This window comes from Niallia sp. FSL R7-0648 (genome assembly GCF_038007005.1).
Classification (GTDB): domain Bacteria; phylum Bacillota; class Bacilli; order Bacillales; family Cytobacillaceae; genus Niallia; species Niallia circulans.
Window position 1 is genome coordinate 519043 of the sequence record NZ_JBBOWE010000002.1, and the last position, 57671, is coordinate 576713.

General features: G+C 37.1%; 55 protein-coding genes, 3 tRNA genes, 3 rRNA genes, 1 other RNA gene, 1 pseudogene and 1 riboswitch (2 of these 64 only partly in view). Of the genes and pseudogenes, 6 read left to right on the top strand and 57 right to left on the bottom strand.

What is annotated here, in order from left to right:
* Positions 1–507, bottom strand: partial view of a vWA domain-containing protein gene (locus NSQ89_RS22620; protein WP_047944388.1) — the 5' portion only. The gene continues 228 nt to the left of window position 1, outside the view; the window shows 507 of its 735 coding nt (coding positions 1–507); it begins with the start codon at positions 505–507; its stop codon lies off the left edge, out of view.
* A gap of 184 nt (positions 508–691) precedes the next feature.
* A complete protein-coding gene (gene spoIIE / locus NSQ89_RS22625; RefSeq protein ID WP_047944387.1) occupies positions 692–3169 on the bottom strand; it encodes a stage II sporulation protein E in 2478 nt (825 codons plus the stop codon).
* Positions 3170–3573: 404 nt separating this feature from the next.
* Here spoIIE and NSQ89_RS22630 point away from each other — a divergent pair.
* Positions 3574–3647, top strand: a tRNA-Met gene (locus tag NSQ89_RS22630).
* Positions 3648–3820: 173 nt separating this feature from the next.
* On the opposite strand, the gene NSQ89_RS22635 is transcribed toward NSQ89_RS22630, so the two are convergent.
* From NSQ89_RS22635 to metG, 28 genes are all read right to left on the bottom strand, one after another.
* Positions 3821–4303 carry a S1 domain-containing RNA-binding protein gene (locus tag NSQ89_RS22635; protein WP_047944385.1) on the bottom strand — a complete coding sequence of 161 codons (483 nt, stop codon included), beginning with the start codon at positions 4301–4303 and terminating at the stop codon, positions 3821–3823.
* Between the two features lie 94 nt (positions 4304–4397).
* Positions 4398–4793, bottom strand: a complete 396-nt coding sequence (locus tag NSQ89_RS22640) for an FtsB family cell division protein (RefSeq protein WP_341133323.1) — start codon at positions 4791–4793, stop codon at positions 4398–4400.
* A gap of 19 nt (positions 4794–4812) precedes the next feature.
* The gene (gene yabQ, locus NSQ89_RS22645) at positions 4813–5436 is read right to left on the bottom strand and encodes a spore cortex biosynthesis protein YabQ (protein WP_047944383.1); all 624 of its coding nucleotides are present in this window, start codon (positions 5434–5436) and stop codon (positions 4813–4815) included.
* Entirely contained in the window at positions 5433–5735 is a 303-nt protein-coding gene (yabP, locus tag NSQ89_RS22650; RefSeq protein ID WP_047944382.1) for a sporulation protein YabP, read from the bottom strand. Before yabP ends, yabQ begins: the two co-directional genes overlap by 4 nt.
* Before the next feature lie 135 nt (positions 5736–5870).
* The gene (locus tag NSQ89_RS22655; RefSeq protein WP_016204747.1) at positions 5871–6128 is read right to left on the bottom strand and encodes an RNA-binding S4 domain-containing protein; all 258 of its coding nucleotides are present in this window, start codon (positions 6126–6128) and stop codon (positions 5871–5873) included.
* 21 nt (positions 6129–6149) lie between these two features.
* Complete coding sequence (gene mazG, locus NSQ89_RS22660; protein WP_095323099.1) at positions 6150–7607, bottom strand: nucleoside triphosphate pyrophosphohydrolase; 1458 nt, start codon at positions 7605–7607, stop codon at positions 6150–6152.
* 1 nt (position 7608) lies between these two features.
* A complete protein-coding gene (locus NSQ89_RS22665) occupies positions 7609–9219 on the bottom strand; it encodes a putative polysaccharide biosynthesis protein (RefSeq protein WP_082810124.1) in 1611 nt (536 codons plus the stop codon).
* A gap of 394 nt (positions 9220–9613) precedes the next feature.
* The gene (locus NSQ89_RS22670) at positions 9614–10711 is read right to left on the bottom strand and encodes a DUF1648 domain-containing protein (RefSeq protein ID WP_341133324.1); all 1098 of its coding nucleotides are present in this window, start codon (positions 10709–10711) and stop codon (positions 9614–9616) included.
* A 3-nt stretch (positions 10712–10714) separates the two neighbouring features.
* Entirely contained in the window at positions 10715–11098 is a 384-nt protein-coding gene (locus NSQ89_RS22675; protein ID WP_309325926.1) for a GntR family transcriptional regulator, read from the bottom strand.
* A 168-nt stretch (positions 11099–11266) separates the two neighbouring features.
* Complete coding sequence (gene spoVT, locus NSQ89_RS22680; protein WP_047944373.1) at positions 11267–11803, bottom strand: stage V sporulation protein T; 537 nt, start codon at positions 11801–11803, stop codon at positions 11267–11269.
* 624 nt (positions 11804–12427) lie between these two features.
* Positions 12428–15967, bottom strand: a complete 3540-nt coding sequence (gene mfd / locus NSQ89_RS22685) for a transcription-repair coupling factor (protein WP_341133325.1) — start codon at positions 15965–15967, stop codon at positions 12428–12430.
* Between the two features lie 415 nt (positions 15968–16382).
* Positions 16383–16613, bottom strand: a complete 231-nt coding sequence (locus NSQ89_RS22690) for an anti-sigma-F factor Fin family protein (RefSeq protein ID WP_047944370.1) — start codon at positions 16611–16613, stop codon at positions 16383–16385.
* Between the two features lie 89 nt (positions 16614–16702).
* Positions 16703–17266, bottom strand: a complete 564-nt coding sequence (gene pth, locus NSQ89_RS22695; protein WP_047944369.1) for an aminoacyl-tRNA hydrolase — start codon at positions 17264–17266, stop codon at positions 16703–16705.
* A 156-nt stretch (positions 17267–17422) separates the two neighbouring features.
* On the bottom strand, positions 17423–18064 hold the full coding sequence (locus tag NSQ89_RS22700; RefSeq protein WP_047944368.1) for a 50S ribosomal protein L25/general stress protein Ctc: 642 nt from the start codon (positions 18062–18064) through the stop codon (positions 17423–17425).
* 169 nt (positions 18065–18233) lie between these two features.
* Positions 18234–19190: a ribose-phosphate diphosphokinase gene (locus NSQ89_RS22705; protein WP_047944366.1), complete on the bottom strand. Its 957-nt coding sequence runs from the start codon at positions 19188–19190 to the stop codon at positions 18234–18236.
* 85 nt (positions 19191–19275) lie between these two features.
* Positions 19276–20634 carry a bifunctional UDP-N-acetylglucosamine diphosphorylase/glucosamine-1-phosphate N-acetyltransferase GlmU gene (gene glmU, locus NSQ89_RS22710; RefSeq protein ID WP_336044901.1) on the bottom strand — a complete coding sequence of 453 codons (1359 nt, stop codon included), beginning with the start codon at positions 20632–20634 and terminating at the stop codon, positions 19276–19278.
* 303 nt (positions 20635–20937) lie between these two features.
* Positions 20938–21228: a septation regulator SpoVG gene (gene spoVG / locus NSQ89_RS22715; RefSeq protein ID WP_026574035.1), complete on the bottom strand. Its 291-nt coding sequence runs from the start codon at positions 21226–21228 to the stop codon at positions 20938–20940.
* 184 nt (positions 21229–21412) lie between these two features.
* On the bottom strand, positions 21413–21787 hold the full coding sequence (locus NSQ89_RS22720; RefSeq protein ID WP_061801125.1) for a RidA family protein: 375 nt from the start codon (positions 21785–21787) through the stop codon (positions 21413–21415).
* Positions 21788–21807: 20 nt separating this feature from the next.
* Positions 21808–22629, bottom strand: a complete 822-nt coding sequence (gene purR / locus NSQ89_RS22725; protein WP_047944363.1) for a pur operon repressor — start codon at positions 22627–22629, stop codon at positions 21808–21810.
* Positions 22630–22684: 55 nt separating this feature from the next.
* The gene (ispE, locus tag NSQ89_RS22730) at positions 22685–23554 is read right to left on the bottom strand and encodes a 4-(cytidine 5'-diphospho)-2-C-methyl-D-erythritol kinase (RefSeq protein ID WP_047944410.1); all 870 of its coding nucleotides are present in this window, start codon (positions 23552–23554) and stop codon (positions 22685–22687) included.
* A gap of 419 nt (positions 23555–23973) precedes the next feature.
* Positions 23974–24156: a small, acid-soluble spore protein, alpha/beta type gene (locus NSQ89_RS22735; RefSeq protein ID WP_016204730.1), complete on the bottom strand. Its 183-nt coding sequence runs from the start codon at positions 24154–24156 to the stop codon at positions 23974–23976.
* 199 nt (positions 24157–24355) lie between these two features.
* Positions 24356–24619, bottom strand: a complete 264-nt coding sequence (gene veg / locus NSQ89_RS22740; protein ID WP_016204729.1) for a biofilm formation stimulator Veg — start codon at positions 24617–24619, stop codon at positions 24356–24358.
* A gap of 325 nt (positions 24620–24944) precedes the next feature.
* Positions 24945–25829: a sporulation peptidase YabG gene (gene yabG / locus NSQ89_RS22745; RefSeq protein WP_047944409.1), complete on the bottom strand. Its 885-nt coding sequence runs from the start codon at positions 25827–25829 to the stop codon at positions 24945–24947.
* Between the two features lie 253 nt (positions 25830–26082).
* Positions 26083–26964, bottom strand: coding sequence for a 16S rRNA (adenine(1518)-N(6)/adenine(1519)-N(6))-dimethyltransferase RsmA (gene rsmA, locus NSQ89_RS22750; protein ID WP_047944362.1), 882 nt, complete (start codon positions 26962–26964; stop codon positions 26083–26085).
* Positions 26957–27517: a ribonuclease M5 gene (gene rnmV / locus NSQ89_RS22755; protein WP_047944360.1), complete on the bottom strand. Its 561-nt coding sequence runs from the start codon at positions 27515–27517 to the stop codon at positions 26957–26959. The genes rsmA and rnmV overlap by 8 nt, the downstream gene beginning before the upstream one ends.
* Positions 27518–27777: 260 nt before the next feature.
* Entirely contained in the window at positions 27778–28959 is a 1182-nt protein-coding gene (locus NSQ89_RS22760) for a G5 and 3D domain-containing protein (protein WP_061801126.1), read from the bottom strand.
* Between the two features lie 237 nt (positions 28960–29196).
* Positions 29197–29964, bottom strand: coding sequence for a TatD family hydrolase (locus NSQ89_RS22765; protein ID WP_061801127.1), 768 nt, complete (start codon positions 29962–29964; stop codon positions 29197–29199).
* Positions 29965–30160: 196 nt separating this feature from the next.
* Positions 30161–32149, bottom strand: coding sequence for a methionine--tRNA ligase (metG, locus tag NSQ89_RS22770; protein WP_047944356.1), 1989 nt, complete (start codon positions 32147–32149; stop codon positions 30161–30163).
* Between the two features lie 468 nt (positions 32150–32617).
* On the opposite strand from metG, the gene NSQ89_RS22775 reads away from it, so the two are divergent.
* Complete coding sequence (locus NSQ89_RS22775; RefSeq protein WP_047944355.1) at positions 32618–32902, top strand: AbrB/MazE/SpoVT family DNA-binding domain-containing protein; 285 nt, start codon at positions 32618–32620, stop codon at positions 32900–32902.
* Between the two features lie 169 nt (positions 32903–33071).
* Here the strand turns inward: NSQ89_RS22775 and rsmI are convergent, their stop codons facing one another.
* From rsmI to NSQ89_RS22820, 10 genes and pseudogenes are all read right to left on the bottom strand, one after another.
* Positions 33072–33935, bottom strand: coding sequence for a 16S rRNA (cytidine(1402)-2'-O)-methyltransferase (gene rsmI, locus NSQ89_RS22780; RefSeq protein ID WP_047944354.1), 864 nt, complete (start codon positions 33933–33935; stop codon positions 33072–33074).
* Entirely contained in the window at positions 33913–34206 is a 294-nt protein-coding gene (locus NSQ89_RS22785; protein ID WP_341133326.1) for a GIY-YIG nuclease family protein, read from the bottom strand. The genes rsmI and NSQ89_RS22785 overlap by 23 nt, the downstream gene beginning before the upstream one ends.
* On the bottom strand, positions 34196–34939 hold the full coding sequence (locus NSQ89_RS22790) for a tRNA1(Val) (adenine(37)-N6)-methyltransferase (protein ID WP_047944352.1): 744 nt from the start codon (positions 34937–34939) through the stop codon (positions 34196–34198). The genes NSQ89_RS22785 and NSQ89_RS22790 overlap by 11 nt, the downstream gene beginning before the upstream one ends.
* Positions 34940–35066: 127 nt before the next feature.
* The gene (gene yabA / locus NSQ89_RS22795) at positions 35067–35444 is read right to left on the bottom strand and encodes a DNA replication initiation control protein YabA (protein WP_047944351.1); all 378 of its coding nucleotides are present in this window, start codon (positions 35442–35444) and stop codon (positions 35067–35069) included.
* 12 nt (positions 35445–35456) lie between these two features.
* On the bottom strand, positions 35457–36284 hold the full coding sequence (locus tag NSQ89_RS22800; protein ID WP_047944350.1) for a PSP1 domain-containing protein: 828 nt from the start codon (positions 36282–36284) through the stop codon (positions 35457–35459).
* Complete coding sequence (gene holB / locus NSQ89_RS22805) at positions 36277–37284, bottom strand: DNA polymerase III subunit delta' (RefSeq protein WP_047944349.1); 1008 nt, start codon at positions 37282–37284, stop codon at positions 36277–36279. The genes NSQ89_RS22800 and holB overlap by 8 nt, the downstream gene beginning before the upstream one ends.
* A gap of 126 nt (positions 37285–37410) precedes the next feature.
* A pseudogene (locus NSQ89_RS25450) lies at positions 37411–37506 on the bottom strand (hypothetical protein); the annotation flags it as partial.
* A gap of 340 nt (positions 37507–37846) precedes the next feature.
* Complete coding sequence (locus NSQ89_RS22810; RefSeq protein ID WP_016204713.1) at positions 37847–38176, bottom strand: cyclic-di-AMP receptor; 330 nt, start codon at positions 38174–38176, stop codon at positions 37847–37849.
* Between the two features lie 174 nt (positions 38177–38350).
* A complete protein-coding gene (tmk, locus tag NSQ89_RS22815) occupies positions 38351–38980 on the bottom strand; it encodes a dTMP kinase (protein WP_095323102.1) in 630 nt (209 codons plus the stop codon).
* A 20-nt stretch (positions 38981–39000) separates the two neighbouring features.
* Positions 39001–40437 (bottom strand): aminotransferase class I/II-fold pyridoxal phosphate-dependent enzyme, encoded by a 1437-nt coding sequence (locus tag NSQ89_RS22820; protein ID WP_061801129.1) that lies wholly within the window; start codon positions 40435–40437, stop codon positions 39001–39003.
* Positions 40438–40689: 252 nt separating this feature from the next.
* Here NSQ89_RS22820 and NSQ89_RS22825 point away from each other — a divergent pair, with 252 nt between their 5' ends.
* Complete coding sequence (locus NSQ89_RS22825) at positions 40690–40893, top strand: sigma factor G inhibitor Gin (protein WP_047944345.1); 204 nt, start codon at positions 40690–40692, stop codon at positions 40891–40893.
* Between the two features lie 49 nt (positions 40894–40942).
* On the opposite strand, the gene rrf is transcribed toward NSQ89_RS22825, so the two are convergent.
* From rrf to tadA, 12 genes are all read right to left on the bottom strand, one after another.
* A 5S ribosomal RNA gene (rrf, locus tag NSQ89_RS22830) occupies positions 40943–41059 on the bottom strand.
* Positions 41060–41188: 129 nt separating this feature from the next.
* Positions 41189–44124 (bottom strand): 23S ribosomal RNA (locus tag NSQ89_RS22835).
* Between the two features lie 261 nt (positions 44125–44385).
* A tRNA-Ala gene (locus NSQ89_RS22840) sits at positions 44386–44461 on the bottom strand.
* Positions 44462–44489: 28 nt separating this feature from the next.
* Positions 44490–44566 (bottom strand) — tRNA-Ile (locus NSQ89_RS22845).
* Positions 44567–44689: 123 nt separating this feature from the next.
* Positions 44690–46237, bottom strand: a 16S ribosomal RNA gene (locus tag NSQ89_RS22850).
* The 16S, 23S and 5S rRNA genes sit together here with 2 tRNA genes alongside, the layout of an rRNA operon.
* 418 nt (positions 46238–46655) lie before the next feature.
* A complete protein-coding gene (locus tag NSQ89_RS22855) occupies positions 46656–46919 on the bottom strand; it encodes a pro-sigmaK processing inhibitor BofA family protein (RefSeq protein ID WP_047944838.1) in 264 nt (87 codons plus the stop codon).
* A 247-nt stretch (positions 46920–47166) separates the two neighbouring features.
* Positions 47167–47385: a YaaL family protein gene (locus tag NSQ89_RS22860; RefSeq protein WP_047944839.1), complete on the bottom strand. Its 219-nt coding sequence runs from the start codon at positions 47383–47385 to the stop codon at positions 47167–47169.
* A gap of 18 nt (positions 47386–47403) precedes the next feature.
* Positions 47404–48000, bottom strand: a complete 597-nt coding sequence (recR, locus tag NSQ89_RS22865) for a recombination mediator RecR (RefSeq protein ID WP_016205308.1) — start codon at positions 47998–48000, stop codon at positions 47404–47406.
* 11 nt (positions 48001–48011) lie between these two features.
* Entirely contained in the window at positions 48012–48332 is a 321-nt protein-coding gene (locus NSQ89_RS22870) for a YbaB/EbfC family nucleoid-associated protein (protein ID WP_047944843.1), read from the bottom strand.
* Between the two features lie 78 nt (positions 48333–48410).
* On the bottom strand, positions 48411–50117 hold the full coding sequence (gene dnaX / locus NSQ89_RS22875; protein WP_341133327.1) for a DNA polymerase III subunit gamma/tau: 1707 nt from the start codon (positions 50115–50117) through the stop codon (positions 48411–48413).
* A 208-nt stretch (positions 50118–50325) separates the two neighbouring features.
* An RNA gene (gene ffs, locus NSQ89_RS22880) (signal recognition particle sRNA large type) lies at positions 50326–50590 on the bottom strand.
* 85 nt (positions 50591–50675) lie between these two features.
* Positions 50676–51188, bottom strand: a complete 513-nt coding sequence (gene tadA, locus NSQ89_RS22885; RefSeq protein WP_047944845.1) for a tRNA adenosine(34) deaminase TadA — start codon at positions 51186–51188, stop codon at positions 50676–50678.
* A 171-nt stretch (positions 51189–51359) separates the two neighbouring features.
* On the opposite strand from tadA, the gene NSQ89_RS22890 reads away from it, so the two are divergent.
* Both NSQ89_RS22890 and NSQ89_RS22895 read left to right on the top strand, forming a co-directional pair.
* On the top strand, positions 51360–51923 hold the full coding sequence (locus tag NSQ89_RS22890; protein WP_047944847.1) for an isochorismatase family cysteine hydrolase: 564 nt from the start codon (positions 51360–51362) through the stop codon (positions 51921–51923).
* A gap of 34 nt (positions 51924–51957) precedes the next feature.
* Complete coding sequence (locus tag NSQ89_RS22895; RefSeq protein WP_047944849.1) at positions 51958–53244, top strand: glycosyl hydrolase family 18 protein; 1287 nt, start codon at positions 51958–51960, stop codon at positions 53242–53244.
* Positions 53245–53371: 127 nt separating this feature from the next.
* On the opposite strand, the gene NSQ89_RS22900 is transcribed toward NSQ89_RS22895, so the two are convergent.
* The 5 genes from NSQ89_RS22900 to NSQ89_RS22920 are packed head-to-tail and all read right to left on the bottom strand — an operon-like array spanning position 53372 to position 57066.
* Positions 53372–54379, bottom strand: coding sequence for a ThiF family adenylyltransferase (locus NSQ89_RS22900; RefSeq protein WP_341133328.1), 1008 nt, complete (start codon positions 54377–54379; stop codon positions 53372–53374).
* On the bottom strand, positions 54376–55143 hold the full coding sequence (locus tag NSQ89_RS22905; RefSeq protein ID WP_095323158.1) for a thiazole synthase: 768 nt from the start codon (positions 55141–55143) through the stop codon (positions 54376–54378). Before NSQ89_RS22905 ends, NSQ89_RS22900 begins: the two co-directional genes overlap by 4 nt.
* Before the next feature lie 2 nt (positions 55144–55145).
* Positions 55146–55349, bottom strand: a complete 204-nt coding sequence (gene thiS, locus NSQ89_RS22910) for a sulfur carrier protein ThiS (protein ID WP_047944857.1) — start codon at positions 55347–55349, stop codon at positions 55146–55148.
* Between the two features lie 15 nt (positions 55350–55364).
* A complete protein-coding gene (gene thiO / locus NSQ89_RS22915; protein WP_047944859.1) occupies positions 55365–56471 on the bottom strand; it encodes a glycine oxidase ThiO in 1107 nt (368 codons plus the stop codon).
* Positions 56452–57066, bottom strand: a complete 615-nt coding sequence (locus tag NSQ89_RS22920) for a thiamine phosphate synthase (RefSeq protein WP_047944860.1) — start codon at positions 57064–57066, stop codon at positions 56452–56454. Before NSQ89_RS22920 ends, thiO begins: the two co-directional genes overlap by 20 nt.
* Before the next feature lie 132 nt (positions 57067–57198).
* Positions 57199–57308, bottom strand: a riboswitch (TPP riboswitch).
* Between the two features lie 294 nt (positions 57309–57602).
* Here NSQ89_RS22920 and NSQ89_RS22925 point away from each other — a divergent pair.
* On the top strand, positions 57603–57671 hold the 5' end (the start) of the coding sequence (locus tag NSQ89_RS22925) for a deoxynucleoside kinase (RefSeq protein ID WP_061801294.1). The gene runs 591 nt beyond the window's last position; the window shows 69 of its 660 coding nt (coding positions 1–69); its start codon is at positions 57603–57605; its stop codon lies beyond the right edge, outside the window.

Here is a 57671-nt window from a genome sequence, read left to right on the forward strand (position 1 = left end):
CTCGCCAGATCGAGCATTCAAGCTTAAAGATAGATCAAGCAAAGCTTCTTTTACAGTTGGTAGTTTATGTTTCATACTAGCGCTTGTATCTAGTAATACTAGCACTTCCAGCTCAACAGTTTCCCCCAGTTCGTCCACAACCTCCATTACCTCTCCTCTTTTTTCGGGAGGAAGATCCTCCATCGTCTTAGAGGAACCTAATATTTGCTGAAGCTCTTTATTTACTACCCCTTGGAGTGTTTGGGTCATCGCCTTTTTTGTTACCATTTGGACAGTCTGACTTAACTGCTGTGCATAAACCACTTGACTAACACCGCCTCCAGAGAGTGCAATGCCTTCAATTTCTTTCATCCCCTGCTCATCAATTGTATCTTGTTCCATTACCCCAATAACATTTACTGTAATTCCTTGTTCATTTGCTAATGCTGCCATTGCGACAGGATCTTCTCCTTTATTAGAACATCCATCTGTGATAAGCAAAATCTGCTTTAACGTACCTGTTTTCATAAATATCTCCCCTCCATCTTTATGAGTTAGTCCCATTCTCGACGAAAAGAGAAGTATTTATACCTGTTCTGAAGGATAAACAGATTAGTATAATAAAAAACTAACAAACAGTATTTTTCTCCTACTGAATGTTAGTCCATTTAAATTTTTATAGAACTAGAAGGACCATTTTAAACTGACAAATTTAGTTTGCAATTTGCTTAAAGCCTTTTACTGGAATGGACGCCCACTTTGGAATATTATGGTCGATTTTCGCAACTAATACGGTCATGTCGTCTTCAATTAACCCTAAGCGGGAGCGGATAACCTCCTCCATAATTAAATCTGCTACCTCTTGAGGGTTCTCTGTTTTTAATTCCTTAATTTTTCTCTTCATCCAAATCTCAAAGTTTTCAACATGTTTTGGTCCTTCAAACACACCATCACTCATCATAATGAGAAGATCTCCAGCCTTTAATTGTTCACTCACAACATCCACATCAAATTCTTGCAGGATTCCCATTGGCAAATTACTTGCCTGTATTTTCATAACCTTTGACCCTCTTTTGATGAAACTAGGTGTAGAGCCAATTTTCAGAAATTTGACTGCTGCGTTTTGGAGATCAATCATTGCTAAATCCAGTGTGGAAAAAATTTCATCCGTTGTTCGCAAAGAAAGAATAGAATTAATTGATTTTATCGCTACTTGTTCTTCAATCCCTGATTGCAGAATTTTTTGCAATAATTGAAGGGTCTCTTCACTTTCTACATGTGCCCGCTTCCCATTCCCCATTCCATCACTAATTGCCATAGCGTATTTACCTAAACCTAGTTCAATAGTAGAGTAGCTATCTCCTGAAATAAACCCGCCATCCTTTGCTGCATGCGCAACACCAGTCTCTATTGTATAAGCTTTTGCTGACCGGAATGTTGCATGACTATAGTCTTTGGAATACTCAGAAACCTCCTCTTTATTTACAATAATGGTCTCGCCAAGAATATCGGATAGCATTGGTGCAATTAGTTTTTCACATTCTCCGTAGCCTGTATTGTATGGAATAGTGATATCGATATCTACATTTCCTTGTTCCAAGCTGTATATTTCAACATTTTCAATATGAATGCCAAACTCTTGAATAGCTTCTAGGATTAATTCCTCCTGCTTGTAGTGATTTTCTCTTTCTCTTTGAATTTCTTTCGCAAAATCACCCATTACCTCAGAAACACCGAGCAATTGATCTGCAACTAATTTTCTGCTTTCCTGTACTTGTTTTTTTAATTTTTGATTTGCCTGATACAATGTCAATTCTTGATGGATTGCATCTGTCACCTTCTTCGACCTTGTACAATGCTTATCCCACTCCCTTTGAAGGCTAGAGGAAATATTCCCACCAGTATCAGCCATTTCAGTCATAATATCTTTCATATAGTCATAGGTTGTATTAAAGTTACGTGCCCAGCAATGTTCTTTACGAAAACATGTCTGACACGTCTTTTCTGTCACATTGCTTAAAAAGTAGTCTAGCTCCTTGTCTTCTTCCTCTATCATTTCACTTATATTTGTGGGAGAAAAACTTTTAGAGAGTGCTTGAAATACATTGGAAAACTGAGATACTCTTTGAGCTGTTACATCTCTCATTTTTCTCATATATTGCTGTTGTTCTTGGGAATATTCTGCTGTTCCTGGTATATGCTTTGCTATGCGTGAGGTTAAACTTCTCGGTGTCATAAGAAATAGGAAAACAGCTATAGTTGTTTCCATCAATGAAACAGATAGGACGCCCCCACCTTCTCCATACATGCCAATAAGGAGAGTAGCAATAAATAAACCAAGTGCTACACCGATTTTCTTTCCTTCTTTCAGCAATCCACCTAGAAGACCAGAAAAAGCCAATAAGCTCATATGATAGAAGCTAGAGATGCTTGCAAGACTAAAAATTAATCCGGTAACAACGCCAACAGTCGAGCCAATAGTGGCCCCTGCAATAAAGGAAAAGAGGAGAACTAAATAACGAGACATAATATGTTCAATCGATAAGCCATAAACAGCCCAGCCAATTGTTCCCGTCATAATAGAAGCTAGCATAATGATAAGACAGACAATTTCTTCTGTTTTAAGGGCTTGTCTTCTTTTATTGACCGTGAGTAACGGCAGACTTTGTAAAAAAATTAATGTAAGTATATAGCCAAGACTTCCTTCTACAAACGCTAACATTCCACCATACAGTGTAAAACCATTTGTTAAAAGATAGGCTTTCACTAAGCTGCCTAAAAAGACTAGTCCAAACACAAATAATGGTACAAGTTGCTGCTCTTTATTTTTCCAATTTAAAATGATTTTATAGCTAATCAAAAAGAAGAAAGACAAGACAAAATTAGAAGCTGCCTCTGTTACCCCTAAAGTAGCAGCACCGGCTATTAATCCAATAAGCGCGAGTGGTGCTTTATCTTTCCTTGATAGATATACTGCTGCAAAAAATGGAAGAGCAAAAGGAGTAAGTTGTCCTAATATTAAGGCTCGTCCAAGTAAAAAACCGAGAATTAATAGTAAAAAGCCTTTTACTAAAAAGAAGTTTTCTACTTTTGTATAAAATTTATGAACTAATGAACTGAAGCTATCCCGTGACTTCCCAAAATCAACTTCACCAATCGGATCGATTATATCCCTTTCCACTTTCTCCATAAACCACACTCCCTAACAAGTATCGTTGCTCCACATTATAGAAGGTAGCTATTTAAAAGTTTGTCAAAATAACGAAGCAGTTCCAATCTTTCGCTCGACTTCTTTCCTCCAATTTTTTATGGAAATACAAAATTCGATAGATTCCTTCTATCCAGGAAAAAGTAGTTACTTTATAATTAGTGAGCCTTATCAACAGACAAGCTTAATATAAATGGTCTTTTCTACTGTCACTTTTTTTATATTTCTTGCTTGTTTTTGTCATTTCATGCAATATGCTTTTTGGTCTTTCTACTCATTAACAAGTGCTTAAACATACATTAAACTACCCTATTAAATAAATGTCTAAAATCTATTGACATTGCGATTATTTATTTGTATTATATTAATTGTCTTGTTAATATTATGGCGGTGTAGCTCAGCTGGCTAGAGCGTACGGTTCATACCCGTGAGGTCGGGGGTTCGATCCCCTCCGCCGCTATCCAAAAAACCACGTAAAAAAATTCACGTGGTTTTTTTGTATTCTTTTTTACTGCATAGCTGAACAGACAAACTTCCTATAAAAATATAAAAAGCAAGCCAAATTGGCTTGCCTAAGCTATGGGAATATATAAACGATAAACCCTGCTATCTATTTGGTTATTCAGCAGCAAGTTACCCTCGTCTAGCGCCTCTTCCCCCGCGTTTCGACTCAGTATTTCGTTTCAGAGAAGCTAATCGATCTTCACTGTCTTTTAAGAAACGAGCCATTTTAGATTCGAAATTCTCCTTAGGAGCACGATTTTCATTTGATTTTGCATTACGTGACCTTTGAGAATTCCCTCCGGAATAGCCGCCTCTTGATTCTCTTCTTTCTCCGCGTTCGTATTGTGGTCTTTCTGGTCTCTCAGGTCTTTCTGGTCTATCTTTTGCTTTCTTAATAGATAGTCCAATTTTTCCATCTTTCTCGACATTAATCACTTTCACTTCGACTTCATCGCCTACTTTTAAGTGATCATTAATGTCTTTTACATAATTGTCTGCGACCTCACTAATATGAACAAGACCTGTTGCGCCTTCTGGGAGCTCAACAAACGCACCAAAATTAGTAATTCCTGTTACCTTTCCTTGTAACTTGCTGCCTACTTCGATTGACATAAAAAAGTTTTGCCTCCTTAAGGATATAAAAAATCGTACTTACTTATATTATACAGAATGGAAAAAAAGAGTGTCAATATTACTGCTGACCTTATTATTTTCCAGTTGTGTTTTTTGCATCTTTTTCAGGGATATTAAAAATAACTTCCCCTTTTTGTGAAAGTAATAAGTCTTTCCTTGCTAATTTAGCTAAATACTCTTCATCATTTAACTTAGCAATTTGGTCTTTTAGGTCTGCCTCTTTCTTTTCTAATGCAACAAGTTGTCCATCTAACTTTTCTTTCTCTGCTCTTTTCTCTTTTAAAGTGGAGCTTTGTGATATGAGTGTGGAAATCATGATAAAGCCAATAACAGCAGCACATACAAAGAACGTTGTCAGCCTGCGCATCAATAGCTTTTTCTTTCTAGCTCCACTAAGACTATTAGCTTGATGCTGTAAATTATATTCTGTTGGAAATGTTGTAACATCTGGTTTTCTTATGGCACTCATATGAGGCTCCTCCTTTCCATTATTTTTTTCTTTTAGCCATCCATTGTTTCAAATAGTTCTTTATTTCAAAGTAATATCCTGCCAATTTATTAAAAATTCTCTCGACGAATAATTTACCCTTTTTCGGCACAATTAGCCACAGCAGGGATAAAAGCCATTCAATTGGTTTAAAGAGTATTCCTATGATAAATCTTAATGTCCTAATTATACCATTGACAAGTGCCATAAGTCCCTTACCTAGAGCAATTATTATCGACAAAAGGAAGAAAATGATAGATTTAATTGGCTTATATACAATATTTACACCTATTCTAAGGAGAAAACGATAAGCATGGACACAAAAAGAAATAATTCCTTTTAATAATTGAAGGTAAAGAGTTTGAAATAAACTTTTGTACATAGCAAAACCTAATAGCAATGCTAAAGCCAAGTAAATGCGAACTTCTCCTTTGTTTACTAGAAAAAGAACATAAAACATAAGAAGAGCTTGCAAAACCCAAAAAAGGATATCATGGATAAAAACAATACTTCTTTTCCTTTTTGGCCTTTTCAAGAAGTATTGATATGTATCTAAACTTATTCCAAAGAATAGACCCATGCTAACCATTGCCAGCATGGTCATAAATTGTGTAGATAGTGTCATCGGAATATCTTGCTAAAGAATCCCTTAGCCTTATCTCCACTTTGATCGTCCACATAAACTAAATCAAATACCTTACCTTTAATAGAGACGATTCCCTTTTCTACATCAAGGTTTTTCATTTGCAGATTTTGACCGCGAATAGATAAAAATCCCATTACTGTTTCTAATATGAATTCTTCGTTATCAAAACTCTCTACTTGCTTTACACCCGTAATATCAAGCAGCTTTCTTCCTCTCATAATCACATCATGGTCTACAGTATTACTTTTGGTCATATTTGATTCATGATATTGGCTCATCATTATCCCTCACAATCCATTAGTACAATCTCTACTTGTACAAATATATGTGAGGAATCCTTATTTTAGAACAAGCCTTATAAGCGAAGAAAATAACCCTACTTTGTTTATTGCCATCTATATCGATTACTAAACTTAAGAAAGTGTTTCTTCTTTAATTATTTTATACATATTGGCAGCATCTTCTTTTTTCGTGGATTCCTGCAACATTTCCACCTTAGCTGTAACTAGCTTTTGCCCAAAACGAACTTGTAGCTCATCGCCGACCTTCACATTTGTGCTTGCTTTCGCCTGCTGTCCATTCACTAAAATTCTTCCTTGATCCGCAACTTCCTTTGCCAATGTTCTTCGTTTAATTAAGCGCGAAATTTTCAAGAATTTATCCAGTCTCATCCTAATAGCTCCTTCATATTGTTATTTTTTCTTTGCTTCATTCCAAAATTGGTCTAATTCTTCTAAATTCATTTGGCTCCATTCCTTCCCAGACTCTTTTACCCTTTCTTCTATATAAGAAAAGCGCTGTATAAACTTTTTATTTGTCCGGAAGATGGCTAATTCTGGATCCACTTTATAAAACCTAGCAATATTTACAAGCGAAAACAAAATATCACCAAATTCACTTTCTATTTGTTCATTATTATTAACCTCTTTTAATTCCTCTTGAAACTCCAGAATTTCCTCTTTTACCTTTTCCCAAGCTCCTTCTACATTCGGCCAATCAAATCCTATCTTTGCCGCTCTTTTTTGCAGTTCATAAGCTTGCATTAAGTTAGGCAACGCACTATTTATTCCCTCTAAAACAGACTCCCTGTCCGTTTTTTCTTCTTGTTTTTTCGCATTTTGCCAATGTTTCATCACATCATCAACAGAATCTGCTTGTTCTTCGCCAAATACATGTGGATGTCTACGAATCATTTTATCGGAAATCCCTTCCAATACATCATCAATAGAAAAATAACCTTCATCTTCTCCGATTTGACTATGAAGCATCACTTGCAATAACACGTCTCCAAGCTCTTCAATAATGTGGTCAATATCTCCTTCATTAATGGCTTCAATTAATTCATAGCTTTCTTCCAGTAAATATTTCCGTAAGCTTTCATGGGTTTGCTTTTTATCCCATGGGCAGCCATTTGGTCCACGAAGCTCTGCTATTATCTGCCTCAGTTGAGAAAATTCTTTATATAAGAATTTTTCTTCCTGAACAGGAGGCACATATATGCTTGTTAAATTATTTAAATCTACCTCTCTATCCAACTCATGCAGCTCTATTTCTTTTATCTTTTCTAGACTGCTTCCCGCTGCAGTGACAATCTTAATTGGATAATCATATGGCAGCATATCCATTAAGGTTAACTTCACTTCCGATGCAGAAAAAGTATCATATACCTGGCCAATAATCAAATGATTTCTAAGCTGAATACTTGCTCGATTAAGAGCAGTTCCGTCTAGCAGCTGAAAACCCTCAATTGGATCAATTCGCAATGCCTGAAAAATACTGTCTAAAAAGCTTTGACCCCCAGCAATTTCGATAGAGGCAATTCCTTCTTTATCTTTTTCTATTAAGAGTTGTACTGTTTTCTCTGCAACAAGCGGGTGACCTGGAACAGCATAGACAATATCCATCTCTTTTGCTTTTTCTAAAAGGAATTCAACAATCTCCTCATATACGGCTTCAAATTGATTATGTTTTTCATAAATAGAATCAAAGGAATAAAAGGTTATTCCCTCTTGCTTAAGCGTTGAGATAACGGGATGATCCTTCGTCCGGACATATACAGTTTTATTGTCATCAATTAAGCTGCGATAGACACCTAAAGGCAGCTGGTCTATATCCCCAGCTCCTAATCCAATAATTTTTATTTGACTCATTTTATTTCCTTCCTTTTTTCGGTAAAAACCATTTTAGTTTACTTCCTAATGGTAATAATGATAATTCCTTTTCTTTAAAAACATTTCCTCGCAACACGATTGCCACATATATTATTCCACCTATTACTACCCCGGATACTGCTTGAATAGCGCTTTTAATCCGGTCATGCTCGATCCCTTCAAGCAGTATAGAAGTAAGTGGTATATATCCTCTCAGTACAAGTAACATAACTAGACTCGCACCACTTATAATCATTATCTGTTTTAAACTAATAAGCGGTTCTTTGACTATTTTTTTCAATTTTACTGCCATTAAAATTAGAATGATAGATAATACAATAAGCGATGCATAGGCTGCTCCATCTATCCCAAAGGCAGGAATGAGCACAATGTTAAGAACATACTTCCCTATAAAACCTAATACAATCAAAAGGGCTGGATAGAAAGATTGCCCTAAGCCTTGAAGAACGGCCATTATCGTTGCAATAATAGCATTAAGGAATATTACAAAAAACAGAACAGTAAGCACTTCTGAACCGGCATCATTCTTAAACAGCATGCTGTTTGTCTCTCGAATAATCCCAATTAGCCCTACAGTCGCTCCAAGTCCAATAAAAAAACTGACTAAAAGAGAGAAATGGATATTTCTCATAAGATCCCTCTTACTTGTCTTTTGGCGATTCTTTGTAATAAGCGGGACAATACTTAAAGCCATCGAAGTAGAAATGATACTTCCAATTTGTATGAGCGGCTGCCCTCTATCATAAATTCCTTTCATCACTTTGGCCTTTTCATCAGCCATGCCATTTTCCATTAATAAGGAATATAAATTCAATGAATCTGCTAGTTGCAATAACACTAAAAGCATACTACTAATAGAAATAGTTATGCCCTCATATATTACTCTTTTACAAAGAATACGATTCTCCCTTTCAAAAAGAAGCGAAAAGTGAAAAAGCGAAAAAGAAAGGGCGGATTTCCTATAAAAATAAATTAAGACGAACAAGGAGAGTAAGCCCCCGACAACAGAGCCAAACATAGCACCTGCCCCAATGGCATATAAGGAGTAACCTTGATAAGAAAAAAACACAGCGACGAACAGAATAATCCCTACTCTGATTAATTGTTCGCCCACCTGTGAAACTGCTGTCGGAATCATATTTCCTTCCCCTTGGAAAATCCCTCTCAAAATAGCAATCAAAGGGGAAAACAGAAACGCAAAAGAAATAACTTTCATTAAGGATGCCAGATGAGGATCTCCCATCCAAGAGGCAAGTCTTCCTGCATTAAAAAATAGAGCTAGAAAAGCTATCATGCCAATGGGAACAAATAAGAAAAAAGAGGAACTCACAAGTCTATTTATACCTGATTGATTCCCCTCTACTTTCATTTCCATATACAATTTTGATAGTACGACTGGAAAACCATATGTAGATAAAGCAATAATTACCCCATAAAAAGGATAAACTTGCTGATAGATATAAAAGCCTTTATCACCAACAATATTTTGAAACGGTATTCGATATACAGCACTTAGTACTTTAGTTATTAAGGCAGCTATCATGAGAATAAAAGCGCCTTTAAACCAGACATTTGATTGCGAAGTCTTCACATGTCTAGCTCCTTCCATAATTACTTTCGCTAGTATTATAGCATAGTTAGATGGAAGATGTATCCTTGAACATAACACTTTTTCCATAAATTAACATAAAAAGAGGAGGGGGACATAAGTGTTTAAGTCAAATTTAACCCCGAACAATTATACGCAAACAAAATTCGTATAATTGTCCGAGGCTTTTATCTATTTTATGAAAGAGAGGTTGTGGTAATCACCCGCAGACTGAATACACTTCGCTTCCCATGGGGCGAGCGCCAAGCCTCCTCGGCGCATAGAGTGTCTGTAGCGTAATGGAACGAATTGGTTTCACAACTAAATTAGAGGTTGTTCATCTTTATCCATTATATATTTTGTTTTTTCCAGCCACGCCTAAAAACAAATCCCCTTATTACATAATGCTTATCAAGATAATAATAAGCATTGGTAGAAAAACAATGACATACCCAATTGGATTAGCAAAGTTTAATGTCCAGCCAACACCAAAACGCTTCTCCACAAAAATAGAAGGATCGCTTTTATTAAAATAAAATAAACCACCTTTCCAATAGCTATCTCCATCAAAAGATGAGATTTCTTTGGTGTCCTGTTCTTCTCCCTCCGCTCCGCGATTTAGTCTTTCTAATTTAATCGTAAAGAAAATTGCTCCAATTAATAAAGATAAGGTAATAATAATTGGAATAAGAAAGACTAAGTGATCACTGAAGATATTATCGTATAAAATTGTTAATTGTAACAATATGATAGGAACCGTTATAGCAATAGACGTAAGAAGAAAGAACCAGCTTGTATATTTGCGATACTTTAGCTGTCTAAGCTTAGATGCTTGTTTATTATTGGCACTTATTTTAATCCCTGATTTTTTAGTGGCGCTGTTTATACTTAAGAACATAATCTGCATAACCAGTAAAATCAATAGCATGGACACACCAGATATAGGCGTCTTCTTCGTAAATCGATCAGCTTTTCCAGACAATCCCCAGTGTACAGGTATTTCCGCTGGTAATAAATGATACTGTGTTGCCGTAAAGATCAAAAATCCTACCGTAATAATTATTGGAATAAGAAATACATACCACGGGAGCATCTCATCCTTTTGTCTAACTCCAATTTCTGTTACATTTATTTCTTTTAGCTCCTCCTCCCACTTATTCTCTGCTTTTAGTGCCATCATTTTTCCGTGAAAGTAAAAGTAGAGACTTAAGCTCCAAAACAAAATAGCAAACAGCAAAACGGTTCCACCAATCGCTACTTGATCTGCTTGAATATTATTCGCAGCTTGCCAAATATAATAAGCTATAATCCCAATAAGAGAAGGAACGATAACGAAGATAGAATATCGTCTTTTATAGGTTGAAATTTGCGGATTATTTACTTGTTTGTTGGGAATGGTTACCCCAAATACAACTGTTTTTCGTACTAGAAAAGGCATAGCCGCTTCAAAAAAAACAGTAATGATAATCATGCTAATAAAAATAATGGTTTCCATTTTTTATTCCTCCTTTAATTTATGGATAATGGATTGTATTAACCCTGTTATTTCTTTTTCCTTCATTCCTATTACTAACGCTTCCACAATCATTGGTTTTAAGCTATTTGAAATTCTGCTCTGCTCTTCTTGGGTTGGAATCCCATTGTTTGTTCGAATGATTGCACCAGATTTAGGAATAATTTGAATAAGCCCCTTTTTTTCGAGAGCATGATAACTTTTATTCACAGTATGCATATTGACACCTAAATCAGCGGCCAGTGAACGAACAGATGGTAACACATCACCATCCTGTAATTCTTGCCTAATTATCCCTATCATGATTTGCATAGTAAGTTGTTCATAGATGGGCATTTCCAATTCAGGATTTATTTGTATATACATCATTAATCACCTCATACTGTTATATTCTTATTATAACAGAATTGTTCTATTTTTAGTAGAACAATTTTCATCATAGAGTGCTATTCTTTCCATAAACAAAAAAGTCGACAGCTCTTTTCCGAGTTTGTCGACTTTTAAAATATATGGTTTAGTAAAAATGTTAGGCAAACCTTATGATTCCATTTGGCGAGCTAAAAATCCTGCTGCGGTTTCAACTGCCTTTTTCTCTACATCACCAAGTGAATCCTCTTTTGCGAAAATGACAACTGCCCCAATTGGATCACCATTTGCAATAATAGGACCAATGGTATAGGCAGAAATCGTTTCAGTAGTACCATCAACTAAGGATACTTGGTCTTGTTGATTCATCAGTATGGACCCTCTATCCTCCATTGCCTTTTCCACTACACTACTAATGTTCTTATTTAAATAGTCCTTTTTCGATCCACCCGAAACAGCGATGTAAGAATCTCTATCACAAATTAGCACAGCATTTCCTAAACTATCATAGAGAGCCTCAGCATATTCCTTAGCAAAATCGCTTAATTCACTTATAGGTGAATATTTCTTTAAAATTACTTCTCCATCTCGATCAACAAAAATCTCTAATGGATCCCCTTCGCGAATTCGTAATGTTCTTCTGATTTCTTTTGGGATAACGACACGACCCAAATCATCGATTCGACGCACAATTCCAGTTGCTTTCATTCCGTGTTGCCTCACTTTCATCAGATGATTTTTTTAAATTGGCGAAAGCATTCTCACTATACATGAAATGTTCACCATATTTAAACATAGTATCTTTCATATGGTAAGTTCTATACATTAATCATGCAAAATTTTCTCTAGGTAGCTTTATTTTCCTTTTTGAATATTTCAAGAAGGAAAAAGATGATTTACCATATTATCAATTTTACTTCCCAGATTGGGATAAACCATTTATTTATTCTTGTGTTTACTTAGATGTCATTCCAAAGAAAATCTACTATTGTTATCTATATTGTTTATACCCTTGTCCCCCTATATTAAACATCCTATTCACGCTATTTTCTTTATAAAATGGGGAAATGGAAAGGAAGGTGCACAAAGAATAGCTAATGTGGAAAGATGGGTAATCTATATAACGATTTCAATAAAGATTGGTTTCTCATATAGTATTTATAAGCCAATTGTGGAGAACACTTTCCAAATTAGAGGATTTTAGATCTTTGAAAACAAAAAAACCAAATGATTATACGAAATGTTATTAGCATCCGTATAATCATTCGGGTTTCTCCTTGGTGGGAATACTTACATTCCAATCACAAGACTATATAAGGAAACTCATCCCTATTATTTAGTAACTTGTTCTGGTTCTTTTTTAAATGTATTTAATGCTTCTACCATTTCATGGCAAGCCTTCAGCCACTTTTCTTTTTCAACACCCTTTACACGGAAGATCATTTTTAATTTTCTTCCTTCCATACCAAGACCAATCATTCGACCATACTTAGAACTCTTCTCAAATATTTTTTGGCCATCCATACGGTCGCTTCCATGTTCCGATAATAAAATAAGTACTTCATCCTTCGTCTGCTTAATCAACTCTACTCCTGCTTGCTTTCCATAAATCTTCATTTCTGTGATTTTGAAAAGATACGAAACTTCTTCTGGATAGTCTCCAAAACGATCAATTAATTCTTCTCTTAGCTCTTCCATATCCTCTAAGGAAGTAACACCTCTAAAACGCTTATACATTTCAATTTTTTGCTGTCCATCATTAATGTAAAAATCAGGAATATAAGCATCTATATCTAAGTCAATTTCAATCGTCTGCCTTAGTTCTTCACTAATTGTTCCTTTTCTCTCTTCAATAGCTTCTTTTAGCATTTGAGAGTATAAGTCAAACCCGACTGAATCAATAAATCCATGTTGTTGGGCACCGAGAAGATTTCCTGCACCACGAATAGTCAAATCGCGCATGGCAATTTTAAAGCCAGATCCTAATTCCGTAAACTCTTTGATTGCCTGCAATCTCTTTTCTGCGACCTCTGTTAGAACTTTATCCTTCTTATACGTAAAATACGCATAAGCTACTCGATTCGAACGTCCAACCCTGCCTCGTAATTGGTATAATTGCGACAGCCCCATACGGTCTGCATCCTGGACAATTAGTGTATTTACATTTGGTATATCTACTCCTGTTTCAATAATCGTCGTACTTACTAAAACGTCATATTCCCCTTCTAAAAACCCAAGCATTACTGATTCTAATTCATTTTCTGTCATTTTCCCGTGAGCATAAGTAACTCTGGCGTCAGGCACCAACATTGAAATTTCCTCAGCCTTTCTCTCAATGTCTTCAACCCGGTTATACAGAAAATAAATTTGGCCATTTCTGGCAAGTTCTCTTTCAATCGCTTCTCTTACAAGTCCACCGTTATACTCCATTACATAGGTTTGAATAGGGAATCTATTTTCCGGAGGGGTCTCGATAACTGATAAGTCACGTACACCTAGCATAGACATATGGAGTGTTCTTGGAATTGGTGTAGCCGTTAGCGTCAATACATCAATATTCGTTTTTAATTGTTTTATTTTCTCTTTATGCGTTACACCAAAGCGTTGTTCCTCATCGATAATCAATAAACCTAAATCTCGATAAGAGATATCTTTTGATAAAATCCGATGCGTTCCTACGACAATATCAATGGTTCCTGCTTTAAGTCCTTTTAGCGTGTCATTTTGCTGTTTTCTCGTTCTAAATCTGCTGAGTAAGCCAATTTCAATTGGATAATCTTGAAAACGCTCTCTCAACGTTTCATAATGCTGCTGCGCTAAAATAGTTGTTGGAACCAAGAAAGCTACTTGCTTTCCATCCGCTATCGCTTTAAAAGCCGCTCTGATTGCAACCTCTGTTTTCCCGTAACCAACATCTCCGCAAAGAAGACGATCCATCGGTCTTTCTCTTTCCATGTCTTTTTTGATTTCATGAATAGACCGTAATTGATCCTCTGTTTCCTGGTAGGCAAATGCCGCTTCAAATTCTCGCTGCATTTCCCCGTCTGGAGAGAAGGCATAACCAACAGAAGCCTCTCTTTCCGCATACAGCTTAATAAGATCATCCGCTATATCTTGAACAGAAGACTCTACCTTTTTCTTTACTTTCTTCCAATCGTTACCGCCTAATTTGTATATTTTTGGTTCTTTGCTCTCTGATCCAACATATTTTTGGACCAAATCAATCTGCTCAACAGGAACGTATAACTTATCATTTCCTTGATATCGTAAATGTAGGTAATCCTTGTGGACACCATTAATTTGAAGTGTTTCAATCCCAAGGTATTTACCAATACCATGGTTAACATGGACTACATAGTCACCAACATTTAACTCAGAGTAACTCTTTATACGCTCTGCATTTGTTAGTTTTTGTCTTCTTTTGGATAACTTTTTAGTCTTTGTCTTAAATAGTTCTTCTTCTGTTATTACCGCTAGTTTTAGGATAGGAAGCTCAAATCCTGACTGCAGATGACCTTCTAATAATTGAATTTTCCCTTCGGAAATCTTCTTACCGTTTTTTTGAATCATTACTTCCATATCATAATCTTGAAGAACTTGCTCTAACTTTTCTAAGCGCTCCTCACTATTACCAAGCAGAACAACGGTGTAATGATTTTTTTTCCATCTTTCCATTTCTGTCTTCAAAACATTCATTTGCCCGTGGAAATTCTGCATTTGTTTACAGGATACATTTATGATATTTTGCGGATTAGTATTTGGAACATGGCGTAAGAATAAAGATAAATAGACAATTGGCTGTTTTGCCTGATGTAAAAGATGATTGATACTTTGAGATAAGGTTAACCCATGAATAATTTCTCCCTCACCTAACAAGCTTGTATACCAATCAGCTTCTTCTTTCTCAAGCGTGTCATTCATTTCTTGCACTCTACTAATTTCATCGACAATTAAAAAACCGTTACTCGGTAAATAATCTATTAAACTGACATGTTCTCCATAGAGAATGGATAAGTATTTATATAGTTGTTCTGGCTTTTGCCCATTTCTTAGCTGTTCCATTTCCCTGCTAATATTCTGTGTCAGTAACGTTCTTGTCGCTTCATCTTTTATTTTTTTTAAGCTTTGGGCTAAGCCTTTTTCCAGCATAGCCAGCAAGTCGCCGACTGCATTCTCATCATAAAGAATTTCTGTCGCCGGTCCAATGCTTACGTTTTCCTTTTTTTCCTTCGAGCGTTGATCCTCAAGCGAAAAGGCTCTAATCGAATCAATTTCTGTATCAAATAATTCAATACGGAGCGGATCTTCCTCTGTTAATGGATAAATATCTAAAATTCCACCGCGCACACTAAATTCTCCCGGCGATGAAACCATCTCCGAGCGTACATATCCCATATGAACAAGCTTTAATAAAAAGGCTTCTAAATCAAGATCTTGCCCAATTTCAAGCTTTAATTGCGCTTCCTTCCATAACTTTTTTGGAGGAAGCAGCTTTCTCAGACCTGCTACTGGCGCAATCATGATTCCCGACTTTTTTTTCGCCCAATAATTCAATACCTCTATACGCTGAGCCTTTAATTCTGGACTTGCAATACTAATTTCAGCTGCAATTAATTCATTAGCAGGATAGAGAAAAACGTCCTTTTCGTCCACTATATTGGTAATATCATCGTATAGCTTTTGCGCCTGTAATAAATTATGAGTCACAATTAATAATGGCTTCTTTGTTTTTTCATAAATTGAAGTCATATATAAAGTACGTGCTGAATTGGAAAGTCCTGAAACTAATTGTTCATGTAATCCAGCATCTAGTCCTGAAATGACATTTTGTATATCTTCTTGCTGTTTAAATAATTGTTTTAGCCCTAACAAAAAATTTTCCCTCCCATTCGAAAGCAAAAGACACCATAAAATGGTGTTGAGCTAGTTTTTTCTTATTTTTTAGTAAAGTATATGACTTCCTGCTTGCTAGCTCTTTTTATTTTCAACGTGCATCCATTCCTGATAATTTGTTCTTATCTTACACGATATATCTATGATTGCAATCTATTTATTTCCTAATTAATGACTAGTTACTATTAATCCTTCAGCTCATGCCCCTTAAGCAGAATGGAATCATGCTTATCATGACATCATTTAAAAAAAGATGAAAGAAAATACTCCTTAATGTTGTTATATACGAGATATCTTGCCTATATTCCTGCTACCCGCAAGAAAACAAATATATAGACAACGGAAAAATGCTTTGGATTATTCCAAAGCTTTTTCCGAATTAAAAAACAATCCTCTAATGAATCAAATAATCATTTTCATAGTAGCCTGGGTTTTTTGACAATGATTCTTGGCAGTCCTCACAAATAGACTTTACCTCAATATCACCTGTTTGATGATATTGAATCATTTCTGATCGATCTTCGTCCGATAAATGATCAAATCCTAAGCGATTTGCTGCAATGGACTCTGTATCAAGTGTTCCCATATGCACACCACAATGTCTGCAATGATAATGTATAGCCATCCCTAGGCCTCCTTACTAGCACATTAATATTGCTAGTATTCACCTATTCGGATGTAAATATAACCAAAATAAGCGGATGGTTCTCTATCTTACTGGATATTATATTTATTCATTACTTGTAAAAAGGGTTCTTCTGCCCATTGGACACACGCATCTGCACATTTTTTTATGGTTCCCTCTAATATGTCCATTTCTTCTTTAGTAAATTTTCCAAGGACATAATCAACTACTTTCATTCCATTTTTAGGACGATCAATTCCAACTCTTATACGATTGAACTTTTCTGTGCCAACATGAAGAATAGTTGACTTAATCCCATTATGTCCGCCAGAGCTTCCTTTTTGTCGAAGTCGGATTCTTCCGACTGGCAGATCTAGGTCATCATAAATAACGACTAAATCTTCTGGCTCTAGATCATAGTAATCCATAATTGGACGAATAGACTCCCCAGAAAGATTCATATATGTAAGCGGCTTTAATAAAATCATTTTTTCACCGCCAATAACTCCTATTCCATAATTTCCTTTGAATTTTGCCTTATCTAATGGAATATTATAATGACTTGATAAAAAATCAATTACTTCAAATCCAATATTATGTCTTGTTCTATCATATTGCTTCCCTGGGTTACCAAGGCCTACAATTAATTTCATATGAATCCCCCTGCTTTTTCATTCTATACTCCTATATCATACAAGAAAAAGGTTTGGCCAATAAAATGCTAATCGGTCAAACCTTTTTCTTGCTTTTGCTTTTCTAGAAATCCCTTTCTAAAAAAGTACAGGGAGAATACATTTAGATAAATCGGATTATTCTTCAGCTGTTTCTGGCTCTGTTTCTCTGCCTTCCACATTATCCGGCATACCTTCTTCTTGTTGTTCTCCTGTACTAATTTCTTCTTCCTGTCTTGGTGCAAGAATTGATGCGATAACTTCCTCTTTTTCGTGGTTAATTTCTATTTTATCATAACCCTTCACATCTCCGACAGTAATCGTATCTCCTACCTGAAGCTCTGTTACATCAATATCAATACTAGATGGGATATCATTAGGCTTTGCTGTCACTGTTACTTCGTGTAAAGCCTGCTGCATAACGCCGCCATCTTTTACTCCAGCAGCTTCCCCCACTAAAGATACTTTTACTGGTGCACTGATAGCCTTTGATAAGTCTACCGCTAAAAAATCCACATGTATAATGCCTCGCTTAATTGGATCAGCATCATACTCATTTAAAACGACATTATAATTTTCCCCATCAATATCTAGTGAAATAACGCCATTTCTCCCAACTTCACGAATCGTTTTCAAGAAATTAGCCTCACTCAAGGAAATTGCCGTATTTTCTATTTTTGATCCATAAACAATACCTGGAATTTCTCCATTATTTCTTAATTTTGTTAAGCTTGAATGTTTGTCCATCGTACGTTTTTTTGCCTGTAAAGTTGTTGTCATGATTTCACCTTCCATTATTTTATCAAATGAACACTCTTATATAAAAAATGCCCTAAATGGAAGATATTTAAACATAAAGAATTTGCTTTCTGTTTAAAAGAAAGGCACAATACCAATAGCCGCCTGCCTTTTAGACAAGCGACTAATCTGAATGATATGAAGGGTTCTATCAATCAAATAAGAAACTTACTGATTGGTCTTGGTGAACACGTAAAATCGCTTCACCTAATAGGTCAGCAACTGATAATTGAATAACGTTAGCTGAAAGTTTCTTTTCACCCAATTCGATAGAATTTGTTACAACTAATTCTTTGATTTTAGAATTATTAATTCTTTCCATTGCAGGTCCTGACAAAACAGGATGTGTACAGCATGCATAAACCTCTTTTGCTCCATTTTCTGCGAGAGCATTGGCACCAAGTGTAATGGTTCCAGCTGTATCAATAATATCATCAATAAGGATAGCAATTTTCCCTTCGATATTACCAACAATATTCATAACTTCCGCAACATTTGGCTTTGGACGTCTTTTATCAATAATAGCAATTGGCGCCTTTAATCGTTCTGCAAGTTTTCTTGCTCTTGTAACCCCGCCATGATCTGGAGAAACAATCACAAGCTCTCCATCGAATTCACGTTGACTGAAGTAATTACCAAGGATTGGCACACCCATTAAGTGATCAATCGGAATATCAAAGAAACCTTGAATTTGTGGTGCATGCAAGTCTAATGTAATAACACGAGTTGCTCCAGCTGTCTCTAATAAATTAGCTACCAATTTCGCTGTAATTGGTTCTCGTGCTCTTGCTTTTCTATCTTGTCTAGCATACCCATAATAAGGAATTACTAGGTTAATCGTCTTAGCTGAGGCACGCTTCAATGCATCAATCATGATTAATAACTCCATAATATGTTCGTTAACAGGTGCACTTGTTGACTGAATAACATAGACGTCACAACCACGGATACTTTCCTCAATATTAATTTGAATTTCACCATCGCTAAAACGTGTTACTGAACATTTCCCTAATTCTACTCCAATTGAATCGGCAATTTCCTGCGCTAAAGCTGGATTAGAGTTTAAACTGAATACCTTCAAATTTGGATCTAAATTCTTAACTGGCATGCTGAACCTCCACTGGTCTTTTTCCTCTTATAGTACGAAGAATGAAACATATCTATTAAACGAATTATTCTTCCTTTTAACCTATTTATTTACGTTTATAATTCTCTTTATTAACTTGACGTGCACGGGCAATCGAAAGTGCCTCAGAAGGAACGTTATCTGTAATGGTGGAGCCTGCTGCAACATAAGCACCTTTTCCAACTGTGACAGGTGCAATCAAATTGGAATTACATCCAATAAATGCGCCATCTTCTATCGTCGTCATAAACTTATTTTTGCCATCATAATTAACTGTAATGGTTCCACAGCCAATATTGACATCACTACCAACATTCGCATCTCCAATATAACTTAAATGAGATGCCTTACTGCCTTTTCCAAATGTCGCTTTCTTGATTTCAACAAAGTTTCCAATCTTCACTTCATCATCAATCATGGATGCTGGACGAATATGTGCAAACGGTCCAATATTCACATCAGAGCCAATGCTGCTATCATGGGCGACAGATTGTTTAATAGCCGTATTATTTCCCACTGTACAATTATTTATTTCTGTATTTGGCCCAATAATACAATCTGCACCTATTACAGTATTTCCTTTAATCATACTTCCAGGATATATAACGGTATCCTCTTTAATTGCTACGTCTGCTTCAATATAAGTATTGGACGGATCAATTATCGTTACGCCATTCCGCATATGCTGTTCATTGATTCGCTTTCTCATGATTGATTCTGCTTCAGATAAAGCAATCCGGTCATTCACACCAATTGTTTCATTGAAATCTGTGGTTTGGAATGCACTTACTGTTTCTCCCTGCTTTTTTAAAATCTCAATAACGTCTGGCAGATAGTACTCTCCTTGAACATTTTCATTGGAGACATTAGCCAACGCCTGAAATAGCAGTTCATTATCAAATACATAGGTACCTGTATTAATTTCTGTTATTTTTCTTTCTTCATCCGTTGCATCCTTGTGTTCTACAATTTTCTCTACTACTCCCATTGAATTACGAATGATTCTGCCGTACCCATCTGGCTTACTTGCCTTTGCCGTTAAAATGGTTGCCTTCGCTCCTACTTTCTCATGGTGTAAAAAGAGTGCTTCTATCGTTTCACTTGTCATAAGTGGCGTATCCCCGCATATAACGAGTGTCACTCCTTCTTTGTCTACAAGGAGATCTTTTGCTTGTATTACTGCATGTGCCGTTCCAAGCTGTTCTTTTTGATTTACGTATTTCACACTATTACCAAGCTGTGCTTTTACTTTTTCTGAACCGTGGCCAATTACTGTTACGATTGAATCCACTTGTAGCTTTTCCACTTGATCTACAACGTGCTGTACCATCGGTTTCCCACAAACAGGATGAAGTACTTTATAAAGTTTTGACTTCATTCTAGTACCCTGTCCTGCGGCTAAAATCACTGCGTAACGAGTTGTCATTCACAGGCCTCCAATAACCTTTTTATCCACTAAAAAATATATCTCAAATACATCTTGATTTCAAGGAAGGATTCACATTTTATGTATGCTTCTTTATAAAAGCTGTTTTATTAATTGTAACATTTTCTTTTTTCCCTATAGAGAATACCTTCACCAACCATGAGAAAGTGATAAACCTTATCTATTTTATGATACTAAAAGAACAAATTGTTTTCATTGGAAAATCAAGGGGTAAATAGGAGAGAAATAGAAATAAAAAAAAGAGCCTTACTCTTAGGAAGTAGGCTCTAGCTGCAGATTATTTTAGGAAGCTCCAGCTTCTTCAAATTCAATTTCTAATTCACCCAGGCGGTGGTATTCTGCCAAAACTGCTTCCTGGATTTTTCCTCTTGTACCAGAGTTAATTGGATGAGCGATATCCCTAAACTCACCATCTGGAGTTCGTTTACTTGGCATCGCTACAAATAGTCCGTTATTTCCGTCAATTACCCTAATATCGTGAACAACAAATTCATTATCTAGTGTAATAGAGGCAATAGCTCTCATACGTCCATCCGTGTTAACTCGGCGTAGCCTTACATCAGTTACTTCCATCCTGTTCACCACCTTTACTAGAAGATAAAATCTAGTTATTAAATTCAACAGAATTTTCATAACTCCTTCTTTTAGGTGAAATTTTTTAGAATATTTAGGAATAAAATAAAGAAAAAGTGCCGAAAAGTGATAAAATCTTCTGTTTTTCCACTTATTCTCCGACTATCATCCTTCAGGAAGCAACTTATTTACAAAGCGCAATGACTTCGATTTCAACTAATACATCTTTAGGGAGCCTAGCTACTTCTACACATGAACGAGCGGGCTTATGTGTAGAGAAATATTCTCCATACACTTCATTGATTGCTTGAAAGTCTTCCATATTTTTAATAAATACAGTCGCTTTCACAACTGTTTCAAAGGAAGCACCTGCCTCTTTAAGAACAGCTGCTAAGTTTTTGAATACTTGATGTGTCTGTGTCTGCACATCTCCCTCTACTAAGTTACCTTCTGCAGTTAAAGGAATTTGACCAGAACTGAAAAATAAATTATTCACAATAATCCCTTGAGAATACGGTCCGATAGCTGCTGGTGCGTTATTTGTTTGAACAACTTTCATTTGTCTTTTCCCCCTAAGAGTTACTTTTTGTCGAAATAATTACCATTTTCCACAGAAATTTTCTTTTCTTTTACATCGACACCGGATAATTTTACTAGTGATAAATAATCATCCACTAGTCTTTCCTCGGCTTCCTCGGCTTCTACTAATACTGCGATTCCTGCAACGCTTGCATTAAATTCCTCTAATAGACTAATCATACCATTGATGGTACCGCCAGCTTTCATAAAGTCATCCACAATCAAAACTTTTGAGCCATCTTCTAAACTTCTTTTAGAAAGCAACATCGTTTGGATTCTTTTTGTAGAACCAGAAACATAATTGATACTCACCGTGGAACCTTCTGTTACTTTACTATCTCTTCTAACCATAACTACAGGAACATTTAAATAAGTTCCAACTGCATATGCCAAAGGAATTCCTTTAGTAGCAACTGTCATGACCACATCAATATCCGTATCAGCAAAGGCAGAGGCAAACAGTCTCCCCACTTTTTGCATGATAGTCGTATTTCCCAGAATATCATTCATATATAGATAACCACCGGGCAAAAGTCTTTCTGGACTTTTTATCAAATCACAAAGCTCTTCAACAAATGGTTTCGCTGCTTCATCACTGACTTTTACTTGATACTTTACTCCACCGGCTGCTCCTGGCAATGTATGTAAAGTCCCTATTCCTCTTTGCTCAAATGTTTCTTTAATAATAGCCAAATCTTCGCTGATTGAAGACTTGGCTGCACCGTACTTTTCTGCAAAGTAAGAAAGAGATACTAACTGCCTAGGATGCTCCAGCAAGTAATTCGTCATGTCTATTAAACGCTCACTACGACGAAATTTCATAACTGAACCCCCAAAATCCGAATATTTAAAGACAATTTTACATTATTATACGGATTTAATCAAGGGTATGTCGCTGTCCAATCATTCGAACCGCAAATACTTGATCACAAAATCCTCTTAAACCATTATAAACACGATTCATCCTTGAATCATGTTGAATCAATCCAAAAACAGTAGGTCCACTTCCACTCATAAGAACAGCATCTGCACCAAATTTGCAAATTTGTTCTTTAATTTGAGCAACCTCTGGGTATAAGGTTAGAGTAACATTCTCTAACACATTCCCGACATTTTCACACATTAAATCATAATCTTTCGCTGAAATGGACTCAATCATTTTTTCCGTATTTGGATGCTGTATTGTCTCAGTATCTAGTCTTTTATAAATATCAGCTGTTGATACACCAATAAACGGTTTTGCCAAAATAACCCAGCACACTGGTGGCGCAGGCAATTCCTTAATGATTTCCCCTCTTCCAGTTGCAAGGGCAGTGCCCCCATAGACGCAAAAGGACACATCAGACCCAATTTCAGCTCCAATGACAGCTAATTCATCTAATGTTAACCCTAAATCCCATAACTTATTTAAACCACGTAATACTGCCGCTGCATCGCTGCTTCCTCCAGCAAGACCTGCTGCAACAGGAATATGTTTCTCAATTTTAATTTCTACGCCTTTTTTCACATCAAATTTTTCCTTTAATATACTTGCTGCCTGATAAGCAAGATTTCTTTGGTCATCAGGAACAAACCTATTAAGAGAAACTATTTTTATTACATCGTTGTCTAACAATGCTAGCTCAATTCTATCTGCTAAATCAATTGTCGTCATAATCATTTCTACTTCATGATACCCATCTGGTCTCTTATGAAGCACATCTAATGACAAATTGATTTTAGCTGGCGCTTTCACCAAAAGCTTCAATATTTCCACCCACTTAACAAATTTCATCATTTACTTTTTTCTCCAACTAACGAAAGAGGATTTTCCTTAAAGGAGATAATAATAGTAGGCTAGACGAACTTTATCTTACCCTTATTCCGTGTCTAACAAGCTTTATGCTCATCTAATCTTCTATATAGATATAGTGATTTTACCACAAATTATTCTCTTACATACAATCGAGATTGTGTTTTCCCTATAATTTATCAACATTTGAGGTGCGGTCTTACTCCCCATTATCTTGAATAAAAAAAGAATCTATCATTAACTCCTTATATCTATACTATTTAATGGATAATATAGATATTCGCTAATGATAGATTCTATAAATTGCCGTGGGTAAATCCAATTTGATTATCGTACAAATAAGATGGACGTAAAGTGAATTTTGAAGTTACAGGTTACTCTTTATTTTGAGTAAGAAGACTTTGCTCTGCTATTTCTATTGCCCTTTTGACCATATTCCCTGCGTCTCTTGCACGAATACCACCCCAGCCCTCTTTCTGGACCACATCATAGAAACCAAGCTCTTTTGCTAATTCTTCCTTTAATCCTTCGGACATAATTCCTTTTCGTCTACCCAAAGTGAATCTCCCCTTTCATCACCCACGGTAAGCTTAGTATGTATCCATCACTAGTTTTTCATGTTATCTATTTGTTGCCAAAACATATGCTTATTTATACATCTATAAGCATCTTTATTTGCCATATCATTATTTTTCTCCATGAAAAAAGCAGCAAACAAATTGTTCACTGCCGCTTAATGCTTTCAAGCAATAATAGTTAGCTTAAAGCAATTTGTCCTGATGTATCCTCGAAGAAGGTAATTTGAACCGTTTCTGTTAAAACATCTGCATAGCTGTATGATACACGTTCAAATGCATTTTCATCCTGATCTAACTCCACTACAAACACAGATGGATAAGTCTCTGCTAATACTCCTGAACGTTCAATTGTCTTCCGACGACCGCCATTTGCCTTCAGCATAAGTCTTTTTCCTAAATTTGAATCAAGAGCTTTTTTTATATCTGATAATGTTTTTGCCATTCGGTCCACCTCACTGTGTAAAGTATATCATACTGACACAACAGAGTCAAATAAAAACATAAATTATAACAGTCTTTTTTAGAAGTTGTCAATATTTTTTATTCTTATTTTTCTCCAATTTTTCAACAAAGATAGTTTGCACAAAGTGAGCATAAATATGTAGAAAATTTCAATTTTTTTCAAATACTTATATCTTTCAATTGCAATAAAGATTATTCAGGATAAAAACACACAGAATCCAGCTAGCATAACCCCCTTATTAAAGGGCAAAAGCTTACCTTATCCTGTGTGTAATAGTTAAACCTAGTATATGCTTCTATCTTTGTCACACCTCTTCTGTTGAATCTACATGATATGGCATGCCTGTTCGCAAAACTCCCTTTGTTTCAATTCCACCTAGCCCCTTTTCACCCGTTAATGTATTCCTTAAAACATCCCAAACATTTACTCTTTCCATAAATGGTGTAAAACTTATCTTGGCAACAATATAAACTGGATCAAGGGCATGAATATTTACTCTTGAGGGGGAACTTGCAAAATTAGCTCCTGCATAAATAAGCGATTCAAAGTGGGATTGACAAGCACCAGCAAAAATAACCAACTGATCCAGATTAGGAAGCTTCTTTCTCGCCTCTCTGACGGTCTGTACAAAGTATTTCGAGTGTCGGTAGGCATTAATATCACTTTTATCTCCTAACGCTTTAGAATAAGCATCATGACCTGTTATAACTAGTATGTCAGGGCGATAGTAATCCAAAAGACTGCCTATTTTACTTGGCATCTCTTTTTCATTGCAGTGCACTCCATTTACGGGTATCCCAATTTTTTCGTATAAAGTGAGACACTTTTTCAAATAGTTTGGATCTCCATCAATATGGAGTACCTTACCTGGTAATTGAAAATAGTTAGAAGGCTTGCTATAAGCTTCTGTTACTTGATACTCCTGCTTTCTGCGCAAAAGATTCACATCTTGTCGAAATAATTGGAGAGATTGTTCCTCCATCAACTGAACCTTTTGGGAAATTTTTCGTTGCATCGGTTGATTAATCAATACTAAATCCTCATATGGAGCATCTGCAATCAAGCGAAAATCTTCTCCATAAAGAATGGCAATTTTTTGGCCATTTACCTCTTTCATGTCAATTATTCGAAACAATAAATCACATTGATAAGACTCTCTACCGACGATATCCATGATATTTATAGTCACTCTTGTCACTCCAATTAACCCAAACATGTCTCTCCTGAGTGGATATTATTATTCAATATCTATCTCTGATAAATTATGCATACGTCTATAAAGGTGTGAGCAATTCAAAAAGAAGAATTAAAACATCTGCTGCTCTCTTTCTAACAACAACCTTTATCAAATAAAGCATCATATAAAAAGGTGCACAGAAAGCTTCCTCTTCCTTGAAATTTTTTAAGGAAGAGAAATTAATCTGTACACCTATTTATCATCATTATTTTCCAAATGTTTCATAAAGTATGTCACTTAGCTTTGCGAACTCTTCAATAGATAATGATTCTCCGCGTCTAGAAGGCTCAATTCCCGCTTGTTCCAGCGCTGCTATGATTTCTGCCTTCTTTTCTTTTCCACCCTCTAATTGGCTCGATAAGTTATTGAGAATCGTTTTTCTTCTTTGGGCAAAGCTTGCTCTTGTTACTTGAAAGAAGAATGCTTCGTTTTTCACTACAACAGACGGTGTTTCTCTAATCGTAAGACGAATAACAGCTGAATCCACATTTGGTTGAGGAACAAAAACAGTTTTTGGTACAATCATAACCACTTCTGGTTTTGTATAATACTGAATGGCAATTGAAAGAGAACCATATTCCTTCGTTCCTGGCTTCGCTGAAATTCGTTCCGCCACTTCTTTTTGAAGCATCACAACAATGCCTCTTAAGGGTAATTTTTCTTCTAATATCTTCATAATAATCGGCGTTGTAACATAATAAGGTAAATTAGCAACAAGCATAATATCCTTAATATCTTTAAACTCTGTGTCTAACATTTCCTTTACATTTGCCTTTAAAATATCCTGGTGGATAATTTTTGCATGAGGATATGGTTCAAGTGTCTCTTTTAAAATCGGTAATAGACGTTGATCAATCTCATACGCTACAACCTTTTTGCTGCGCTTTGCTAATTGTTCTGTCAATGCACCAATTCCAGGACCAACCTCTATTGCGCCTGATTCTTCTGTTAACTGCGCATGATCCACAATATTCCTTAAAATGTTTGTATCAATTAAAAAGTTCTGTCCTAAGCTTTTCTTAAAGGAAAATCCATATTTATCTAGTATTGCTCTCGTCCTCGCGGGTGTTGCTATATCTTTATACATGCTTATCCTCCTGGCGTATTTCCTTAATCGCTTGTGCAAACTCTGCCTTTGTAATATGAAACATCAGTAATCGTTTATAAAGCTGTTTTCCATTTGTATACCCAATTTTAAGCAGCCTACCTAACTGTTCTCTTCGCTCCTTAGAATCAGCACCGCCAATTAAGCCTGCATCAATTAAATCTTCTTTCGTAATTTCTTCCTTTATTGTTTCCTGCATCAAATGTGCTTCTTTTAATGCTTCTCTAATTACTTCTACTGATGCATGTTCCACCCCAACACCTTTACCATGCTTATGGATAGCAAGCTCCTTCGGGATAAAGGCATGCTTGCATTCAGGAATATGCATTTCAATTGTATGACGAATTTTTTGACCTGGATAGTCTGGGTCAGTCAAAACAATAACTCCTCTTGTTTTTTGTGCTAGCTTTATTTTATCTAATGTCTCTTGATTAATGGCTGAACCGTTTGTTTCAATTGTATCTGCATCAACCGCTCGCTTAATAGCGGTGGTATCATCTCGACCTTCCACTACTATTATTTCTTTAATCTTCATGGAACCTCCAAAAAATATTTAAAATTTGAAAAAAAAATGAAACATAATTGTAACATGAATCGTCTATATATACAGAGAGAGAAATATTTTAATTATTATCATTATAGCTAATATTTATGTTTAAACAAATGGCTGACTCTTTGCAAGTTAATTAACAGATATTGAACCATAAAAAAGACAGAGGAGATGCTTCCTCTGCCAAATCAGCTATCTTTCTATCATCAATATTAGATGATAAAATGTCGAGATTTCTATTTTACCTAATTAATTATTTTTATCTTAACTTGCCTGTTACCCCAACGGTAAGCTTCGGCTTTCGTGGAAAAGAAAACATCTATTTTCTGCCCTTTTACACTTCCGCCAGTATCTGCGGCAACAGCGTAGCCATAGCCTTCAACATAAACTTTTGTTCCTAAAGGGATAAAACTTGGGTCGACAGCGATTACTTTTGCATTCGGATTAGCTTTCAGATCAATACCAGTAGCCGTTCGGCCAGAACATCCATTACAGCTAGCAGTATATGCTGTTGAATTGACGAACACTTCTTGCCCATTTTCTTCACCACGTGATGCAAGTTGAATGACGTCGTCTTTTGTTCCAACAGATACAATTTTATCCTGCTTTTCTTTCACTGTTGTTTCACTTAGCAATTTTCGGGAAATCTCTTTGCCGTTTTCCTTCGTCACCTCATACTTTTTAGAGACCACTCCTTCTGTTCCCTCTTTAAGTACTTTTTCTGTTCCGTGTGGAAGATCATCGTCCTTTTGGGTGATTACGGCAAAATTAATCGGTTGTTCCACTACATCGGTGACCTTTTCTATTCTTGTTATATTAACAATAGCTTCGTCTTTCACTTTTTCCTTTAGAGCTGGTTCAACTCGGTCTAATTTATCAAGTGAGATCTTCTGTTGTGTTAAAAAGTCAGCGACCGTAGTCGAAGTGGACCATACTTGCTTTTTCTTTCCTGCGTCTACTAGTGTTACTGGAAATGCTGTATGTACGACAACTTCCATTTTATGTTCTATAGGGTTATTTTCTTTCTGATTGATCTGATCATGCTCGTTCAAAGAAATTTTTTGTTCTTCTAAAAACTCCTTAACAGTATCGACTGTTGTCCAAACCGTTTTCTTCTCGTCGTCTTTTTGCAATTCAACCTGTTTAGCTTCTTTCCAGACAACTTCTAAGTTATCTGTCACCTTTGTGTTTAACGAGGGAAACACATAATCTTCTGAGCCAACGGTAATGCCTAAATCATCAAATATTTGTTGTATAGTAGATGAGTGCGTCTCGATGATTTGTTCTTTACCATTTAGCGTTAGTGCCACAGTACTTTTAGTAGTTTCATAAATTATAAATCCAATACTACTCGCAAAAACGATGAAACTAGCTAAAAAGATAGACACTTTCTTCTTGCTCAAAGATTTTGAAAACAGGTTTTTCATGTTTTTGATTACGATGAAAAACGCCTCCTTTTCTCTCGGAGTGATTATATAGAGTATCATGTCCGCTGTCAACCCTTTAGAATCTCTGAACGTATATCCTATTATGCAAAAAAAACCAGCGAAAGGAAAGAAAGAAATCTCGACATAATTAGTCTATGAGAAAAGGAAGCAATGTAGAACCATTAAAAATAAGAGGAAGTTCGGACAAGCTCTTTCTGCATTCGACAAAAAACTTTATCAGTTTATGCCGAATAATTTTTTTGCGTTTTCAGTTGTTTTTGATGCCACCTCTTCATAGGAAATCCCTTTAATAGCAGCTATCTCTTCTGCTACTAGTTTTACATAACTAGGTTCATTGCGTTTTCCTCTAAAAGGGGTCGGAGCCAAATATGGGCAGTCCGTTTCGATTAATAAATGATCTAACGAAATGGCTTCTGCAACTTCCTTTGGCTTTCGTGCATTTTTAAAAGTAACCGTTCCACCAAGCGAAATATAAAAATTCATATTTATGCATTCCAGTGCAGTTTCTACGCTTCCTCCATAACAATGCATAATCCCGCCTACCTCTTTTGCATCCTCCTCTTTTAAGATTTCAACAATATCAGCAGTCGCTTCACGGTTATGAATAATTATCGGGAGTTTTACTTTTTTTGCTAATTGAATTTGCTTTCTAAATACTTCTTTTTGAATATCTTTTGGCGATTTATCCCAATGATAATCTAGTCCCATTTCTCCTATTGCAATGACCTTTGGATGCTTTGCCAATTCTTCAATCCAAGCCAAATCTTCATCTACCATATCGATAGCATCTACAGGATGCCATCCTATGCTTGCATAAACAAAATCGTACTGCTCAATAAGCTCCATCGCCTTTGTAATAGTAGGTCTATCAAACCCCACCACTACCATTTTTTCCATTCCTACATCAAGTGCCCGTTGTATCACTTCTTCTATATCATCTTGAAACTCATTTGCGTTAATATGTGTATGTGTATCAAATAACATGATAAACATCCCTCCATCATCTGTTAGATATATTTACACTTTATTTTTTAAGACCGTTCTATCCTTGCGCCACAGTCTTAATGAAAGAAGAAAAAACATAGAGATGATTAAAATATGGAATTTCCCCGCCCATTCTTCTCCATAAAAGATCTTGGCGATTTCCCCATTAAAACATCTCCATGTTTTTTATATCATTTTATTTTACTTTTGCACCGAGTGGTAAAGCCTCTGCGATTGTCGCTAGAGACAATTCACCGTCATGACTTCCAGCTAAAATCATTCCCTGTGAAAGCTCGCCTCTTAATTTAACTGGTTTTAAATTTGTTACACAAATAACTTTTCGTCCTACCAAGTCTTCAGGAGAATAATATTTAGCGATTCCAGAAACAACTTGTCTTTTTTCATAACCTAGATCCAATTGTAACTTCAATAACTTGTCCGCTTTTTTTACAGGTTCAGCTTCCAGTACTTGTGCTACACGTAAGTCTACTTTCATAAAGTCATCTATTGTAATTTCCTCTACGTCCGGAACTTCTTGAACCTCTTGTTTCTTTTCCTCTTCCATTTGAGGTCCCTTCATTTCGCTTTTGATAAATTCCACTTCTTCTTGAATGTCTAATCTAGGGAAAATAGGATCTCCCTTCTCTACTATAGTACCCGCAGGAATGACACCAAAACGTTCCAGGCTGTCCCATGTCTGTAAGGATTCGTCTTGTATGTTCAACTGTCTAAAAATCTTGTCAGGTGTTCTTGTTAAAAATGGTTTTAACAAAATGGCGATTCTTCTTAAAGATTCTGCTAAATGATTCATCACAACTGCTAATTCTTCTGTCTTTTCCTCTTTCGCTAATACCCATGGCTGTGTTTCATCGATATATTTATTATTTCTGCTGACTAATTGCCATAATGTTGTTAGTACAACAGAGAACTCCATATTCTCCATATGCTCCGCATATTTCTTAACCGTTTCTTGATGTGCTTCCACAAGTGACTTTTCAAAAGTGCCTTCTGAATTTTTATAGGTAGGAATTTCACCATTAAAGTACTTATTAATCATCGCCACTGTACGATTTAATAAATTCCCTAAGTCATTTGCTAAATCGAAATTTACTCTCTCTACAAACGCTTCAGGAGTAAACACACCATCAGAGCCAAATGGTACTTCTCTTAATAAATAATAACGAAGAGCATCTAATCCATAACGGTCAATTAACGTCACTGGATTAACCACATTTCCTTTTGATTTAGACATTTTGCCATCTTTCATTAGAATCCAGCCATGTGCAAAGACTTTCTTTGGCAATGGTAGATCTAATGCCATAAGCATGATTGGCCAATATATCGTGTGGAAACGAACAATTTCCTTCCCAACTAAATGTACATTTGCCGGCCAAAACTTTTTATATAGACTCTCATCATCAGAGCCATATCCTAGCGCAGTAATATAATTGGAAAGGGCATCGATCCATACATATACCACATGCTTCGGATCCCCTGGCACTTTAATTCCCCAATCAAAAGTAGTTCTTGATACTGCTAAGTCTTCCAATCCAGGCTTAATAAAGTTATTGATCATCTCGTTCTTGCGAGATTCTGGCTGGATAAATTCTGGATTTTCCTCGTAAAATGCTAACAAGCGATCTGCATATTTTCCCATTCTAAAGAAATAGGATTCCTCTTTTACTAGTTCAACGGCATGACCACTGTCGGGGCTTTTCCCTCCAATTATTTTGCCATGTTCATCGTAAATAGGATCAACCAACTGCAGTTCTGTATAATATGTTTCATCAGAAACAGAATACCATCCTTGATATTCATCTAAATAAATATCTCCTTGATCCACTAATTTCTTAAACATTTTTTCGACAACATCTGTATGTCGTTTTTCTGTTGTACGGATAAAATCATCATAGGAAATATCAAGCTTATCCCATAATTCCTTTATTCCTGCCACAATTTCATCTACATACTGAATAGGTGTAATTCCTGCTTCTTCTGCTTTGCGCTGAATTTTTTGCCCATGTTCATCCGTTCCAGTTAAGTAACGAACTTCATATCCTCTCATTCTTTTATAACGAGCCATTGCATCTCCAGCAACTGTTGTGTAAGCATGTCCAATATGTAAATTGCCACTTGGATAATAGATTGGCGTAGTAATATAAAAAGTTTTTTCTTGATCCTTCACTTAATTTCCTCCTATATATATGTATATAATATGTACCTTTAGTAAGATAACTGCTATTACTATTGTAACCATTCTTCTTTTTTATCGAAACAAAAAAGTATAAGAACATTTATAAACCGCATAATTATTGCCATTTTTCCTTTTATCCCATCAAAATATACCTAAAAATAATTAGTAATGCAACAGCGATGTTTTGGAAGAAAGAATGAGAAATAAAAATGTTGTTTTTTGTCGAAAAAATAATAAAAATAGAACAAAAAGACTATACCAATTTATCCCATCCTATGTTTATTTATCAATTTATTCTCCTGAAAAGCCTAATTTAATAAGGTTTTTAAAATACAATAATTTCAAAATAAAATAATTGACGTTTATGGGAATGGCTGGTATTATAATAAACATACAAAGAAATTTGTCGAAAATTAGCGAAAAAAATATAAATACTTACTTTTGGGAGGAGAAAAGAAAATGAAATCTACAGGTATTGTTCGTAAAGTTGATGAATTAGGTCGTGTGGTTATTCCAATCGAATTAAGACGTACATTAGGAATTGCTGAAAAGGATGCTCTAGAAATTTATGTAGATGATGAAAAAATCATCTTAAAAAAATATAAACCAAACATGACTTGCCAAGTTACTGGCGAAGTATCAGATGATAATCTATCTTTAGCTGGTGGTAAATTAATCCTCAGCCGTGAAGGTGCAGAGCAATTAATCGCGGAAATCAAAAGCAATTTTGAACTTGCAAAATAAAAATAAAGTAAGCAATGTGTAAGTACATCACTCTTTATTGATTCGTAGCTTCTTGAAAAAAATTAAGAGAAATACTTATTCGTTCTTTTTATAAACTAAAGGACTGCCGCCTTAAAGGGGAACACCATCATATTTTTGATGTTCCGATTTAAGGCAGCAGCCCTTTTTCTTATTGAATATGATATTCTTGATATATGTCTCTTTTTTGCATTTCTCTATCTAATGCAGTCTTTTTAATTGCTTCTTTTACCGTAATTCCCTCTTTTTCCACATAGTGATCTACATGTTGAACAATAGACAAGTCTTCCCACCAATTATTTTCTTCTGTTTGTAATTCTCCTTGTTCAATAACTAAACAAAACTCTCCTCTTATTTCTTCTGATTGAGACCAAGCAATTGCTTCCTCTAGAGTTCCACGAATAAATTCCTCATATATCTTTGTCAGCTCTCTACATAATGTAATCTTTCTATTACCGAGAATCTCCCTTATTAAAACCAATGTTTCTTTTAAACGATGTGGGGATTCATATAAGAGCAGCGTGCCTGGAACGTTCTTTAGAAAAAGCAACTCCTTTTTCTTCTCCTTCTTTTGGCGATTAAGGAAACCATAAAAGTAGAAAGGATGTGTCGGAAGCCCCGAAGCAATCAGTGCTGTTAATGCTGCATTCGCTCCTGGAAGAGGAATAACTGGTATTTCTTGATTAATAGCATCTATAGCTAGTTCATATCCTGGATCTGCAATGGTTGGCATTCCCGCATCACTTACTAATGCGATTATTTTATCCTCTTTCAAAGCTTGTATTAGCTTTTGACCACTAGCCTCTTTATTATGTTCATGATAGCTGACTACTGGAGTAGCAATTTCAAAATAATTGCATAGTTTTTTTGTATTACGTGTATCTTCTGCAGCAATAATATCTGCCTCTTTCAAAATTCTAATTGCTCGAAAACTCATATCTTCTAAATTCCCGATAGGAGTAGGGACTAAATACAACGCTCCCCCTTTTTCTTTAAAGCTTTTTTGTTGTTTCATTTCCTTCACCTACTTCCACTTCCTTCCATAAAAACTTTTCCTTCTTCTTTCTATCTAGCTGTTTAAAAGCATACTCTGCTTTCATGGCTTCTTGTTTTGTCTGAAATTCCTCATAGTAAATAACAGATACCGGTAAACGTCCTCTTGTATATTTTGCTCCTTTACCTTCATTATGCGTTTTTACGCGCTTTTGAAGATCATTTGTATAGCCAGCATAATAGCTGCCATCCTTACACATTAATACATAAAAATAATGACTCTTATTTTCCATACAGTATTCTGCTCATTTCCTCTGTATAATTGTTGCCATCTTTATAAACAAATAACGGAGGGAGAACTTTTAAATCTGGTTTCCCATCTTTTATCGCTTCAACTAATAAAATATTCGCTTCTTTTCCTTCCTTTGGATAAACAAATCGGATACGCTTTGGTTCCAATCGATTTGCCCTCATTAATGTAATAATATCTAATAGTCTTCCTGGTCGATGAACAAAAGCTACTTTTCCACCTTGTTTAACCAATTGACTAGATATACTAATTGTATCCTCTAGCGTACAGAGGATCTCATGTCTCGCAATAGCAAGATGCTCATTACCATTAATCTCTTCCACTGAATTAGTCTTCTTAAAGTAAGGTGGATTACACGTCACTGCGTCATATTTCTCATACCCAAGTAAACCAGGAGCATCCTTAATATCACCATGAATCATTTTTATCTTTTGCTCTAAACGATTATACTGAATGCTTCTATTTGCCATATCATATAATCTTGCTTGTATTTCTACTCCTACAATATCTCCCTCTGTTCGAAGCGACAAAAAGAGTGGAATTACTCCATTCCCACTACATAAATCAACAATCGCCCCCCTTTTCACAGGAATAGAGACAAAATCCGCTAATAATACTGCATCTAATGAGAAGGAGAAAACAGATGGACTTTGAATAATTCTTAATCGTTCATCCAGCAAATAATCTAATCTTTCATCTCCAATTAATGGAACCACTCTTTATACCTCCATCTTTCCTATTTCCTGCATAGAAAAAGAGATGTCTCAAGAAGAAGAGTCATCCCCTGACAATACATTGGTTGTATTGCTTACATACTCGGGCAATAATTTCTTTGAGACATCCTTATTTTTTATTAAGAAACGATAAACAAAAAAGACAATCTCCATCTTTTCGAGGACTTCCAAAATGAAGATTACAAATATGAAAACCTTCTTGATATAGTCTTGCCAGGTTGTCATACCCTTCCCCTATATCAATATTTTTCTCCTCTATCATCTTACCTTGTTTTATGTTCCTTCTTTTATTTTTATCTTGTTTCGAATCCTTTTCTCTTGGTATATCCTCTAAGTGCCTTCTTAGATTTTCATTTTCTAGCTGCAGCCTATTATTCTCTTCAATAAGCTCTGCTACATGCTGTTTAAGATCACCTAATTGCTTATATAAATTACCAATTTGACTTTCCATATTTATTACTGATTCAAAAACTTCTTTTTTATCCACTCTTCCACCTCATTAATCTGTGGATTGAACTGAAACAGCATCCTCTTGCAGTATCTCATCTAATGTATATTCAAGCACTCGTTCTTGTTCAGAAATTTCCACTTGGAGTACACGTTCTAAAATATTTAAACCAACAACTTTTCCCTTTCCATCCGGTGTATCAATCCAATCACCTAAGTCTGGTAAAAGTTCCTTTGCAGCTTCATAATCGTCATTCTCATATTTTAAACAACACATTAGTCGCCCGCATAATCCGGAAATTTTCGTTGGGTTTAAGGAAAGGTTTTGGTCTTTTGCCATCTTAATAGATACTGGTTCGAAATCCCCTAAGAAAGTCGAACAGCATAACATTCTTCCACAAGGACCAATCCCGCCTAGCATTTTCGCTTCATCTCTTACACCAATCTGACGAAGTTCAATTCTTGTTCGAAAAATGGAAGCTAAATCTTTTACCAATTCCCTAAAGTCTACTCGACCATCTGCGGTAAAATAAAAAATGATTTTATTACGGTCAAATGTATATTCTACATCCACTAATTTCATATCTAATTCATGCAGCGTCACTTTCTCACAACAAACATCATAAGCCTCTTTTGCTGCAACCTTGTTTTCGGCTACAATCATCTGATCTTTATGATCCGCGATTCTTAATACTTTTTTCAAAGGTAAAACTACATCATTTTCATCTACTTTTTTCGGTCCAATAACTACTCTCCCGAATTCTACACCCCGAACAGTTTCGACGATGACGAAGTCTCCCTTTTGAATGATTAATTCATTTGGATCAAAATAATATATTTTTCCAGCTTTTTTAAAGCGGATTCCTACAACATCATACAACTGAAGATCCCTCCTGCAGCTCTAGCACCAGCTGCTCCATCAATAACTGTGGATTCATATTCCCCTGCAGCTTTCGCTTTGCTTCAAAAATAGCTGTCATTTGTTCCGTTAAGCGTCTGTTAGAGGTTCTCAAAGCGTAAGTATCTAATCGTCCCTTTTCGCTAACGTATACAATCTGATCGTGCTTGCCAAGCTGTATATATAATAAATCTTTATAAAGCAGCAATAATAAATCAAGTCCTCTATCAAACTGGTCCTTTTCTTTAAATTGAGAAAACCAGTCTCTTTGAAGAGCTACTAATGCTTCTAAAGGAGCTCCTTTAAGAGCCTCATATAATTTTACCACTATTTTTTGCGCTTGTACAAACCATTCATCCGTACTAAGTGACAATGCCTCTTCAAAATTATTGGTAATTTGCGCAAGTAAAGGGGCTTCATTTGGTTTTATTCCATTTCTTACTAGTTCTTTAGCCATTTCATTTGGGGATAATGGTGTAAAGGAAAGGACCTGACACCGAGACAAAATAGTCGGCAATATTTGCTGAATTTGTTCTGTTATTAAAATGGCCGTTGTTTCTGCATTCGGTTCCTCTAAAAACTTCAGTAAACTGTTAGCCGCATTTGTAGTCATTTTATCTGCATGAACAAGAATATACACCTTTTGCTTTGACTCTACTCCAGTCTTGGAAAACTCTTCTTGTAGGCTTTGTATTTGATGCTTCTTTATGGATAATCCATCTGGCTCAAGTAAATGCACATCAGGATGGTTACCATTATTTATCCGCTTGCAATTTGAACATGTTTCACATGGAACATATCCTTCTATAGTATTTTCACATAAAATGCTCTTAGTGAGAACTAGACTTATTTCCCTTTTACCTGTTCCCTTCATTCCTTCAAAAAGATAAGCATGAGCTAATCGCTCTTTTTTCAAGCTGTTTTTTAGCATCTTTAAAACAATGGGTTGTGTCCCTTCAAGCTGTTCCCACGTCCTTGTCAAGACAATCACTCCATTTACATATATATATTAATTAGTAGACCTTTAATTTTACCATTTTTATCTAAGGTATTTATGCCATTTTTCTCATTCGCGATTACTTCTTCTGTTGATTATACTAACTTATCATCAATTACCTGTACAACACGCGAATTTTCCTAGGCCAAACTGATCCCTCGCGTTGTACTTTTTACCTTTCATCCCAAATTCAACAGCTTCTTTTACAAACTGTTTAACAAGAGATTTATATTTAGTTAAGTCTTTGAAATTTTGGGTTTCCCTAACCTATTGCTTTAATATCATCGATGTTTTTCAACAATTTTGAAGCTAATCGACCTTTAGTTTCTCATTTTGTTGTTGGACATATCTGAAATTTAGAAGCTCCTAAGACTACCTTTGTTTCTAATCTATTTTCCAGATTGATTCAAATCTCTTTATTAACTTCTATTTTTCCTCCTGAAGAGTGGTCTGCTACTTATTAGAAAAGGATATGCGTATCCTACTTTTTAACTTTTATGATTTAACTATGAAAGTACATCGGTAACAGAAGTTACCGATGTACAGCTTAAAATTGTTTAAATTGCTCTACAGGTAATACAAAGACTGTTGCTCCGCCAACTTCTACTTCTACTGGATAAGGGACATAAGAATCTGCATTTCCTCCCATTGGCGATACAGGTGCTACTAATTGGTCTCTTGATTGACAATTTTCTTTAATGATTTGTAATGCCTTTTCCACACGTATATCTTCCGTTCCTATCATAAAGGTGGTATTTCCAGATTTCAAGAATCCGCCAGTACTTGCAAGCTTTGTCGCTCTAAAATTATTTTCAACTAGTGCATTAAGTAATTTGTTACTATCTTTATCTTGAATGACTGTTAGAATTAATTTCATTTTTATCCCGCCCCTTATTATAGTTTCCGAATGATTTTATAACTTGTTCCTATTATAGCAATAAATATAAAAACAAACAGCTGAAAGAAAAAATAATTTTTTGAGAGCCTATCCATTTTTTATTTTGTCATCACTATATGCATAATACCCTATTATTTAAATAGCAACGCACTTCTACTTTAAAAAACGATTAATAATATCTACTGTATCCTCCAAAACCTGTTCTAATGGTTTCGATGCATCTACTTTTATGATTCTCTCTGGAAATCTTTCTATTACCTTATAATAGCCTTCTTGTACTTTTTCATGGAATTCAATCTTTTCTAAATCCAAACGGTTAATTTCTCTATCACTCGTATTATTAATTCTTGCTAAACCAACCCTTGGATCTAAATCAAAATAAATGGTTAGCTCAGGCATGGTATCTCCAATTGCAAATTGATTAATTTCCCAAATTTCATCCATATCAATTCCTCTTGCATGCCCTTGATATGCCAATGAACTATCAATGAAACGGTCACATAATACAATCGCTCCGTCGTTTAAAGCTGGAATGACCTTCTCTACTAAATGCTGTCTTCTAGCAGCTGCATAAAGCAATGCTTCTGTTCGCGCATCCATTTCAGTATGCTTAGGATCTAATATAATATTTCTAATTTTTTCTGAAATAGGAATACCACCTGGCTCCCTTGTCTTTATAATCTGTAGTTCTTTTTCTTGATAATAATTTAACAACATATCAATAACGGTTGTCTTTCCCGCTCCCTCTGGTCCTTCTAATGTAATAAAGATACCTTTTGTCACCTTATTGTCCTCCTAAGTTGTCATTTCTCAAAAATGGTAATTTTATTTTTATATATAGATGGGCTTCCTTGAAATCTTGCTCCATCCTTTAATAAGTTCGTTATTTGTTTAATATGATAGTTCGTTATTTCCTCTCCAGGCATTAAAATAGGAATTCCTGGTGGATATGGAATAATTGTTTCTGCACAAACTGCATGTAAAGCTTCACTTAATGAAACTTCCACCTTACTTCGTGTGGCTTGTTCTTTTTCACTAAGTTTTAATTCTACTATATCCTCACGCTTTTTTATAGATTCAACTGTCTCACTCTGAGCAGAATGAGTATGTATATTTTTAAGAAGCGCCCTTTTTATTTTAAAAATAATCTTCTCTAAAGGATAAGAGATTCCTTTCTTTAACAATGGAAAGACAAATAATATATTATTTGAATCAGCTAACTCCGTATATATACCCTCTTTTTCTAATTCTTTTTGTAATTCAAATCCGCTTCTATTTTCTGTTGATTGAATAGTAATTTTTAAAGGATCTCCATCATAAGGATAGTTTAGTACGTTTAGCTGAGGAATTGTATGAAGTTGTTCCCGAAAAAAAGTTACCATTGTATGTAGGTATTCCCAATCCTCCATGCTATAGTTTGCTATATAATGCCTAGCCTTATCTAGGGAGGCCATAATAAGGTAAGAGGGACTGCTGGACTGTAAAATGTCTAAGTAATGTTTAACATCCTCTTGTTGAACGAATGCCGTATTATAATGTAAATAAGCACCCATTGTTAATGCTGGAAGCGTCTTATGTGCTGATTGAACAACTATATCTGCACCTGACTCAACTGCTGAAGGTGGAAAATTTGAATTTCCTTTAAAATGAGCCCCATGCGCTTCATCTACTAATACACAAATTCCATTAGCATGGGCTAAGTCAATAATCTCTGGTAAATTTCCAACCATTCCATAATAATTAGGAGAAGTTAAAATAAGCGTTTTGACTTCTGGAAATCGTGCAATTGCCTGCTCAATTGTTTTTTTCGAAAGGACTGTATCGACTTTCCAATCTTCCTCATAATCCGGGCTAAGTAAAATGGGCTGTGCCTTTGCTAACTTTATTCCATTCATAATTGATTTATGGCTATTCCTTTGTACAAATACTTTGTCACCCGCTGTTAAGGTGGCTAATATCATTGCTAAATTACCAACAGTACTCCCATTTACAAGAAAATAACTTTTCTTAACTCCATAAAAATCTGTTAGTAGTTTTTCTGCATCTGCAATAACACCAGTTGGTGCATGTAAATCATCTAAGCCATTAAGCTCTGTCACATCAAAATTCCATAAAGGTCCTTTCCACTCATCTTCCGGAGAAATTAATTCTCCATTCTTATGACCAGGTACATGAAAAGAAATATTATTTTTCGACTGAAATTGCAAAAGTTTAGAATATAACGGTGTGTTTTCTTGCAATTGTATTCCTCTTTTCTTTTTTCACTCTATTTATTTTATCATTTTTTCTTTATAGGAAGTAATTTACGCTTCTTTCTATTTTCTTATTTAAAGTATTTTAGATAATATAAATCCCTTATTCATTCATACTGGGCTATTTATCAATACCCCTTTAGTCTTTCTTATTAGTAATATTTTAGTTTAGTAGTTTTCAAGAATAAAGGTATGCGTGATTACTAAAATGGTTAGAATAATGTCTATGGAGGTGGAGAAATGGGGAAGTATCAATCAAGTAGAGCAGAAGCCTGTCTCATATGCGAAGAATATAAATTAGAAGGCATTCATCTATTCGAATCCTTTATATGTATGGATTGCGAAAGAGAGATTGTTAATACGAAGACAAATGATCCCAAATATCGATTTTTTGTTCATCAAATGGGAAAAGCACGAACTCTTCAGGAAAGACGACAAGCTTAGATATAAATAAAAAACAAGCATCTAACGAATAGATGCTTGTTTCCTTATTGCCTGGCGACGTCCTACTCTCACAGGGGGAGAACCCCCAACTACCATCGGCGCTGAGAAGCTTAACTTCCGTGTTCGGTATGGGAACGGGTGTGACCTTCTCGCTATCGCCACCAGACTTATTTATTTCGAGAATTATTCTCTCAAAACTAAATCATTTAGAAGTATTCCAAGTTGCCAAGTAATCATTTTGTCCAGCTCCAACGCCTATCAAACTTCCGATAAACAGGCGTTTCCGCTTTTCATTTTAGTTAAGTCCTCGATCTATTAGTATCAGTCAGCTCCACATGTCGCCACGCTTCCACCTCTGACCTATCAACCTGATCATCTTTCAGGGATCTTACTAGCTTGCGCTATGGGAAATCTCATCTTGAGGGGGGCTTCATGCTTAGATGCTTTCAGCACTTATCCCTTCCGCACATAGCTACCCAGCGATGCCTTTGGCAAGACAACTGGTACACCAGCGGTGCGTCCATCCCGGTCCTCTCGTACTAAGGACAGCTCCTCTCAAATTTCCTACGCCCACGACGGATAGGGACCGAACTGTCTCACGACGTTCTGAACCCAGCTCGCGTACCGCTTTAATGGGCGAACAGCCCAACCCTTGGGACCGACTACAGCCCCAGGATGCGATGAGCCGACATCGAGGTGCCAAACCTCCCCGTCGATGTGGACTCTTGGGGGAGATAAGCCTGTTATCCCCGGGGTAGCTTTTATCCGTTGAGCGATGGCCCTTCCATGCGGAACCACCGGATCACTAAGCCCGACTTTCGTCCCTGCTCGACTTGTAGGTCTCGCAGTCAAGCTCCCTTGTGCCTTTACACTCTACGAATGATTTCCAACCATTCTGAGGGAACCTTTGGGCGCCTCCGTTACTTTTTAGGAGGCGACCGCCCCAGTCAAACTGCCCACCTGACACTGTCTCCCACCCCGATCAGGGGTGCGGGTTAGAATGTCAATACAGCCAGGGTAGTATCCCACCAATGCCTCCACCGAAGCTGGCGCTCCGGCTTCCAAGGCTCCTACCTATCCTGTACAAGCTGTACCAAAATTCAATATCAGGCTGCAGTAAAGCTCCACGGGGTCTTTCCGTCCTGTCGCGGGTAACCTGCATCTTCACAGGTACTATAATTTCACCGAGTCTCTCGTTGAGACAGTGCCCAGATCGTTACACCTTTCGTGCGGGTCGGAACTTACCCGACAAGGAATTTCGCTACCTTAGGACCGTTATAGTTACGGCCGCCGTTTACTGGGGCTTCAATTCAGAGCTTCGCACTAACGTGCTAACCCCTCCTCTTAACCTTCCAGCACCGGGCAGGTGTCAGCCCCTATACTTCGCCTTGCGGCTTCGCAGAGACCTGTGTTTTTGCTAAACAGTCGCCTGGGCCTATTCACTGCGGCTCTCGCAGGCTTGCACCCGCAAGAGCACCCCTTCTCCCGAAGTTACGGGGTCATTTTGCCGAGTTCCTTAACGAGAGTTCTCTCGCTCACCTTAGGATTCTCTCCTCGCCTACCTGTGTCGGTTTGCGGTACGGGCACCCTAAATCTCGCTAGAGGCTTTTCTTGGCAGTGTGGAATCAGGAACTTCGGTACTATATTTCCCTCGCCGTCACAGCTCCGCTTATGTGGTAATGGGATTTGCCTCATTACCAGCCTAACTGCTTGGACGTGCTAATCCAACAGCACGCTTACCCTATCCTCCTGCGTCCCCCCATTGCTCAAACGATTTAAAGGTGGTACAGGAATATCAACCTGTTGTCCATCGCCTACGCTTTTCAGCCTCGGCTTAGGTCCCGACTAACCCTGAGCGGACGAGCCTTCCTCAGGAAACCTTAGGCATTCGGTGGATGAGATTCTCACTCATCTTTCGCTACTCATACCGGCATTCTCACTTCTAAGCGCTCCACCAGTCCTTACGGTCTAGCTTCAACGCCCTTAGAACGCTCTCCTACCACTGACATCATAGATGTCAATCCACAGCTTCGGTGATACGTTTAGCCCCGGTACATTTTCGGCGCAGAGTCACTCGACCAGTGAGCTATTACGCACTCTTTAAATGGTGGCTGCTTCTAAGCCAACATCCTGGTTGTCTAAGCAACTCCACATCCTTTTCCACTTAACGTATACTTTGGGACCTTAGCTGGTGGTCTGGGCTGTTTCCCTCTTGACCACGGATCTTATCACTCGTAGTCTGACTCCCAAGAATAAGTATTTGGCATTCGGAGTTTGTCTGAATTCGGTAACCCGATGGGGGCCCCTAGTCCAAACAGTGCTCTACCTCCAATACTCTAAATCTTGAGGCTAGCCCTAAAGCTATTTCGGAGAGAACCAGCTATCTCCAAGTTCGATTGGAATTTCTCCGCTACCCACACCTCATCCCCGCACTTTTCAACGTGCGTGGGTTCGGGCCTCCATCCAGTGTTACCTGGACTTCACCCTGGACATGGGTAGATCACCTGGTTTCGGGTCTACAACCACATACTATTTCGCCCTATTCAGACTCGCTTTCGCTGCGGCTCCGTCTCTTCAACTTAACCTCGCATGTAATCGTAACTCGCCGGTTCATTCTACAAAAGGCACGCTATCACCCATAAATGGGCTCTAACTACTTGTAGGCACACGGTTTCAGGATCTATTTCACTCCCCTTCCGGGGTGCTTTTCACCTTTCCCTCACGGTACTGGTTCACTATCGGTCACTAGGGAGTATTTAGCCTTGGGAGATGGTCCTCCCTGCTTCCGACGGGATTTCTCGTGTCCCGCCGTACTCAGGATACACTCAAGAGGGAACGAAGTTTCGACTACAGGGTTTTTACCTTCTACGACTGACCTTTCCAGATCGATTCGTCTACCCCGTTCCTTTGTAACTCCATATAGAGTGTCCTACAACCCCAAGAGGCAAGCCTCTTGGTTTGGGCTAATCCCGTTTCGCTCGCCGCTACTCAGGGAATCGCGTTTGCTTTCTCTTCCTCCGGGTACTTAGATGTTTCAGTTCCCCGGGTCTGCCTTCAGTACCCTATGTATTCAGGTAAAGATTCTATCCCATTACGGATAGAGGGTTTCCCCATTCGGAAATCTCTGGATCAAAGCTTACTTACAGCTCCCCAAAGCATATCGGTGTTAATCCCGTCCTTCATCGGCTCCTAGTGCCAAGGCATCCACCGTGCGCCCTTTCTAACTTAACTTAGTTTCGACCAAAGATAAGCGGCGTATCTCTTCGTCAGCTTCTTCACTCTGCTCCTCACGTATTTTCGTACGCTCCGGTGCTCGTTCGGTCGCTTCCTTGACCTACTTGCTTCTCTTTGCTCTCCAATCTTTGAAGGAGTATTCGTTTAATACGACTACTTTCAAAGAAGTAATTCTCTAAAATAGAGAATCTAAGATGGCGATTACTCGGTTTATCTTGGTTACTTCTATTAAATGATTTAGTTTTCAAAGAACAATTTTGGTGGAGCTTAGCGGGATCGAACCGCTGACCTCCTGCGTGCAAGGCAGGCGCTCTCCCAGCTGAGCTAAAGCCCCAAAAATGGTATATGTTTTTTCAAAAAAATGGTGGGCCTAAATGGACTCGAACCATCGACCTCACGCTTATCAGGCGTGCGCTCTAACCAGCTGAGCTATAGGCCCATTTTATGCTCGATAAAGTAAAAAGGTTCATTCTTTATCTATTTTTTAAGGAATTGCTCCCTCAAAACTGAACAATCAAATCGTCAACAATCTTTGATGGAATGTAAATTCCATTTTCCTTAGAAAGGAGGTGATCCAGCCGCACCTTCCGATACGGCTACCTTGTTACGACTTCACCCCAATCATCTATCCCACCTTAGGCGGCTGGCTCCAAAAGGTTACCCCACCGACTTCGGGTGTTACAAACTCTCGTGGTGTGACGGGCGGTGTGTACAAGGCCCGGGAACGTATTCACCGCGGCATGCTGATCCGCGATTACTAGCGATTCCAGCTTCATGTAGGCGAGTTGCAGCCTACAATCCGAACTGAGAATGGTTTTATGGGATTTGCTCGACCTCGCGGTTTTGCTGCCCTTTGTACCATCCATTGTAGCACGTGTGTAGCCCAGGTCATAAGGGGCATGATGATTTGACGTCATCCCCACCTTCCTCCGGTTTGTCACCGGCAGTCACCTTAGAGTGCCCAACTGAATGCTGGCAACTAAGATCAAGGGTTGCGCTCGTTGCGGGACTTAACCCAACATCTCACGACACGAGCTGACGACAACCATGCACCACCTGTCACTCTGTCCCCCGAAGGGGAACGTCCTATCTCTAGGAGTGTCAGAGGATGTCAAGACCTGGTAAGGTTCTTCGCGTTGCTTCGAATTAAACCACATGCTCCACCGCTTGTGCGGGCCCCCGTCAATTCCTTTGAGTTTCAGCCTTGCGGCCGTACTCCCCAGGCGGAGTGCTTAATGCGTTTGCTGCAGCACTAAAGGGCGGAAACCCTCTAACACTTAGCACTCATCGTTTACGGCGTGGACTACCAGGGTATCTAATCCTGTTTGCTCCCCACGCTTTCGCGCCTCAGCGTCAGTTACAGACCAAAGAGTCGCCTTCGCCACTGGTGTTCCTCCACATCTCTACGCATTTCACCGCTACACGTGGAATTCCACTCTTCTCTTCTGCACTCAAGTCCCCCAGTTTCCAATGACCCTCCACGGTTGAGCCGTGGGCTTTCACATCAGACTTAAAGGACCGCCTGCGCGCGCTTTACGCCCAATAATTCCGGACAACGCTTGCCACCTACGTATTACCGCGGCTGCTGGCACGTAGTTAGCCGTGGCTTTCTGGTTAGGTACCGTCAAGGTACAAGCAGTTACTCTTGTACTTGTTCTTCCCTAACAACAGAGTTTTACGATCCGAAAACCTTCATCACTCACGCGGCGTTGCTCCGTCAGACTTTCGTCCATTGCGGAAGATTCCCTACTGCTGCCTCCCGTAGGAGTCTGGGCCGTGTCTCAGTCCCAGTGTGGCCGATCACCCTCTCAGGTCGGCTACGCATCGTCGCCTTGGTGAGCCGTTACCTCACCAACTAGCTAATGCGCCGCGGGCCCATCTGTAAGTGACAGCGTAAACCGTCTTTCAGCTTTTCCTCATGAGAGGAAAAGGATTATCCGGTATTAGCTCCGGTTTCCCGAAGTTATCCCAGTCTTACAGGCAGGTTGCCCACGTGTTACTCACCCGTCCGCCGCTAACTTTAAAAGCAAGCTTTTAAAGTCCGCTCGACTTGCATGTATTAGGCACGCCGCCAGCGTTCGTCCTGAGCCAGGATCAAACTCTCCAATAAAGAGTTGATTAGCTCATTGCTAAACTCTAGCTTTTTGTTACTTTTTTTGTTTTACAACATTCGTTATAAAACGATTATTGTTGACGTTTGTTTGTTCAGTTTTCAAAGAGCAATTTGTTTGTTGCTATCAGAAGCAACTTTTATATAATATCACAAAAACATATTATATGTCAAATACTTTTTTTAAAAGCATTTCCAGTGATTAAGCTAACCAATCTGGCGACTTTTTATATATTATCACCCTTTATATATGAAGTCAATACTTTTTAATAGTATTTTATCTTTATTCCCAAACCCTGTTTTTAATTAATAAAATCAGCTCACAAATAAAAAGAGATTAACTATAAATCCTCACAAAGCTTTCTCTCCTTTGTTCTGAATCTAGATAATCTCAATTGAGTATAATTATACGCTTCATTTAAATAATATATAATTGAATTGCTACTAATGCTGCTACTCCCGGAATCCCTAATATTCCTGATACGGTGGAGGTTGCAAAATTAATTGGCACATGTATACCATATTGATTACCGACCGTATTTAAGAAAAATAAAAATAACGCACCTATCATAATTTTTATAATACCTTGTCCAATCATTCTAAGTGGTTTTATTGGTGTACCAACTACTAACAACAAAATAACCAAACCAATGACAATAGATATAATAACAACCGGGCTCACTGTCCATCCTCCCTTATTATGCTTGTATTTATAAATATGTATCATTCCGATAAATAAGACCTAGGATGGACAACTTTTCATTTTAATTAGCACTTTTCAGCCATGCGCTTATTTACTTTAACAAAGTTGAAAGGATGATGCGAAAACAAAAAACCGAGTACACGATTCTGATATGCTCCTCATTAAGTAGACAGATAAAATCTGTTATCTAATGGAGGAGCAGTTCATTATTCACTCGGTCTGCTTATTATTTCAATAAATTTATTTTTCTTTGTTTTGCTTCTTTAAATAAAAAGAAATATTTTGCCTCTGATAATTTAGCCTCACTAATTACTTCATCGGAAGGATCAAAACTCTTATCTAACAAACTTTTATCATTTAACCATTCTTTTTTCAAATGGCTAAATTGAACTAATAGCTTCTCATCAAATTCCTTCCTTAACTTTCCCTTTCTTCGAAAGAACATCGCTAGCCCTCCTGTACCCTACACTTCTCTTCGACCTTCTAATGCTTTAGATAGTGTAACCTCATCTGCATATTCTAAATCTCCACCTACCGGTAAACCATGAGCAATTCTAGTGATTTTAATACCTGATGGTTTGAGCAGACGAGAAATATACATAGCCGTCGCTTCTCCTTCTATATTCGGATTTGTTGCCATAATAACTTCTTGGGCCTCATCATCCTGTAATCTCTTTATCAACGAAGGTACATTAATATCTTCTGGTCCAATCCCATCCATCGGAGAAATAGCCCCGTGGAGAACATGATAAAGCCCGTTATATTCTTTCATTTTTTCCATTGCAATGACATCCTTTGGATCTTGTACTACACATATAATACTTCGATCTCTTCTACTGTCTTCACAGATGTAGCATGGATCTTGATCTGTAATATGTCCACAAACAGAACAATAAGTTAAGTTCCTTTTCGCATTAACTAGTGCTTTCGCAAAATCCAGCACGGTATCTTCCTTCATATTTAATACAAAAAAAGCCAGTCTAGAGGCCGTTTTAGGCCCAATGCCTGGCAATTTCATAAAGCTGTCAATTAGCTTTGATATAGGTTCAGGATAATGCATAATCTCCCCCCTTAAAACATTCCAGGAAGGTTTAATCCTTTTGTAAACTGACCCATTGTAGAATTTGTTAATTCATCCGCTTTTTTCAAAGCATCATTTGTTGCTGCTAAAACTAAATCTTGCAACATTTCTACATCTTCTGGATCCACAACCTCTTCCTTAATAATCACATCAATAATTTCTTTATGACCAGATACAACAACAGTTACCATTCCGCCGCCTGCTGTTCCTTCAATCTTTTCTTCACCAAGCTGTTCTTGCGCCTCTGCCATTTTCTTTTGCATCTTTTGCATTTGTTTCATCATATTTTGCATATTTCCCATTCCACGCATATATACTACCTCCAATTTATAGTTTCCATTGGTTTTTACATAATAGATTACTTACATATATAACCAATAGGTTCAAAATTAATCCTTCACTTCTAATAATTCTTCACCAAATAATTTTATTGCTTCTGATACAACGGAGTTATCTTGTCGCTCTTCACCGTCTCCTTCTTCAGAAGAATCTAAGTGCTGGGAGCTATTGAGAAATTCTTCTCTAATGTTGAGCCATTGATCTTCAGGGACTCCTAATAAATTATACCTTTTTCCAAGGAGTTGATACAAAGAATTAGTGATTGTCTCTATAAATTTAACATTATCTAATGCCATTTGACAGTGGATTTCATATTTAAATTTAATAATGATGGAATCCGTTGATGCAGCAACTGGTTCTGCTTCATTCAGCAATGCAGCTTGCGATCTCATTTGGTTTTGCACAAGAGTATTTAGCATAGCTCCCCAATTACTCTTTATACTTTGCAATTCTTGCTTTGTTGCATTTTTTAGTGTTTCTGTTATTTTCCCTAAAGGTGCTTGAAATCCTTTTCTATTTGTTCTTGTTTTTTTCTGTGTAGGCTGTGCTTCAGTGACTACTGTAACACCTTTTTGCTTAATATTCGCCAACTCTTCTTCTAAAGAAGTTATCTTACTCAGCAAAGATTGGATTTCTGGGATGTTTACATTGGATTGTCCAGATATGTTTGGTGCTTCCAACTGACATAATTTCACAATGGCTACTTCTAAAAATATTCTCGGATGGTTTGTCCAGCGCATATCTTGCTGTGTTTTATTCAGCAAATTTATGAGCTCATAAATTTGTTCATGTGAATGTGTTTCTGCAAGATCTTTAAAATCATCATCCAATAAAACTCTTTCTAAGGATTCCTCTAAATTAGGGGCCGTTTTATAAAGCAGCATATCGCGATAGAAAAAGATGAAATCTTCGATAAATCGATTAGAGTCCTTCCCGGCAAGCAGTAATTCATCTAAGGATTGGAGCCCTCTTACCGTATCTCCATCTAAAATAGCTCTCGACAATGTATTTAAAAAGTTTTGTGAAACAACCCCCGTGACTGTCAAAGCATCTTCAACCGTAACTACTTCATTACTATAAGAAATCGCTTGATCTAGTAAACTTAAAGCATCACGCATTCCACCATCTGCTGCTCTTGCAATCATTTGTAATGCTTTTTCCTCACAAGAGATCGCTGATTCATCCATAATCAATCTCATTCGATTGACAATCGCTTGCGATGTAATTCGTCTAAAATCAAACCGCTGACATCTTGAAATAATGGTTAAAGGAATTTTGTGAGGCTCAGTAGTGGCTAAAATAAAGATTACATGTTTAGGGGGTTCCTCCAATGTTTTTAAAAGCGCATTAAACGCTCCAATTGACAGCATATGAACTTCATCAATAATATATACTTTGTAAGGTACAGAGCTAGGAGCAAATTTCACCTTATCTCTTATATCCCTTATTTCTTCTACTCCATTATTGGAAGCAGCATCTATTTCAATTACATCAGGGATAGTACCATCTGTAATTCCTCTACATGCATCACATTCATTACAAGGTTCACTAATGGGTGCTCTCTCACAGTTAACAGCTTTCGCTAATATTTTTGCCGCACTTGTTTTCCCTGTCCCTCTCGGCCCAGAAAACAAGTAAGCATGAGAGATTTTTTGCTGAAGAAGGGCATTTTGTAATGTCTTTGTTACGTGTTCCTGCCCTACTACATCTATAAACTGTTGAGGACGCCAAACCCGATATAAAGCTTGATAGTTCATAGTACCCTCCATTTTTTATTTTCCTTTTTATTATAGCTTATCCGTTTATATTTTTACATCCATAATAGCATACATAAAGACATGAAAATAGTTATTCTCTTTTTCTAAGAGAACAACTATTTTCAAACAAAAGGAATGCAGCCACTCCCTTTAACTTACAAAAAAACTCATCCACATAGGATGAGTTTTGTATGTATAAATATAACTGCCGTGCACCTTTCATCGACTGGCACCCATAAGCGTTACTTAAGTAGTTAGCTCAGTCCAGGTAACCCTGCGGCACATGGGGGTGTCCACTTAATGCTGCTTCCTTCCGGACCTGACATGGTTCATGGATTCCCATTGCGCAGGACCCGGACGTCAACACCACTTACTTAAGGCAGACCCTACAGGATACCAGCCTCAGAAAGGAATTCAGCCTCGCTAGAGCGGATTGCGAGTACAGGGCACCGCTACCTCCCCGCTTAGCACGACAAAATTGATACCGAAGTATTAGGTGTCCTAAGACACACTCTTAGTATACTGATAATGGACGGAAAAATCAACATAAAGCATTTGTTAATTATTGTAAGCATCCGAATTGCTTGTCTTCCGTTCTTTTTTCTTCTTTCTTCGGTTTCTAATCTCCCGAAAAAAAGATGTTAATAACTGTCCACACTCTTCTGCTAATACACCTGTAATTACTTCACTCTGATGGTTAAATCGGTTATCTTGAAGCAAATTCATAAAAGTACCCGCGCATCCTCCCTTTGGATCAGCTGCACCATAAACCACCCTTGGAATTCGTGACAGCAGGATAGCCCCAGAACACATAGCACATGGCTCTAACGTAACATAAAGCGTAACTTCCTCTAGTCTCCATGTTCCCAATGCTGTGCATGCCTTCTCAATAGCAAGCAATTCAGCATGAGCAATGGCAGATTGGTCTGTTTCTCTTAAATTATGTGCTCTAGCAATTACTTCTCCTTTATAAGCAACAACTGCACCAATCGGCACTTCTCCTATTTCTGCAGCCTTCCTTGCTTCCTCTATAGCTATTTTCATAAATAATTGATCTTGATTTACTTCCATAATTACAGCCCACCTATATAAAAACACAAAATTTGTAATGAAAATTCTTCTTTTACTTAAACTAAGAAAATCAATCCTCTTTTCCAACTAACCTATGCTGGAATTTAGTTTATCTTCCATCGCACTAGCTAATTTTTTATTCTACCATCTTACATAGAAAAGGAGAACCATATGAAATCATCTGACACAGCTCTCTTGATTATTGATATGATAAATGACTTTCACTTTGAGCATGGAAATATTTTAGCAGAAAAAGCATTAATAATTGCAGAACATATTCAATTGCTTAAAAAACAATGCAAAAAAGAAAAAATACCGATTATTTATATCAACGACCATTATAATCTATGGCAAGCTGAATTGAATAAAGTAATTGATTATTGTAGTAATGAAAAAAGTGAACCTATTATTGATAAAATCAGACCTGATGATACCGACTATTTTTTAATCAAACCAAGACATTCTGCTTTTTATGGCACGGCTTTATATACACTACTTCACCAATTGCAGGTCAAAAACCTTATTCTTACTGGAATTGCCGGAAATATTTGCGTTTTGTTTACTGCTAATGATGCCTATATGCGAGAGTACCCGCTTCTTATTCCAGATAATTGCATTGCTTCTGTTGATAATGAGGATAATCAATATGCTATTCGCATGATGAAGAATGTCATGAATGCGAAAATATTTACATTCAATGAAAATACAATCATTTCTGCTCTTTCTTCCTCATAAACTATAATAATGTATCCTGTCAGGAGGGAAGAATATGCAAATTCACGTTGTCCGTAATAATCAAACATTAACAGGCATTGCAGCTGCATACGGTACTACGGTTAATGATATAGTAGAAGCGAATGATCTACCAAATCCAGACCGATTAGTAATAGGGCAAGCACTCGTTATCCCTATTATCGGCAGCTTTTATTGGGTTCAATCAGGAGATACACTTTGGTCTATTGCTCAACGGTTTCGGCTGAATTATGAACAATTAGCTTCTATCAACTCTATTGCTGTTAACCAACCTTTACAAGTTGGTTTACGTTTATACATCCCCGAGAGGCCGAAAAGACCGGTCGAGTCTAATGCATATGTAGAACCACGTGGTACATATGTCGCACCTAATCTTGAGGCAAGTGCACGAGAAGCAGCTCCTTATTTAACCTACCTTGCACCATTCAGTTTTCAAGCGTTACGAGATGGCAGTTTAAAAGAACCGCTTCTTAATAATTTCCCTGAAATTGCCCAGAGAAATAATAATGTACTTATGATGGTAATTACGAATCAAGAAAATGATCAATTCAGTGATGAACTCGGACGAATCCTATTAAATGAGGAATCCATTCAAAATAACTTTCTCCATAATATTGTGACTACCGCTAAGAAATATGGATTTCAAGATATCCATTTTGATTTTGAATATTTACGCCCGGAAGATCGGGAAGCCTATAATCGTTTTCTCCGTAGAGCGAAAAATCGTTTTTCCCAAGAGGGTTGGTTAATATCTACTGCTTTGGCTCCAAAAACTAGCGCTGCTCAAAAAGGAAAATGGTATGAAGCACATGATTACAGAGCACACGGAGAAATTGTCGATTTTGTCGTTATCATGACTTATGAATGGGGGTATAGCGGGGGACCCGCGATGGCTGTTTCTCCTATTGGACCCGTTAGAGATGTTTTAGAATATGCCATCACGGAGATGCCTCCCTCTAAAATTACGATGGGGCAAAATTTGTATGGTTATGATTGGACCCTGCCCTTTGTCGAAGGAACAGTAGCAAAAGCACTTAGCCCTCAAGCCGCCATTCAACTTGCAGCAGATTATAATGCGGAGATACTATATGATCAAAAAGCACAGGCTCCCTATTTTAAATACACAGACAGTGAAGGCAGACTGCATGAAGTATGGTTTGAGGATGCTCGTTCTATTCAAGCAAAATTTAATTTAATCAAAGAGTTGAATTTAAGAGGCATTAGTTATTGGAAATTAGGTTTAGCCTTTCCCCAAAACTGGCTTTTACTGGCCGATAATTTTCACATAACCAAAAGAACATAGTCAACTTGTTTTCACTTAAAAGAACATGCATGATTCGGCTAAACTCCTGTACACCAAGCAAGACCTATTGGAGTATATTGATTAAAAAAGGAAAGATCTATTTGATAAGATCTTTTCTTTTTTAACTCTATCCAATCAATCGCGAATAAATGGATTTTGCTACACTTATTTCTGATGTTCCATGAATGATCGCACGTCCATCTTTAAAAAGAATTACCCGATAATCATTGTATTGAAAAGACACTAAGTAAGGATTGGTAATTAAGTTTTGGACAAGCGCCTTCCATTGCTTTGAAAGCACATAGAGATCCAACCCCTTTGGCATAGCTGGGCGAATATGAACAGCATCTCTCCCACATAACACCGCTGCCTTTGTTTGATTTTGAAAAGACAAATACGGAAAATCTGCTCTTGTTCCGCATGTAGGACACTCTAATTTTTTTTGCTTTTCAACATTCATTTCCGCATATTCCATTTTCCAAATATCAAAAGAGCGCAATACTGGGAACAGCTTTTCACCGGAAAGAATCTGTATGGCTTGCGATACTTGCATAGCAGCAACCCATTGAACAATAGGACTGATAACCCCTGCGGTATCACAGGTTATTTCCTGGGAAGGGAGCTGTTCAATTAAACAATGAAGACATGGCGCATCCTCCCCAACAACTGGATAGGAAAGCCCATAGCTCCCTACACATGCCCCAAAAAGAAATGGTATTTTCAGCTTAATTGCAGCATCATTTATGACTAATCTTGTTTCAAAATTATCGGTACCATCTATTAGAATAGAAGCACCATCTATAAATTTTTCGATTGTATGACAGTTTATATCCTCCACCACTGCCTCTATAACCGTATGACTGCTAATCTCCTTTAATCTCCTCTTTGCTGCAACTGCTTTAGGGAGTTTATCGGCTGCATCCTCTTCCGTATAGAGCTGTTGTCTTTGCAAATTGCTTTCTTCTACGTAATCACGATCGATAATAGTCAGCCTTCCTATTCCTGCTCTTACCAGCATTTCGGAACTAGCTGATCCTAAGGCTCCTGCCCCTAAAATAACGGCATGACTAGCTTCAATATTTCTTTGTCCTTCTTTACCAATAAATAATTCCTGCTTTAAAAAACGACTAGTCAAGATGGAATCATCCCCGTAATCGGACTACTTGCAACACCATAATTCTTCTCTGTGATTCTCCCTGCTTCATATCCCAATCTCCCAGCTTCTATAGCTAATTTCATCGCCTGAGCCATTGTAACTGGATCATATGCATTCGAAACCGCTGTATTTAAAAGTACCCCATCTGCGCCAAGCTCCATTGCATATGCTGCGTCCTTTGGCGAGCCAATTCCCGCATCCACTATAACAGGTACATTACTTTGCTCTATAATAAATTGTAAATTTAGCGGATTGATAATTCCCTTTCCAGACCCAATTGGGGAAGCACCCGGCATAATAGCATGTACACCTAACTGTGCTAACCGTTTAGCCAGCACAACATCATCAGAGGTATAAGGTAACACAATGAATCCCTCTTCTAATAATTGTTCAGATGCTCTCAAAGTTTCTATTGGATCTGGCAGCAGCGACTTATCACAACCGATTACTTCTACTTTAATCATGTCACATAGTCCAGATGCCTTCGCAAGTTTAGCAATTCTTACCGCTTCTTCTGCAGTCTTCGCTCCCGCCGTATTCGGAAGGAGAGTATAACGCTTTAAATCTAGCTGTTCCAAGAAGTTAGGCTGTGATTTTTCAAATATATTCATCCTTCGTACCGCAAAGGTTAGAATCTCACTTTCTGATACTTCTACCGCTTTTTTTTGAATTTCAAATGATGGGTATTTTCCTGTTCCAAGTAATAAACGAGACTGAAAAGTACGATTTGCTATTTTTAACATTTTTATCCTCCTCCAACAAAGTGAATTAATTCTACTCTATCGCTTTCTTTTAATACATGTGTTTGGTACTGTTCTTTTCGCAAAATATCTCGATTTATTTCTACTATGACAATACGATTATTTAATTCAAAAAAGTGTAGGAGATCCTCTACTGTAACAACCTCTTTAGGCAGCTGTTGTTCCTTACCATTCAATTGTATATTCAATTACTACCCTCCCCATTAAACTAAAATAGGACGCTCAACTTTAAAGGCATCTAGCCATTCACTTTTTACAGGCATACCCAACATTAAATCTCTAATCATCTTTCCTGTTATAGGAGCTAAAAGAATCCCATTTCTTTGGTGGCCAGTTGCAAAATACAAGCCTTTCATCTCTGGATGCTCTCCTATAAATGGATAACCATCATATGTTTGTGGTCTTAGACCAGCCCACGCTCTCTTCCACTTCATATTTCCAACTTCTGGTATCATCTCCTTTGCTTTTTGTATAACTTCTTCTATCCCATCTACTGAAGGTTCCTCGCTCCATTCATTCCATTTTTTCGTTGCTCCAATAATAAACTCCTTATTGTTTCTTGGTACAATGTAATATTGATTATGAAATACAGAATACTGCAAGGGAAATCCTTCATTTTCTACAGATACACATTCTCCCTTAACCGGGATAACTTGGTGTGATAATCCTAATTGCTGGAAGAAGTAATTGCTCCATACTCCACTTGCAATGACTACATTTTCTGCAAAAAAATCACCTTGCAACGTTTTTATTACGTAGTCTATCCCCTTCTTTTTGACTCCTAATACGCGGGTATATTCATAAACCTCTGCTCCGAATAGCTGCGCTCCTTTACTTAAACCGTTACATGCTATCAATGGAGTGATATGTACATCCTCTTTCAAAAATGCTGCTCCAATGATGTTGCCAGAAAGCTGGGGAACCATTTTCTTTGCTAGTTCAGCATCCAGCCATTCCACAGATGATAGAGCCAAAATAGTTTCTAGTTCCCTTTTTTCTTCCTCTGAATAAGCAAGCTTTAATAAACCGCCATTTCTTTTCTCAAAATCAATAGCAGTAAGCTCCCTTATCTCTTCATAAAGCTCCTTATATAGAAGCTGACTACTTCTTGCAAATGGATAAAGCTGCTTAAACTCTTTATATTCAGAGTGAGCACCAAGCATCCCAGCTGCTGCACTTGTTGATTTTCCGCCTATTGTATTTGCTTCTAATACAGCTACCTTCCTGTTTTCTTTTGCTAAATAGTAAGCAATAGAACTACCAATAATTCCCCCACCAACAATAACAACATCAAATTTTTTGGTTTCCACACTCTTCACATCTTTCCCTTATTCGTTGTACTGCCCTTAATGGCTGAGACGCTGAAAATATAGCAGACATAATCGCTACTCCATCTACGCCTAAACTTGCTAATTGACCTACTCGTTCTTCATTTATTCCGCCTATAGCATAGAGAGGAATAGTTAGATCTCTCTTTATGCCAGTGATCGATGACAATGCGATAGGTATCTTTCCTTTTTTACTATCAGTTGGATAGCAATGGCCATATATCACATAATCAGCCCGAGCATTTTCTGCTATAATTGCTTCCTGTTGACTATGAACAGATACACCAATAGATAATGTTGGATAAATATTTTTTACTGGTTGAATAGGTAATCCATTGCCTGGTAAATGCACATGTGTTAAAGAGAGCAATGCTGCAACATCTAGGCGGTCATTTATGATTATTTTCCGGGCTGGTATCCCTTCCTTAAGCAGCCTCTCACCAAGTAAATAAATTTCTTTTGGGCTTTTTGCTTTCTCTCTAATTTGCACATAGTCCACATATGGGTGGATTTCTAATAAAATGGAGGAGAGTCTTTCAAAAGAATGTTTATTATCTGTTACAGCCATTATCTTCATTTCATCACCCCCAACTATCAATTCAGCGTTTTAATATTAAAATTTTAAAAAAAACAACAAAAAACCACTTTCCCCATAATAGAAAAGTGGTTAATAATTACACCTAATGAAAAAAGACCATTAGGCACACATATTTAAAGGTATCCACTTTCCTACGCAGGTACGAACCTGTTCAGGTTTTAAGGGTTTAAAAGTAACTACTTTATTCTCAGCCCTTATCAAGGGATCCCCTAGTGTGATTCAATTATAAACTTTACCCATATAATACCATAGACTGATAATTTCGCAATAAAAATTCTCAATTTTTTTATTTTTTAATCATTCATTTAAAAAGTACTCCTAGAATCTAAAAATATTTTTTCAGGAAAAAACAAGCATATGTCCACATTCCCTTCCATGTGTTAAAATGACTCTTGTACTATTTTTATTACCTACTAAAAGAAGCAATCCTTATAAAAGCTGTTGTCCATTGATAGCCATTAATAGGCAGCCTAAAAAAGTTCGCTTCTTAAAATAAAAGAACTGGAGGGACAAGTGTGAATAGTATCCCTTTTATTACAGTAGAAGGACCTATCGGAGTGGGGAAAACTTCTTTAGCTAAATTG

Bases quoted from the DNA above. Each gene is read 5' to 3' on its own strand.
- spoIIE (WP_047944387.1), bottom strand. From the start codon at position 3,169: ATGGAGAAAGTGGAAAGGGATATAATCGATCCGATTGGTGAAGTTGAT.
- NSQ89_RS22635 (WP_047944385.1), bottom strand. From the start codon at position 4,303: ATGTCAATCGAAGTAGGCAGCAAGTTACAAGGAAAGGTAACAGGAATT.
- NSQ89_RS22640 (WP_341133323.1), bottom strand. From the start codon at position 4,793: ATGAGTGCCATAAGAAAACCAGATGTTACAACATTTCCAACAGAATAT.
- yabQ (WP_047944383.1), bottom strand. From the start codon at position 5,436: ATGACACTATCTACACAATTTATGACCATGCTGGCAATGGTTAGCATG.
- yabP (WP_047944382.1), bottom strand. From the start codon at position 5,735: ATGAGCCAATATCATGAATCAAATATGACCAAAAGTAATACTGTAGAC.
- NSQ89_RS22655 (WP_016204747.1), bottom strand. From the start codon at position 6,128: ATGAGACTGGATAAATTCTTGAAAATTTCGCGCTTAATTAAACGAAGA.
- mazG (WP_095323099.1), bottom strand. From the start codon at position 7,607: ATGAGTCAAATAAAAATTATTGGATTAGGAGCTGGGGATATAGACCAG.
- NSQ89_RS22670 (WP_341133324.1), bottom strand. From the start codon at position 10,711: ATGGAAACCATTATTTTTATTAGCATGATTATCATTACTGTTTTTTTT.
- NSQ89_RS22675 (WP_309325926.1), bottom strand. From the start codon at position 11,098: ATGATGTATATACAAATAAATCCTGAATTGGAAATGCCCATCTATGAA.
- spoVT (WP_047944373.1), bottom strand. From the start codon at position 11,803: ATGAAAGCAACTGGAATTGTGCGTCGAATCGATGATTTGGGTCGTGTC.
- NSQ89_RS22690 (WP_047944370.1), bottom strand. From the start codon at position 16,613: ATGGCTATACATTATCATTGCAGACATTGTGGTGTGCATATGGGAACA.
- pth (WP_047944369.1), bottom strand. From the start codon at position 17,266: ATGAAATTAATTGTAGGCCTTGGTAACCCAGGGAAGCAATATGATAGA.
- NSQ89_RS22700 (WP_047944368.1), bottom strand. From the start codon at position 18,064: ATGACAACAACTTTACAGGCAAAAAAACGTACGATGGACAAACATTCA.
- NSQ89_RS22705 (WP_047944366.1), bottom strand. From the start codon at position 19,190: ATGCCAGTTAAGAATTTAGATCCAAATTTGAAGGTATTCAGTTTAAAC.
- glmU (WP_336044901.1), bottom strand. From the start codon at position 20,634: ATGACAACTCGTTACGCAGTGATTTTAGCCGCAGGACAGGGTACTAGA.
- spoVG (WP_026574035.1), bottom strand. From the start codon at position 21,228: ATGGAAGTAACTGATGTAAGGCTACGCCGAGTTAACACGGATGGACGT.
- NSQ89_RS22720 (WP_061801125.1), bottom strand. From the start codon at position 21,787: ATGAAAGTTGTTCAAACAAATAACGCACCAGCAGCTATCGGACCGTAT.
- purR (WP_047944363.1), bottom strand. From the start codon at position 22,629: ATGAAATTTCGTCGTAGTGAGCGTTTAATAGACATGACGAATTACTTG.
- veg (WP_016204729.1), bottom strand. From the start codon at position 24,619: ATGGCAAAAACATTATCAGATATAAAAAAAGCTCTTGATTCAAATTTA.
- rsmA (WP_047944362.1), bottom strand. From the start codon at position 26,964: ATGTATAAAGATATAGCAACACCCGCGAGGACGAGAGCAATACTAGAT.
- rnmV (WP_047944360.1), bottom strand. From the start codon at position 27,517: ATGAAGATTAAAGAAATAATAGTAGTGGAAGGTCGAGATGATACCACC.
- NSQ89_RS22760 (WP_061801126.1), bottom strand. From the start codon at position 28,959: ATGAAAAACCTGTTTTCAAAATCTTTGAGCAAGAAGAAAGTGTCTATC.
- NSQ89_RS22765 (WP_061801127.1), bottom strand. From the start codon at position 29,964: ATGTTATTTGATACACATACACATATTAACGCAAATGAGTTTCAAGAT.
- NSQ89_RS22775 (WP_047944355.1), top strand. From the start codon at position 32,618: ATGAAATCTACAGGTATTGTTCGTAAAGTTGATGAATTAGGTCGTGTG.
- rsmI (WP_047944354.1), bottom strand. From the start codon at position 33,935: ATGAAACAACAAAAAAGCTTTAAAGAAAAAGGGGGAGCGTTGTATTTA.
- NSQ89_RS22785 (WP_341133326.1), bottom strand. From the start codon at position 34,206: ATGGAAAATAAGAGTCATTATTTTTATGTATTAATGTGTAAGGATGGC.
- NSQ89_RS22810 (WP_016204713.1), bottom strand. From the start codon at position 38,176: ATGAAATTAATTCTAACAGTCATTCAAGATAAAGATAGTAACAAATTA.
- NSQ89_RS22825 (WP_047944345.1), top strand. From the start codon at position 40,690: ATGGGGAAGTATCAATCAAGTAGAGCAGAAGCCTGTCTCATATGCGAA.
- NSQ89_RS22860 (WP_047944839.1), bottom strand. From the start codon at position 47,385: ATGTTCTTTCGAAGAAAGGGAAAGTTAAGGAAGGAATTTGATGAGAAG.
- recR (WP_016205308.1), bottom strand. From the start codon at position 48,000: ATGCATTATCCTGAACCTATATCAAAGCTAATTGACAGCTTTATGAAA.
- NSQ89_RS22870 (WP_047944843.1), bottom strand. From the start codon at position 48,332: ATGCGTGGAATGGGAAATATGCAAAATATGATGAAACAAATGCAAAAG.
- dnaX (WP_341133327.1), bottom strand. From the start codon at position 50,117: ATGAACTATCAAGCTTTATATCGGGTTTGGCGTCCTCAACAGTTTATA.
- tadA (WP_047944845.1), bottom strand. From the start codon at position 51,188: ATGGAAGTAAATCAAGATCAATTATTTATGAAAATAGCTATAGAGGAA.
- NSQ89_RS22890 (WP_047944847.1), top strand. From the start codon at position 51,360: ATGAAATCATCTGACACAGCTCTCTTGATTATTGATATGATAAATGAC.
- NSQ89_RS22895 (WP_047944849.1), top strand. From the start codon at position 51,958: ATGCAAATTCACGTTGTCCGTAATAATCAAACATTAACAGGCATTGCA.
- NSQ89_RS22905 (WP_095323158.1), bottom strand. From the start codon at position 55,143: ATGTTAAAAATAGCAAATCGTACTTTTCAGTCTCGTTTATTACTTGGA.
- NSQ89_RS22920 (WP_047944860.1), bottom strand. From the start codon at position 57,066: ATGAAGATAATGGCTGTAACAGATAATAAACATTCTTTTGAAAGACTC.